Genomic DNA, 57,671 nt, shown 5'->3' on the forward strand with positions numbered 1-57,671 from the left:
GTTCTTTCCAGAGTAGATACATGTAGGTTCTGTACTTTCTTCTTTCACTTTTTCAACTTTAACCTCTACAGCATCACCTTCAAGCTTATGAGTATCGTCATTCTGACATGTAAAAACTGCAGTTGCGGTTGCGGTATGATCAGCTTCATTTTCCACCCATGTGAACTCTGCTTTGTAATTATGTCCTAATGCGTTGGTTTCAACAACTTTCGTATCCGTTACAGGCTTAATTTCTTCGCCTTGTTCACCTTTTACTTTGGCCGTTGCCGTGTAGGTAACATTTCCACCTTGTTCACAAGTTGCTGATGTATTTTCTTTATTTACACTTACGTCTACATCATCACCTTCTAGTTTATGGCTGTTATCATTCTGGCATGTGAAGACTGCTGTTGCTCCCCATTCTCCTGTCGGTTTTCCTTCCTCATCGGTCTCTTCTACCCAAGTAATTTCTCCCTTGTAGTCATGACCCGTTGCCGGGATCTCATCCACTTTCAGATCCTTATCGGATGTTTCAAAAGTATAAGGTTCTTCGCCTTCTGCCTTTGTGTAAGAAGCAGTTGCTTTATAAACATTCTTACCTGCTTCTTCACAAGTTGCAGCTGCGCTCTTCTCTTTGTCTAATTCAACATAGCCTTCCAGTTCTTCTTCCGGAGCATCTTCACAAGCAGAACATTTAATCTTAGCAGTTGCTTTGTATGGGGTTTGAGTATCTTCACTCTGAGCTTCTGTCTCTTCTGATTCTTCACCCTCAGACTTATCAACCTCTGCCCATGTCCATGTTGCTTCATAATCATGTCTTCCAGCTTTTGTCGTTTCAGTCTTCTTAGCAACGATCTTCTTTCCATCGTCTGTAGTTCCTGTTGCTACATAGTTGATTGTAAGACCTGTATCGCAAGTACCACTTACGGTCTTTCCATTTTCTCCTACTGTAAGTTCTACATTCTCCAGAGTAATAGGGTCTGTTACCGAATTCTCAGCATTCAATTTGTTCTCATCGTCATGCTCATGAGCTCCTAACACATCCAACTTTCTTCCCTGGCATATTGCACAATTCGCTTCACCAGTAACCGTTGCTGCTGTATTCTCTTTGTTCCAATTTACACTGTCATTGCTTGTTACTTCATATGTATGACCAGCAATTTCTACTGCATGATCATAGACTGCTTTTTCTTTATCATATTCTGCTTTCTGTTCATCGTAATTAGGACTACTCTCTTTAGGTTCTGTCGGTTCTTCAATTGCGAATCCACAAACTGTGCAGACATAGCAATCTCCGCTGTTCCAGTTGCCATTGCCATCCTTTGTATAGTACCGTTCATTGAAATGAACATAATGATGATCGCATGCCGTACCTTCGTTCACAACACGTGAGCCATCATCAACAGCGCCACACTTCGTACAACGTTTTTCTGTATATCCATCACGTCCACAGAATGTTTCTGTTACAGTTTCATAATTATGCTCACAAGTTGTTCCCATTTCAAAAGTATCAACAAAAACAGCACTCCACATGAACTCGTCATTGTCGTTCGTTTCTTTGCTATATCCCATTTCAGCGAGCTGTTCATCACTGTAACCAGAATTTTGCGTATAATCGCTGTAATTTGGATTATAATTACTTTCCTCATACTCATAACCATAGCTTGAAATATCATTTACAGATTTCTTACCTGAAATGAATCCAAGATTGGTAGCAATAGATACATACATATTACCGTCTTCTTTTATTGTCATTGCTGCAATCGGACGGTTCGTAAAGGTAAAGGCCGCTTCACCTTCACTGCATGTTGTAAACGCCATACCTCCAAACGGATTGGTATTATCACGTTTTCCAGATACTTTATCGTATTCTTTTACGATGGAAACCGCACCGGATGAGAGCTCATAACTAAGAATACAATTACTCAGATTGAAGTATATCTTACCATCATACATAGCAGCTGTGAGCATGATAGATGGATAAATATCACATTCTTCTTTATACTTCGCAAATAAATAGGTCAGAAGTTCATTATCTACCATCTTTCCTTCTTCAGGATCATAGACCTGTGCAGAAAGGGTATTATCGTCTTCATCCTTTGGATTGAAATCGATTAGTGTAGTAAAATCAGAATCAGCTCCTTTTTTCTCATCTTTATCGGTAATCGGATGATATACAATTTTATAATCCGGGTCAGATCCTGCTATCAGAGCTTCAAGCTTAGATTCATCAAAGTCTTGTGAACCTTCTGAGCCTTGCATATTGCCAAATTCTCTCATCATAGAAAGCTGATCTGTTGAATCATACAGATAATAGAAGTTCTTTCCATCCGAATATGCATTACTAGAAATACGTGCAAACCAGGAATCTTCATATGAAGTATCTGTTGCAGCATCCTTATACAGCGTTGCAATTTCCTCCATATTTCCATCATAAAGTTCACGTGCGGTACTGTCACTGAACAGGAAATACATATGGTTCATTGTACCGTCAATCTCTACACGGTCACGATTCATACATTCTACATAAATGTCCGCGTAACACGGGTCAACGTAATACCATTTTCGATCAACCTTAACCGCATTCCAGAAATGTACTTCACCAAAGGGACTTTTCTCACCAAACATAGTTGTATTTGCATCATAGGTAATACGAACCATATCAACGATATAGTCTTTATTAATGTCCAGTGTTTTATTTCCGTCTGCATCTGTAGTATAGTACAGTTCATCCGGAGTCTTCCAGTTTTCTGATACACTCATGTTGGTTCCGGCACCATCCTTACCATAGTATTCCGGACTCATATACTGTACAATATAAGAAAACGCTTTGGAATAACCGGCACATACACCTTTTCCCTCTGCAAGGATTCCGATATGGTTACCTTCCCAGGCACCAAGAATCCCCTGTGTCAGACCTTCTGCAGCCTGCTTAGCGTAAACCGGAATAGCTTTATTAGGAGTCATTCCATCAAGGTCATCAAGAGGCTGATCCATCTGCTGTTCTACAATCTGATCAATAGTCATTGTAACACCAGGCTGTACTTCAACACCTTCTGTATTAGCCTTTTTAATAAACTCATCTGCATCCGCACTGAGCTGTGCTGCTGCTTCCGGACCAAATTCAGACTCAACGAATCCTGCTGCATCCTCTGAGATAGCTTCTGCATGTTCATCCATGTATGCCTGTGCCTGAGCTTCTGCATCTTCTTCAGACATTCCCTGATCTATGCAGTTCTGTTTTATGATGCTTTTAATAGCTCCTTCATAGTATTGCTGACGGAACTGCGCCTCTACTCCAGCTTTAATCTGACTGCGGAACTGATCCCCGATCTGCTTTTCATATATTGCATACATTTGATCATAAATTTCATCATAATGCTCATGCTTCTGAGGATTCTTGGCTACCATAAGCGGATCGTCCTTCTCACCATCACCGTCGGTATCGCCCTTCATGATATATCCCATATCAAATGTAGCCTGATGTGCGATCCAGTCATTCAGTACCAGCAGCTTCTGAGCCATTGTCTCTGCACCGGATTCTTTTACTTCTTGTATCGCTTCATCACGTTTTTCTGCAATAGCACCGGCATAGTACTTAATACCAAACTGATCAGCATAATAGAAGTTCTGGATCATTCCCATGAGATCGTCAAAAGAATAGGCTCCACTTCTTACCTGATCTACAGTATAACCTGCGAGAACAAGCATCTCTCCCAGAACACCCAGACCATCCTCTTTATTATCATTATAACTGAGGAAAAACGGCTGCTGTACACCAAGTAAGTTAGCATTGTCGTTACACTGATCCTGATACTGTTTCCACATGTAGAGAATCTGCTGAATCTGTTCTTCTGTCAGAGCGACGCTTTCGCCTTCTTCACTCAAAACGGTCATACCATTCAGTTCTTCTTCGATGGTGCTCGTTACCGGATCGTTTTCATCTACTTCTACAGCATTTTCCTCATCTACAGGTACACTGTACGGTGTTACACCTGACACATCAATATCTTCCGCATGTACCGTATACCCTGTAAAATTCTCCTCAATCGGAGTAACTGTCGGCTGTTCTTCTTCCTGCTGTGCCTCCGGTTCAGTTGTATCCGGATTCGTCGGTTCCGGCTGCGTTGTTTCTTGCTCTTCGGCCACCGGTTCAGTCGTCTCGCCAGCAGCGTCGGCGGGTTCTTCTGTCTCCGGGCTCTCTGTCGTAACAGCAGTTTCATTTTCTGTATCGTCAGCTGGGGTCGCATATACAGGGAACGAAATCATACTGAACGTCATAGAGACGGAGAGGAGAAGACTCGCTAGTTTCTTCATCCTTTTTTTCATAATTTTCCTTCCTTTATTAATTATTTGTTGAAAAGTTACTACAATCCGTGCTAATGCACTGACTGCACGAACAACTTTTCCCCCGAATATTACGGTCAAAAAGCTGTTCACATTTCACTTTACTGCAAACCTCGCTGACTTGATATTTCATATTGTTACCCCCTCTGGATGCAGTAAACGGCGCAGAAATGCTACTCTAAGATTAGCATGAATTCTACTTGTTTTCAAGCAGAAATATACCCAATTTATTCCACGAAATGTTGTCACATTTTTCAACAAAACTGTACACGAATTTGCCCACTGACATACTATGCATATTTTTCTTTCTTTTCCTTTTTCTGGCTTTCTTCTCCGAATCCGCTTGCCAGAATCTCGCTCTTAAGTCCAAGACGATTGGTTTTGAAGTGGAAGAACGGGCGCTCCGGCAGTTCCGTGATTCGAACCGGCTGCATATGTTTCTCAAGGCATGCCCGGATCTCATCTTCAACATCTTCAACTGAATATCCCTCTTCCAGCATGACATACAGATACGGAAGGTAATATCCACTATGCTTGTTATCCGGTGCCACCACGAAGAATTCATCATGGATTCCTGCGATATTTGCATCTGCTACCAGATTTTCCATTTGAAGAGTTGCCAGATCACCGCCGCCATAGCGTGGTGCGGCCCCGCGGGTGAATGCATGCACGCTGCCATCTTCTTCCATGTATCCGATGTCTCCGGTGTGAAGCCAGATTCTGCCATCCGCATGCTTCTGAAGTACATCCGCTGTGGCTTCCTCCGTATCGTAGCCGAGCATAACACCCGGGCCGCATTCACAAATTTCTCCAAGCTGATTATATCCCAGTTCTTCCTGTGTTCCCGGTTTGAAGATGCTGATCATGCTCAGCGGAAGCGGAATACCGACATTACCATTTGCCATTTCCTTATCTGACATAGGAAGAGTCATATTGGAACCGCCTTCACTGCATCCGTATGCAACGGTAAATCGAACATTACAGTTATGGGCATTCAGGAATTTCTGCGCATTCCGGATCTGCTTGTTATTATAGGATTCGCATCCCACTCCCGAAGCAAGCAGATGTGACATATCATAATCTTCCGGAACGCGGCCGTTATACATGAGAATCTCCATGAACATCGGAATGGTCGGCCATGCATTTGGGCGATAACGCATCACTTCCAGATCCACATCGATCGGATCACAGAACGGATCCAGAATCAACAATTTATTGGATGCCATTGGCATTAATATCATGGACACAACCACCGCTACAAGTGCCGGCGGCAGGGCTGTCACCAGCCAGGTCGGGCGGAACGCATCGGAACCTGCATAGAAATTCATCTGATGAATAGTTCCGATCATGGTATAGGAAGAATGGATTACCTGTTTTGACGGGCCGGTGGAACCACTTGTGTATGCACGAAGCAGAGGACGATTCACATCCATCGGTGCTTCTACCGTTCCGGTATATTCGTTTCCAAGTTCCATAAATTCATCCCAGCTCATAGCGGCCGGTCCATGTGCTTCCTGCCCGGCATAATTATTGTCCAGACATTTCTGAATATAATCCGGCATCTCACTTCGGCTGCAGGAATTGTAAGGATTCACGAGAACCACTTTCTTCGTCTCACTTCCAGCAAGATATGCTTCCAACTCATTCTGCTGGAGAAAATCATGTGCTATGATCGCTTTCGCACCGGATTTGGCAACGGCTTCCACATTTTCTTCCAACGTATTATCTCTGCAAAGCAGGGATGCACCGATCTTCTCTGCCCCCAGAAGCAGATACACGAATTCCGGAACCGAACGCAGGAATACCGGAATCTGATCATTCTCTCCAAATCCCAATGCACGCAGAGAGCGAGCTGCCGCTTCTGCATTCTCAAATACTTCCCGCCAGAGAATATCCGCTCCGTAATAATGCATCGCCGCGACCTCATCTCCCGGGCAATTCATTTTCAAATATTCATTGACTGTACACTTCGGTACCTCTAATCCACTGATTAACGCTTTCGGATAATATCTCATCCACGGACGATCTACACTTGGTTTCCCAGTCATTTTCTCATTCACATTCATCATAACTAACTCCTTCTCGTATTTTCTGTATTTGCTGCAAAAACTGTTACCAGTGTAGCACAGTGCAAACAGGAACACACGGGAGTCATTTTGACAAAAAATGGAAGCGTGTGATTCATTTCGAATTACACGCTTCCATTTATTCACATCGTGCCATATTATTTCTGATTATTCCATGTTCATGACCATTTCCATTCCGTGCATCATGTGCTTTACATAATCAACAATGGCTTCTTTTTCGTAAATCACAACATTATCTTCATATTCCCAGCACGTTTCAAATGACTGTTCCAGTATTTTCTGCATGTCAAACCGGTTCACTAACATCATATTATTCGGACTTCCCACATTTTTCAGCCGTATACAGGAAATCGTATCCGACAGAAATATACATTGATCATCTGCGAATTCAAAATCAGAAATGAATTTACCATAAACCAGACGGATTTCCAGATTTTCATAATTTTCACACAAAGCCAGCATGTGCTTCATATATTTCATTCTCTGTTCCGCACTCAGATAAACTTTATGATTATAGAAATCCACACTGTGTGCTGTAACCAGATTCGAAAACGCCGTTTCATAAATCATCATCCGGATATGTGATTCTTCCATCACCTTTTTCGCAAGCCGATGCGTGTTTCGAACCACCTCAACGCTCGTCGTCAATTTTCCGGTAAGACTTAATTCTTCCAGAATTTCTTCAAAAAGCTCATCCGGAAGGAAATGCTCCGTCAAATGCCCGATGACCCATCTCAGATTCGGTGACAGGAGATTATGTACATAATCGTGCTGAAGCAAGAGATCACTCATCTGAACTCTTCGGAAAAGGAGACGCTCTTTACTGCAGAATGCCTTCATATTTTTATAAATTGTATTACAATTATCCACTTCTTCACTCAAAGCAACTGAGATGCATCTGTCAGTGTTAATAAGAAGTCCGCTAATTACGAAATCATCCTTCACCGCAAAGATAAGCCGACCTGCCGCTTGTTCGTCGCCGTAGAGTTGGAAATCAACAAACGTGTTATCCGTGAGAAGATGAATCAGGAATAACGTGTCATAAAGATAATCCCATTTTTCCGGCTGTATATTCAGAATCATGGAATAATGCACGTCAGGATATCCTCTGTGATCCGGGATATGCTCATTCTCGATCATCGTAAACTGAATCCGGTATTCATGATCCACCGCCATCAGATCCATGACCGCCACAACATCCAGCGAATTAACCCTTCGCAGAACTGGGTGATGCATTTTCCCGATGTATTGCGACAGATTCAGTTCCGGGAAAAATAATGTCTTGGGTGCCACATCATTGCCGGTATTCTTCTTCATCTCATTTACATAATTGTATTCCGCCATTATATTATCCAGAATCGCGCTCTTCAGATCCCCAATATTATCCACCTGATAATTATCCATCAGACTTCTTCTCCCTGCTTCGCTGGCATTATTAACAATACACTGACTAATTCCATTCAATATTTTCCTGGATGACTTCTCCGCCGGGATCATGCGCCCGCTCACCCATTTACTGATATAAGATACATCGTACTGCAGTTCCTGAGCCAGTGTATTATTCTTCAGTTCTGCTTCCGTCATCAGATTATTCAATAATTTGCTGAATCGATTCTTTTCTTCCATGCTTTCCTGTCCCTCATTTTCACATGATATATATTCAGAGCCCGGCTGATTTGTTACCTGCATCCGAAGTTATATAATATGAACTTTCACCAAATTCATTAAAAATACATACCTTACTTCTCATTACTATACCATTATTTGAGGAGATTGTAAATTATTGATATCATTTCATCAAAGTTTCATCTTTTTAACCATAATTCCGGAAAGGATCAAGATTCCCACAATTCCTATTCCCAGAAAGATCATGATGCCAATCCCGCCTGTTTCCGGCAGCGAAAAGCCCTTCTGATTCTCCACCGCAACCGTGGAAATACCGGAATCCGTATTAAGTTTTGTCACGAATAATCCATCTGTCGCTGTTATTTCTTTATCATTCACTTTGAGTGTAAATGTGCCTGTTGCAACTTGATTCATTTCGGATGCTGTAATTTCAATTTTGACTGGATTTGCAAGCAGAGTATAGCCTGCAGGTGACTGTGTTTCTTTCAGATAATAGATTCCTTCATCAAGACGGGAGAATTGCAGCTTTCCGTCTTCGTCCGAAGTTGCTGTCCCGATTTTGTTTTCTGCGGACAGATTCTCGTTCGAGTAGAGCTCAAACACGGCTCCTTCCAGGGCAGCAGATGGTTTTGCAAATTTCTCCACCTCGATGCCAAAGCTGTAGACTTTGATTTCAGCCGATTCGGCCTGGGCATCTGTTCCCGGTTTGTTGTGATACTCAAGGACAGCCTGGTTTGAATTTCCTGTGATTCCCATCACTGCCTTGTCATTCACTTTGGCAAAATAAGTCACTTCCACAGCTTTCCCAAGGTTCTGCTTAATATAATCCGGCTGGAACTGTATGCTTAGATCTTCCGCTGTGCCGGTCTTGTTTTCTGCCGTGAATGCATAGGTATCTAATGATGCGCTGATCGGGATCCCGTCTATCTTGATCGTAACAGGGTGTGTGGTATCATTCAGAATTTCCAGTCCGTCGCTCATCGTATCTTTGATTATGAATTTCGGGTTGGTGTAATCTTCTGTATATTCCGGAATCGAAGTTTCGATGACATATTGTACGTAGTCTCCTTCTTTCACACTTCCGTCTTCAGAGTCCGCCAGCTTCTTATCAATGGATATTTCTGCGCTTTTCGGAGCAACTGCCACATCATAGACCCATTTTGTTCCTGCCGCATTGCTCTGGTAATTATCAGTTGAGGGAATTGACACCAGAAATGGCTTTCCTGCCACATAACCGTCCGGCGCTTTCGTCTCTACTATCAGATAATAACCAAGTGCCAGATTCTCAAAGGTATAGGTTCCGTCTGTTTCTGCAGTAATCCCGGAGGCAATCGGCGTTTGCTCTGCGGCAGCCTGCTCCAGTCGTATCGCAAGTGCATCCAGTTCTGCAGCCGAATAACTGCCGAACAATTCATCAGGCTGAACCGTTTTAAGTACGTCCTGATACGCTGCTACTTTCTCAAATGATGCAAATTCTCCCACTGTACTTTCCGGAATCAAGCTCATGATTTTATAAATGGAGTATCTGGCACCGCCAATCGGAACCGCCTGCCCTGTCTCCTTACTCATTCTCTTGATGACCAGGCTCCCCGTCGTCTGCGTTCCGTCGATGATGGAATTGGCTGTCTCGGCAGCCTTTACCTGCATCGGTATCATCGCCGCCATTTCGGACGCATTCATTCCGGTCAGAGCAAGTGCCATTACCGCAGCCGCCCACTGCATGCTTTTTTTCTTGTTTTTCCTTCCTGCCGCTTTGTTTCTTGTCATTTGTTTCATCATTGTTTCTTCCCCTTTTCTTTTATTTTCAAACAACATCCTCACTGATTTGCACGATGAGAACATTGCTTTTTATAGAGTAATGTGCCAATCGTAAGACCCAGCATACCAAGTGACGTGAACAGGAATACACCTGTTCCGCCTGTCATCGGGAGCATAAAATTTCTGCTGTTATAAACGGTAATATAGGCTTCATCATCTCGATCCTGATACAGCTTCGTATAAATCTGCCCCGCTTCATCCGTTCCCAAAAGGCTGTCATCAACCGTCACTTCCATATTTGCCCCTACACGCATAACATCGATTTTGATTGGGTTTTCCCACAGCCGATATCCTTCCGGTGACCGGATTTCCTTCAAATAATAGGTTCCTGCCTTTAAATCAGAAATAATTGCCATGCCATCCGCTCCGCTCACAAAAGGCTCCTCCCTTACCGCATTGGTAAGCGCCGCATCCCGATAGAGCATAAAGGATGCACCTTCCAGTGGCTGTCCATCTGTAGTTTTTTTAGTCAGATACAGATCGAGTTCTTTACACAAATACAGATTTACAAATGTAAACTGCAAGCCCTCTTCCGTCAAAATCCCTTCCTGAACTTTCTGGCCATCTTTCGCCACATATTCAATGGAAAGCTGCGATTCTTCTACTTTATATTCTCCATAATCAAGTCCGGTAAATCTCACCGTCTCGTTAGCCTTGATGGTAAACTTTCCTTCTGCATCGGTCTGCCCGGTCAATTCCGTATCGCCCGAGCTGATTACAAAATCCGCATTTTTCACAGGTTCATAGACAGATTCCTGCTCATTTTCACTGAGTTTCTTCCTATATAAAAGGAAACCGAATTCATCCTGTGCGAATGCCGCTGTTCCTTTCACATTTTCAACTACTTTCGTCACACTTAAGGTCCCCGCATTCGATTCCTTCCTATTTATAAATGGAAGCACTTCCACACCATCAAAAACCATTTTATCTGTATATCCTCTGGAATCTGCAGGCAGCACCTGAACATAGTCCGGATTCGCAATTTCCGAAACATTGTAAATTGTTCCCGGCTCTCCGCCGATAAAAACAGCCGTCTGTCCGTGACACATCAGGAAGCTTCCATCCTTTTCGGTCTGATGAACCAGGTCATCAACAAGTTTTCCATCCACGGTCCGATACAGATAATATGCCGCGTCCGCCCAGACAGTCCGGTCGGCTTTCGTAAGCAGAAACCGGAATTCTTCGGTCGACTCACCGCCTTCTACTTCTTTACTGACTGCAAAAGAAACATTTTTGTTATTAAAATTTACAATCGTTCCGGGCGCAGTGACCGTTCCTTCTAAAGAGATCTCTTTGGTGCTGTACCATCCGTCTTCCGGCTTCTCGGTAACCAGATAATCTATATCCGTCGGTATCTCCCGAAATACAGCCGTGCATCCGCCTTTTATCTTAAATATGCCCTCCGAATCCGTTACTCCTTTATCCAACAGTTCATCCGTTCTTGAATCATGTATTTCATATTGTTCCAAAGAGAATTTCCGGCCATCCAGCTGTAATTGAAAGGAAAACCAGGGCGTTTCCGGCATTTCATACCCCTCCGGAAAGGAAATACTCTTTTGAATCATCAGATTTGCCGTATCCCGATCACTTTTGGGAATATAAAGATTCACAAAATTCACATATGCTCCGGAAGGCGGCACCGTTCCGACCGCAGCGCTTTCTCCCTGCGGCTGGATCTGAACGTAATCTTCGGCCGGCTGCTCTGTCACTTCATACCTGACTCCCGAACCCACATATTCAAACAATGCCGTCTGGCCCGCCTTCAGTGCAAACGTTCCGGAACGGTCCGTCTGAAATCGTTTTCGGTTCCCCAGGATATCCCGATCAAAGATTTCCTCATCCTCTTTATCAAACACTCTATATTCCAACCTTTTCGCCAGTTCTCCATCCAGCTTCAATACAAAGGAAAATTCCTGATCTTCCGGCGGATCATATCCTTCCATGGCGGTTTTCACCTGTTTTTTAATGTACAGATCCGGTGCCTCATTCCTGCTGTTTTCAAATATCACTCCCGGTATATCTTCTTCGGCCTGTACAAACACAACCATCATCCCCAGGCAGGAACCGATCAAGATACAGAACATCATTATTTTTACAGTAAGAATTCTTATTCTTTCCATAGTATCCCTACCTTTCCTTTCGGAAAATTCCACGGAGAACCTTCAACAGAATCCTTCGGCCTGTCAATATAGATCGTGGTAAGTCCGGTACAATCATAAAATGCACTTTCCCCAATGGTTTGAATACTGGAAGGCAGATTCAGCTGGCCTTTCAACCCATAGCAGCTGTGAAAAGCCCTTCCCCCTATCGTCTCCAGATGATTTCCTATTTTCAGATCCTCCAGGACTTCACAGGAAGCGAACGCGTAATCTCCGATACTGGTAATCTGATCGGTCAGCCATACCTTTTTCAATCCTTTACAAGCAAAGAAAGTCCGCGTTTCAATCCGTGTGATATCCTCCGGAATAACAACCTCTGTAATTCCATGGCAATTGTTAAACACCCGTTCTCCCATAACTGTACCGCTCCCCGGCATAACAAGCGTTCCGGTAAATCCCATGCAGGCTCCGAAGGCATCGCTTCCTATCTCTTTTACTGTTTCCGGTATTTTCAGTTCTCCCGTAAGAGATCTGCAGCCCGAAAATGCGGATTCGCCTATGGTCACGACACTTTCCGGAATCTCCAGTTCTCCGGTCATATAATTGCATTCCATAAAAGCCCGGTTTCCAACCGACTTAAGTGCCTTCGGCAAAACCAGATCGCTTTCCAGCCCTCTGCAAAGGTAGAATGCGTCATCTCCTATAGTCTTAATCGTATCCGGGAACGTAATTCCGGTAATACTCTTATTTCTGTAAAATGCTTTCTCTCCGATTCCTGCCACAACATACACTTTTCCATCCTTTAAGATCATTTTCGGTATCACAACATCCCCGCTGTTCAGCTTCACCTTCTGACGGGTGGATGCGTCAACCACGCCTTGATTCACCATAGCCTGTGTAAGGATGATTTCCTCGATCTGCCCTTCCGGGATCTCACGGCGGATCAGCATTCGGTTCCTCCCGAGCTTGACCGTATTTTTCTCGGAAGTCCCGCTCAGTTTTCTAAGTACATAGGACGCTTCCCCCTGTTCGGACACGGTCCACAAGGTATCGCCCGGGACTTCCAGCCGGGCATACTGGCCCGCCTTCATCTGTATCTCTCCTTCTGCACCGGTTATTCCTTCACCCTCCACTTTTCCGCTTTTCCTGTCATATATCCGATATGGAATGCCGGCTGCTGCCCGCTCTGCGGCTATGTCTTCCGGTTTTGTCACCGGATTCTTCCGAATCGAGATTACCTGTTTCAGATTCATAGCAAAAATCTCATCGGAAGCTCCATCCATTTTCTTCTCTATATCCATAGCGGCATCACAGTTTCCGTTCACGAAAGCGATCGCCCGTTCCGGCTCCGTCATACTGTTCCACACGCCATACCAGCCTTGCTCCTTCAGGTACCTCCTCACTTCCGATCTGCATACGTTTCTGCACCACACTGCCGGTCATTTCCATGGTTTCTACTTTATTGATAATTGCAGCAGACGCCATCTCATTCAGTTTTCCCTTAACAGGCTGATTTCCCCTGGGTGTATCCTGACTGATGATCATCCATTTATTGTCCTTCCAGTAACGGATCTGGTGCCGAGATTCTTCCACCTCTTCCAGCGAATATGACACAATATCCTTCATCTGTTTACTGGTCAGGTAAACCAGATCCCACGGTTCTATCGTCAAAGCACCATCCGAAGAATCACTTGCCTTCGACCAGAATATACTCCCGCTGGTGCCATCCGGATGAATGGACTTCACATACTGGCTGGAGGTCGGCCACTGATATGTATTTCCGCCTTTATCCGTCACGCGAAGCACCATCTTCACCGCGTGCTTTTTTACAGATGATGCCTTTGCCTTCACTTCTTCCACATATGTTTTGGAATCATCATCCTTGCCGACATATGTTTTCCCGATCAGAAGCCCTCCGCTTTTTCCGTTCATGATGATAATTTCTGTATCATCTCCCAGCTCACCCTCCCATGGTTTTTGGGAAGGAGGATAGATCTGCGGATAATCCACATCTTTCGTCTCTGTAACGGTGATTTCATCACTCCGGAGGCCCGCTTCCTCAAAAATGGCCGTCTGACCGTCCTTCAGTCGGAACTGTCCATTTGCATCCGTCCTGTGATCTCCATCCACCGTCTCGCCCTGCTCCGTAAGAGTATATGGATACTCACTCAGGAGTTCTCCTCTTACCGTCACCGTCATCGTGAATAACCGTTCTTCCAATTCTGCAGCCTGCTGCGAATCCGTCGCATCATAGATCACTTGTTTGGACACCGAGAAGGATCGTTTCCGATAATCATTGGTAATCACCATCTCTTTCTTACTGCTGTAAAGCGGCATAGTAATCTCGTCCGTCCCCGGATTGACTTTCTCGTAAAGCTCCCCGCTTACCGTTTCTTCCACCAGATAGGTCTGTTCCGCCTCCAATCCTTCTATTTTCACCGTTTTTCCACCGCATACGCAGGTGAAGCTTCCATCCGGGTTCAAGATACCCTCTGCTTTGGTCTCCTCTCCTTCTTCCAGTAATACCCAGTGCTTTCCGCCAACAGGATTTCCTTCTGAATCGGTGATACGAAATGTAAATGCCTGCGTGCATGCATTTACATCCTGATGGGTGATCTGCTTTGTCAAATACAGATTTTTCCACCGATAAATATTGGTAATACTCGCCGAAGCTCCCTGAACCGGCAGAATCCCTTCAACAGTATCCGTTTTGCAGATCCAATCCGCGTCTTTCTCCACACATTCTTTTACTGTATACTTGGTCCCGCAATCTCCGGGAAAGAGCGCAAGAATCTCCCCTGCTTTGATCTGAAATCTTCCATCGCTGTCCGTTTTCCCGATTCCGTTCTGCCCGGACGCTGTAACCTTTTGCGGAATCCCGCCATCCGTCCGCACGCTGTCCACATACCAGAATTCCCGATGGGCATACGGCTCCCCATCTGCCAGGAGCTGGAATGTGAAAATATCTTCCGCTGCCGCATCTCCCTCCGGAACTGCCAGCAATTTCTTCTGCACGTACAATACCGGGCGATAGGTATTTCTCACCTGGACTACCCGTTTTTCTATTCCATCTTCTGAGGTGGTCGCATCCGTCTGTTCAGCTTCCCAAAATGGATTTTCCTCCTCTTCCACCCGAATCTGTGCCACATCTTTCACCCGGAGAAATACCGCCTTTTCTCCTGCCCGAAGTACAAGCTTTCCGTTTGCATCCGTAGCATAGATCCCATTCACCTGTTCCCAGGTGCCATCGTCTTTGGTACGCCAGAGCTGATATTCCTGATTGGCATATTTGGGTGCATCATCCTCGATTCTTGTTAAATAAAATTCAAACTCCTCTGCTTTGACGGCATCCGGTACCTCCTTCACGAACTGCTTTTCAATTTCCAGAATTCCGCTGCCTCCCAGAGACACTTTCACGGAATTTCCGCTAACAGTATATACACTCTCTGCTCCATTCATCCCCGTCACAGAGTAGAAAACTGGATTATTATATGCATAAATAGCCCCGTTTTCTGTATTTTCAGGTGCTTTCATCTTGATCTGAAATGTCGCCGATTCCATCGAATCGAGTATGAACGCGTCGCCATTTCTTTTATCGCTGATATCCACCGCAACCGCACGTACCTCATCCGCTGTCTTTCCAAGTGACTGCCACTCTTCCTCTAAGTACCATCCATTCGCCGTCGTCAGAACTTCCCCGGGAGACTGTTTCTCTTCGGGCAGCACCGCTTCCCGATCTTCATTGTAATAAACGACCGGTGCAATATCCTGATTTTGTAATCCCTCCAAAACGATTTCCCGAAAGCTCCCGTACCACCAGGAATCTTCAAAATCGATCTCTTCCGGCACTCCTCGTCTGTCGGATGCAGCATGTTCCAGTCTGTCGAAAATCACAATATTTCTCATCGGCTGTGCAGAGGTATTGGTAACCGTTATGTCATAGGTATAGCCGCCCGAAGGTGATACTCTCGCGCTTTTCAGGTACACCCCGAAACGGTCCTCATCCGCGCGGACCAGCTTCTGGATAGCCGACTGGGATGCCAGAGCAATGTCTTCCGTTGCAAGTGTTCTTGCGTAAAGCACATTGCGGATATTGGTGATCCCGTCCTGATTGATGTCACTTCCCAGACTCTTATAATCCTCCTCAAATCCTTCCGGCACGATGATTCCGTCATCGCAGGCCACTTCGCTTTGCGTTCCCAGAAGCGGCTTTGTATCCTCCTGCCCCGGCATAAAAGCGCAGATATTTGCTTCCGACTGACTGACCTGCTCATCTTTCCAGTCATAATACGCCTGAAAGCTGACGCCCCAGCCTTCCATCCAGTAAGTATACTGATTAGAATTTCTTGTCATCACAGAGGAATCCGTTCCTTGATATGTCAAATGAAAGATTACCATCGTTCTCCCGGTTCCCTTATAATTTTCAATCACATCTCTCTCGGAATCCATTTCCACTTCCACCTGTGTGGTATCCCAGCTTTGTGGTGTATTGTACACACCGGAATAACTCAGATTCTTGAGACGCCCAGCGATCACTTCTCCGGAAGGATCAAATCTCATCCCATATGGAAGAAGATCATAAAATACCAGATGCTTTCTTCCGGGACTCTTCACGCCATTTTGTTTCAAATATACTGCATCCTCATTGGATTCTACCAGGTAGCCATCATGTGCGGTCAGGCAATATTCCACCTGCGCCCTGCCGTTTACCACATCGTTTGTCGTCTTTGCCGTCTTATAAGCTGCCGCATGCATCTGCATTTTGGAAAGCTTAATTGCCGCATCGTCCTGCATCGTCAACTGTCCGCCATCGTGCAACACCTCGGCGCCGGAACTGTTTTTCAGAATAATCTGGTCCGGATCTGCTGCAAGAAGTTCCTCCATCACCGGGGAATCATAGCGTAGCCGAAGTTGCACATATATTTCGCATGTCGTCTGATAATTGATGCTTTGATGTACCGCCTTGACTTTCCATGGTTTTCTCGCAAGCTGCGCCTCTGTAAAAGAATAAGTCATCTCTCCTTCTTCATTCCAACCGACATCTGCGATATGCTCCCATTCCCCGTTTCCCCGCGGATCCGTGTCTGCAAAGACCGCATAAACAGCCAGCTTCTGGTCCACATCCTCATTCTGTTCCGGCTGTTCAAAATCATTTTCCCACACATCATATCCCCGGTCTTTCTGTATGATCTTAACTTCCGAGAAGTAATAATCTTCTCCCGTCATTGCTCTGGCATTTTTTTCGGAAGACAGATAAGCGCAGACGGTATCGTCAAAGGTGCTGACCGTATAGCTGCTTCCCTCCCGATATGTTCCCATCTCGCTTCCGGAAAGCTCATGTGTGTAACCATACCCGCGGCATATACTTTTTGTCGAAAATGGAAATGCTCCTTTATCTTCCTGATTCGCCTTTGCATACCGGAATACTTCCAGCCAGCTCTCCCATGTCTGATCCTGCTCTTTATTCACATTCAGAATATCGCCCGGATAGATCCACTCATATTCTTTGTAAGTCCATGAGGCCGATCCTGTCTTTTTCTGTTATGGATCTTTTCCGTCTATCGGCATCAGTATCATCGCCGCCTCGTTGTTCAGCACCGTCCCATCCGTGACTGCCTCTGCCGGATATGCCGTCACTACATAGAGACTTCCGGACCAGGAATCCTGCCTGCCCGACGCCCGTATTTCTACCGTGCCGGCCGAATAATCAATCGGACTTACCACGGTAAATCCCCGCTTTACTTTAATACCGACAATACTCCCTGCCGTCTGGTCCGCAGTCTTCGGTGTTTCTTCCATTTTGAGTGTAAATGGCTGTGTACCATTTCCATTTGCTTTTACTTCCCAGACTACATATTTGTAATTTTCAAAATGTTCCTCGTATTCTTCCGGAAGCTTTCCCGAAAGAAATGCTTCTGCCTGCTTTTTTGTATAAAGTCCGGGCGTATAGCTCTGACCGCTTACATACGTTGTTTTCGTCACACTGCCAAGTGATGCATAGGTGTCCACACGCCCCGTAAGCGGCTTCAGTTCAGCCGTCTCTGTGTCATTTTCTGTAGTCACCTGAATCCTGGGTGTCAGCGACCATTCTGTCATGTCAACAATGTTCATGACAGCCAGGTTCTTATACAATACTTGAAATGCCGCATTTGACCCGGAACGCATCTCTTTATAATTGAAAAATACCAGTTCATCCTCTTCTTCATAGTAATTAAACGGCGTATTCTTCCCATCTGTCGGATTCTCCGGTGTTCCCGCCGGCACGGCAATATCTGCCGGAAGAATTTCCGTGCCGTCCCGATAGGTGAGCAACACTTTTGGAATCCGGATCTCTACGCTTCCTTCCCCCAGATCCTGATTTGTATGGAACTCCATCTGATATTTCAACGTAAAATCCTGCGTCTTCTTCGTATCGTAGAGGGACGTTTCATTCACATAATACACATCCAGTGTCCAATTTGCCGTATTATCTTCTGCGGACAGTATTCTTGGAACAGCCTGCGCAAGAATAAACACCGCAAAAAGAGCTACCGTCACTTTTTTCCAGATTGATTTTGTTTCCCGCATTTTTTTACCTTTCTCCTCCTTCTCTTTCTTGCTCTGACTGCATCTTCCTTTTTTCCGCAAAAACGTATTATTAGAATCAAAAGCCATACAATCAGTACAATGGACAGGCAAAGCCACCCGTATTCCCGGATCCACCTCTCCATCTCGATTGTCCCGGTGCTTTCTCCTGTGATTTTCTCAAAAGGAACTCTCTTCCCATGAACATACATCCGATGCGTATTCATTCCATACGGTGTGCAAGTGACCAGTGTTGCCAGATCCTCCCCTTTACGGATTGCCAGGGGCCCTGTTTCATCCGGTCTTACCGTTTCTATTTCCGTAATCTGATAAGCCAGGATCTTTTGAAACACATGAATGTAAAAGAGCTCGCCTGTTTCCAGTTGATCCAGATCCGTAAACATCTTTTTGCTGGGTAGTCCCCGGTGTGCGGATATCACCGTATGTGTGTCCGTTCCGCCTACCGGAAGAGAACTCCCCTCCAGGTGACCTGCTCCTTTCTGGAGTGCATTTTCAGAAGTGCCATGATAAATGGGCAGTGTGACCTGTATTTGAGGTATCTCGATCCACCCCATAATCCCTTCTTTTCCCACGTTTAAAAGTTCCTCATATTCTCGATGGTTCTGAGATGTATTTCCAAAAGGATCTTCCAGCCTCTCTTCCGTTCCCGAGCCAAGGAAACAGTTGTACCTCTCAGCTCTCTCCAATTGTTCCTGCCACATGTTCCGGTCCATTTTTTCAATGGTCTCTTCATACTCTGTCACAGCCTTTCCCTGAACACGGCCGTTATATATACGCGCCAGATAAGGGTAATCCATAATAGCAATACAGCTAAGATAGAAGAAAACAAATACCATCAAAGATACTTTTCTTTTCAACTTTTTTGTTTCCTTTCTACTAAAATAATTAAAATACACAGCATACCCACGGATAACGACACATAGATCACCGCTTCAGATGAATCCCCTGTTTCGATCGGAAGGACATGTGTCTGAATCTGCATTTCCGGCAGCGGCGTTTTATCCTGTTCCAGGCGTTCCGCTTTGGGCGAAACCTTCAGGTCATATTCCCATTTCTCACTCGTTCCATACGGCAGGAACACCAGAAACGGCGCGACATTTCCATAATCGGCAGGGTCTTTCTGCCTGACAAGATAAGCCCCCTGTTCCAGATCGACGATGGCAAGCACCCCGTTTTCTCCGGATTCCATCTCTGCAACCAGTGTGTCCTCATTCAACACACCGGTCAGCTTCGCGGCTGCCTCTTCCTGTTCCTCCGCCAGACGGATCCGCTTCAGATTGATCCCCGTTTTCCGGTACCTGTCCAGCAATCGAAAATGAAGGGATGTCTCTGCCTCAACCGTTCCGACTTGATAAATGTCGAAGACAGTATGTTCCGGCCTTGTTCCCAGATCCTTCAATTCGATTGTCAGGCTGCACCGGGCATCTGAATGATAGCTGTCCTTTTCCCCGGCGCGTACCGTAACCGTCTGTAACAGCAGAGTCAGTAGGAAGAAGAAAGCCAGACCTTTCGACAAAATCTGTCTTTTTCTTTTACGAATCATTCGTACTCTCCTTTGACCTTTGTTTTGATATGCACTTTAAAGAGATATCCCGTTAAAATATTAAAGTGGTATTCATTCGATACAGAATGAACGATATGATATTTGAGACAGAAAAGATTCTGTCCTTAGATGGCGCACAAAAAAGTGCGCCATGAAAGATATTGTATAAATATAATTTTGATAAATGGAATCAATTGATATAATAATAAAACTGAATCTGTTCAGAAATCGTGCAGCCATTTACACGAAACGAATCTGAGAATGTTTTCTGAGATTGCATTTACAATATCACATAACTTTTGAAAATTCAAGCATTATTTTTCAAAATTTTCTTCCAGCCATTTTCGCAAATCTTCAAATACATCCATATAATCCGTTTCATTCAGGATTTCATGACGATCGTTCTCATATAATTTTAATTCTACATTCTGAGCCCCGGCCTTTAGACAGGACTCGTACACCTTCCGGACACCTTTTCCGAAATTTCCCACCGGATCATCGCTTCCCGCGACAAAGAAAAGCGGCAGATCTTTCGGGATTTTCTGAATGTTCTTTTTGCGCTGAACAAACTGGATCGTCCGGAACAACTGATAGAATCCGTTCAGTGTAAATGTGAACGTACACCACGGATTTTCCCGATAAGCATCAACGATTTTTTCATCCTTTGTCAGCCAGTCCTGCGGCGTCCGGGCAGGTTCAAACTTTTTGTTATTTCCAGAAAATGCAAGCTGGTCAACAAGCTTACTCCGGTACTCCCATCCTTTGCATGCTGCCATCGCTCTGCAAAGAAGTTTCGCCAGAACCAGAACCGGTTCCGGCTGTGCCCCGGTTCCCATTACGATCACTCCGGAAAGACCTTCCCCATGCAGCATCATATACTGTCGGATCAAAAATGATCCCATGCTGTGTCCCAACATAAAATAGGGAGTATTCGGATATTGCTTTCCCATGTATAAACGCAATTTATGAATATCTTTTATTACACATTCATTTCCATCCGGCTGTTTAAAGAAACCATGCTTCTCATCAGAAATTACCGATTCTCCGTGTCCCAGATGGTCATTTCCGACTACGCAGATTCCGTATTCATTCAGATACTCTGCGAATCGCTCATAGCGGCCGACGTATTCCACCATCCCGTGACTGATCTGAAGAACCGCTCTGACTTCTCCTTCCGGTATCCACAGAATCGCATGGATTCTCGTCTCGCCATCCGCCGAAGTATAGTATAAATTCCTTTTCATCCGTTTTTTCTCCCCTTCCACCGCTTATTTTTTGTTTGCAGTTGCAACCACAGGTACTCCTGTTCCGGCTGCATTTTCGAGAATCACCTGGCCAATCTGAACCGGTCTTGCGATTACAAGCTGTTTCAATTCCCGGACACAGTCCATGATCTTCTCCTTCGGAATATCCTCCTTCGTCTTTACCGGAACTACACCGCCTCCGCTTAAACGCACTGTCGTCGTCACAATTCTGGTCGGATTCGTCACTTCTTTCCTTGCATAAATATCCCCACGTTTACAGGTATTTCCGGAAACACTGATCACGCTGCCGTCTTCCATCTCTACCTGAAGCTCACAGCCCATGGGACATCCGATACAAATCAATACCTTCTTCTCCATATTTCCGCTCACCTCAATCCTGCTTTTCACCGCACTCCAAAACAATCCTGATCTTCTCAGGCCGGCTGGCCCCTTCTAATTGTTCCTTCTCTAAAATAACCTCTTCCATCTCTCCAGGAGTCACAATTTGTTTTCTTTTATGCGCAATCCGTTTCTCATCCAAATACACACTGATGTAGCAATTGCGGTTTACATTTCCCACCCGGAAACGTACTTTCAGATTCCCCCGCATGCGTTCCGGCAAGATTTCTGCCGGAACCGTATAACGAATTCCGCCTTCCACCTCGATCGCAATTCCACGTTTTCCTGCTTTGTCAAGCTGGCCCAGGATATAATCTGCTGCACATTCTCCCGCACATTTTGCTTCTTCTGACACAAAATCCACCAGATCGTGCACATGCAGTACATTCCCACAGGCAAACACCCCTGGAATGCTGGTCTCAAGACTTTCGTCAACAACGGGACCGTTCGTAACCGGATTCATCCGGACACCCATTCCCTGCGACAGTTCATTTTCCGGAATCAGACCACAGGACAAAAGCAGTGTATCACAGCAGTATTCTTCCTCCGTTCCCGGTATCGGTCTTCCGTTTTCGTCCACTTCCGCAAGCGTAACACCTTCCAGTCTTTGTTTCCCCTTGATGTCGATCACCGTATGGCAAAGCTTCAGAGGAATTCCATAATCCTCCAGGCACTGAACGATATTCCGCTTTAGGCCGCCGGAATATGGCATCAGCTCTGCCACTACCTGAACATGGGCTCCCTCCAGTGTCATTCTGCGCGCCATAATAAGCCCTATATCCCCGGAACCTAAAATCACAACTTCTTTTCCGGGAAGATATCCTTCCATATTAACCAGCCTCTGCGCTGTTCCGGCTGTATAGATTCCCTGCGGTCGGTACCCAGGAATGTTCAGAGCCCCTCGCGGCCGCTCCCGGCATCCCATGGCAAGAATAATCGATTTAGCCTGGATATCCTGCATCCCTTCCGTGCGACTTAAAACCGTCACTTTTTTCTCCGACGTGATGTTCAGCACCATGGAATTCGTCTGACACACAATCCCCAACTCCTGCACCTGACGGATAAAACGATCTGCATATTCCGGGCCTGTAAGCTCTTCCTTAAAGGTATGCAGGCCAAACCCATTATGAATGCACTGATTCAAAATACCACCCAGACGTTCGTCCCGTTCAATCACAAGGATATCATTGATTCCTTTTTTCTTTGCCGCCACAGCCGCCGCCAGTCCTGCCGGTCCGCCTCCGATAATAACCAGATCACAGCTTCTCATCTTGCATCCCTCCTTCCGGTTTTCCGTATATCCTTCAGTTCCAGATGAAGTTCTTCCGCAAGAAGCTCCATATTCTTAGGCGTGCAGAATCCAGCCTGACACCGTCCCATACCTGCACGCGTTCTCCGCTTGATGCCATCCAGCGTCGTCGCTCCCAGAGGGCGGTGGATCGCGTCAAGGATTTCTCCCATTGTAACACCCTCACATCTGCAAACAATCTGGCCATATGCCGGATTTTCTTGAATCAGACCATTCTGTTCTTCTCTTGAAAGCTCCGAAATGCGAGTAATTCTCTTTCTATGTTCACAAAATTCTTTCTTTTTGCACAATTCTGTGAGCCCTGCCATAATATCGCGAACATAAACACCTATCGCAGGTACACTGGAAAGTCCCGGCGATTCTATGCCTGCCACATCGATAAATCCTTTTGCGTCTTTCACTTCCTGAATGATAAAATCACCGTCGTCTTCATGTGCCCTAAGTCCTGCAAACGAAGTGATAATTTGCCGTTTCGGGATATTTTTAACGGATTTTGTACACTTTTTCATAACTTCTTCAAGCCCATCGGATGTTGTTTCGGTTCCTTCTTTATCCGTAATATCGGCGGCTGTAGGCCCGATCAACAGATTCCCATGCACAGTCGGCGTAACGAGCACTCCTTTTCCTTTTGGAGTCGGGATCTGGAAAATCGTACGTTCAACCAAATTGCCCGCGTTTTTATCCAGCAGACAATACTCCCCTCTGCGTGGAGTAATATGGATTTTTTCCCTGCTGACCATGTTGTGAAATATGTCCGCATACACTCCAGCCGCATTGATCAGGAATCGTGTTTCGAACATTCCTTTATCGGTCAGAACACGAAATCCATTCTCCATTTTCTCGATTTGCTTCACCTCTGTCTCCAGATGAAACTGAACTCCATTTTGCACTGCATTTTCTGCATAGGCGAGATTCATTTCAAATGGACATACGATTCCACTGGAGGGGATATGAATCGCTGCATATACGGTATCGACCAAATTCGGCTCCAGAAGAAGCGCCTGACTGCGGCTCAGCATCTCCATTCCCTCAACTCCATTCTTTTTACCACGCTCCATCAGCTCCTCGAGTACCGCCATCTCTTCCTTGCTCTGACACACGACCATAGCCCCGTTGCGCCGGAAAGGAAAATCCAGTTTCTCCGCCATCTCATCCATCATCTGATTTCCCAGCACATTCAGCTTCGCCTTCAGTGTTCCCGGTTTCGCATCAAATCCCCCATGCACGATACCACTGTTGGCTTTGCTGGTGCCTTCACATACATCACTTTCCTTCTCCAGTACACAAATATCCAGTTCATATCTGGAGAGCTCTCTTGCCACTGCACATCCCGATACACCGGCTCCGATAATGATGACATCTTTCATTTCCGATCATCCTCCTTAGGCAAATCCCTGTCCGTGTTACCCGGTTGCTCCAGGCATCTCCAATCAACCGGCAAAATTTATACCTTAATTCTATCACGAAACTTTTCCCGGTACAATAAAAAGCAACTCAAGAAGGTCCTTGATCTGCTTTAAAGGGGTGGCTATGTCCCCTTCCCACATTCCCCCCTATACATACTGTCGCGTCAACCTTTTAATCTCTTCTTTCATCATTTCCACAACATCATCCGGTCCAACCACTTTCACTCCTTCTCCAAGCGAAATAATCCACCCGAGGAATTGCCCGCTGACATAGACTTTCACATTCACTGTAAAACGCTCCTCATCCACCGGGACAAGCATCACATCTTTCCCGAACCTGTCAATGATAACTCCCGCCAGCGCATTATCTACCAGAAGTTTGACCTGACATTCTTTTCCTCCAAACATTCCAAAACTCTTCTTAGCATATTCAGCCATGTCCAGTTTCTTAAAATGTTCTTTCCCTTCTCTGGCTTCATCACACATTTGGATATGCAGCATCTTATCTACACGGTAATGCTTGATCTTCCCGGCCTCCGAATCATATCCAACCAGATAATAATTATCATCATGCCATGAAAGTCCCCATGGGCTAATCTGATAATAAGCTCCATCATGGCGCAGTTCCATCTGTTTCTTTACATTCCACTGAAAATATTGGAAACGGATTTTCTTATTCTCCGAAATCGCATTGTGGATCGCGTCGACCGTATAATAAATGCTCTCGTTCATGGTCTTGATTCGCCCGGATACATATACTTGGCGCTGCAGCTTCATTGCATCATATTTGCTGACCAGTTTTTCCAGCTTCTTGATCAATGCATTCGATTTTCGTTCTGTGATGAACCTGGAAGACTGGATCGCATCCACCAGAAGCTTCAGTTCCGGAAGTTCGAAAGGACGGTCGATCACGTGATAATGGTACCGGTTACCCACCGGCTCTCCCGCAACCTCAACCCCGAACTTTTCCAGATCTTTCAAATCCGAATAAACGCTCTTTCTGTCTGCGGTGATATCATACTCTCTTAACGCCTCCAGAAGTTCCGGCATTGTGATATAGTGATTTTCATCCGTCCTCTCCAGCATGATCTGTGCAACCCGGTATAATTTAAATTTCTGATTCGTTCCCTTTGGCATATCAATCTTTTCTCCTCGCATCAAGACCAGATATTTGTAATGTCTGATATCATATTATCATTCTCCACAAACAAGTTCAATGCAAGACCTGCAACTTTGTTACTATCTGACCGGTGCAAGCAGCACCTTTCCGGTTCCGCGGTACACATTTACCAACCCTTCTCCCGATGCTGCCGATCCGAGTAAACTTTTCCCGGAGCGCTCCACGGTAAATTCCAGACTGCCACTCCATGCAATAGCAAAGTTCCCGTCTACTTTCAAAACGTCCTTATCCAGCGTAACTTCCACCAACTCTTCTTTCGGGCAGGGTGATTCGAGACAGACGATTCCGTTTCCCTGAATACCCAGATTGAATAATCCTTCATTTCCGGCAACTGCGGAAGACAGATTCGACCTCATCACTGCTTTGTGTTTTAATGAGGATTCACATGCAAGAAAGAGTCCGTCATCCAGCACAACCGAACCATTCCATTTGCTTAAATCCAACAGCAAAATATGTTGATACGTCGGTTCAAGCACCAATGTTCCGTCTCCGGTATATTCCGGTTTGATTGCCGATTCTCCTGTCACGGAACCGCGCACTGCTTTTCCGAACAGATCGCCGACGCCTTTGATTCCCGTTGTGGCCTTTACATTCCCGACCATCCACTGCATCGCGCCTGCCTGAACCGTCACATTCGATTTGGAGACATCACAGACAACCTGCCTTTTTCGAACATTCATCTGGCTCGCATAAAATGCTTCCATTGCCGTTTCCGGCATAACACTTAAGTCGCGCTGGTACTCAACCACTGAAAATGCTCCCAAAGAATCAATTACCTTCACATCATCGTTTTCCATAAAATTTTTAATCTGATACATTTTTCATTCTCCTTTTATTAGTTTTTAGACTTAAAAATAACTTTTAGCAGTACGTTTTTCCTATAAACGCTTCGGCGCAAACAGTGAAATCACACCCACGATCAGCAACACCGGAAATGCAATTTTAATCAGGCCGACTGCCACAAGGCCGATTAAAAATAACGGAAGCAGCACAACACTGGCTATGATTTTTGAAATTCCCCATGCTGCTTTCACCGCAAAAACAAGTATTTTTCCAAATATCAAAAACATGAAAATTGTAAATATGAATGTTAACATCGTTCTTCATCCTCCTCTTCTGCGATTCTTTTCCCATGGAATTTTGAATTCTCTTCCAGTCCAAGTATCTTACTGTAATCTTTCTGTTCGTGTATTCTCTCAATCATAAGGCACATCCTGACTCTCTGTTCTATACTCATCTTCCTATTCTCCTTTCCGCCAGATTATGCCCATATTATACTTGAATCCTTCCTTCAAATAAACAAAATCATTTGCGAATTAGTATCATCTATTTCTCCTTTTTTGAGGTGATATAAAGTAAATCTTAAGAATAAATAAATTCCCTTCGTTGTCAATATCATATATAATATTTTCAGGATCAGATTAATTAGGGGGGATTTTATTATGGGAAGAAAATCAACAAAAGAAATTAAAAATATTTATCAGATCAGCCGGGAAAATATGGAATATTCCCGGGAAGCAGCAGCCGAGAAACTTGGCTTCATTTCTTCTGACCGTATTGAAAAAATCGAAAATGAACGGACACTGCCGCATCCGGAAGAGGTACTTGCGATGGCAGACTGCTACAAAAATCCTTCTTTATGCAACTATTTCTGCTCTCATGAATGCCCGATTGGAATCGAGTATGTACCTGAGATTCATGCAAAAGAACTCTCCCAGATTACCCTGGAGATGCTAGCCACATTGAATCGGCTGTCACACGCGAAGGAACGTCTTATTGAAATAACAGTAGACGGCGAACTTACGGAAGATGAACTGCCTGATTTTCTTAGAATCAAAGATGAATTGTCGAAAATGGCTCTTGCCATCGATTCCCTGAATCTGTGGCTGGATCACACCATTGCTTCCGGGAAGATTGACAAACAAGTACTGGAAGAAATCATTCACAGAAAATAATTTTGCTCATAACGCAAGAGCCTGGCAAACAGCCAGACTCTCAGCAAAATAGATTCAAATTGTTACATATTCTGTCATCCTTCTTACATTAGTTCAACCATCTGTCCAGTGTTCTGGCAAGCGATTTGAGATCAAGCGGTTTGGCAATATGCTCATTCATACCAACCGTTTTGGCCGCCTGTACGTCCTCCGCAAATGCATTTGCCGTCATGGCAACGATTGGTACCTGTCTGCAGTAATTCCGATCCATGGAGCGGATCGCTCTGGTAGCATCATACCCGTTCATCCGCGGCATCTGGATATCCATAAAGATGATATCGTAATAACCGTCCTTACATGATGCCATTCTGTCAACGGCCTCCGTACCGTCAGCCACATGCTCGATTGCGAGCCCCGTTGTTCCCAGGATGACTGTTGCAATTTCTGCGTTCAGTTCATTATCTTCTACCAGCAACGCGCGGCGGCCTGTCAGATCCATATTTTTCAGATCAACAAACGGTATATTCGGTTCTTGTGCTTTCTCGTCTCCTACAAGAGTATTGAACGTTTTTGTCAGTCTGGAGCGGAACAGCGGCTTACTGATAAATGCATTTGCACCGGCTGCTCTGGCCTCCTGCTCAATATCCGACCAGTCATAGGCAGAGATGATTATGATCGGCACGTCATTTCCCACGGCTTTCCGTATTGCTCTTGTCGTTGCAATCCCGTCCATATCCGGCATCTTCCAGTCAATAATGCAAGCAAAATAATCCCGCTTCTGGTTATGGTGAAGCACAATATGATCAACAGCCTCGGCCCCTGTAGACACACCCTCGGCTTTCATCCCCATATCATTCAGCATGCCGCAGCAGGACTCGAGACTTAATTCATCATCATCCGCCACAAGTACATCCAGATCAACAAATTTGTCATACTGTACATCCGAGCCTTCCTGAAGCCTGAGGTACATCGTCACCGTAAAGCGCGAACCGACTCCCGGCTTACTTTCAACCTTGATATCTCCTCCCATCATGCGGACAATATTCCGGCTGATCGGCATGCCAAGACCGGTCCCCTGTATTTTATTTACGCATCCATCTTCTGCTCGGGTGAACGGTTCAAAAATCTTCTCCATGAATTCTTCACTCATCCCCATTCCGTTATCTTCAAAAACGAATTCATAGCAGCCGATTTCCGCCTGGTTCGAAGGTTTTTCAGAAATAGAGAGCCGGATCTTTCCGCCATCCGGTGTGAATTTTACCGCATTTCCCATCAGATTGGTGAACACCTTCTGGATGCGGAGGCTGTCACCGATTACCTCTTCATGGATCACACCGGAAATGTTGACAGAAAGCTCATGATGGTGCTCTGCGATTTGTGAACTGGTCATAGAGAGCAGATTATCCACCAGGTCGGAAAGTTTAAACTCTTCCTCGATCAGATCCACTTTTCCTGACTCGATTTTACTCATATCCAGAACTTCGTTGATCAGGCTGAGCAGATATTTGCTCGCCTGAGTAATTTTCTGAAGGCTATCCTGAACCCGCTCTTTATCATCAATATGCGACGCGGCAATTGCCGTCATTCCGATAATGCCGTTCATAGGTGTGCGGATATCATGGGACATATTGGACAGAAAATCCGTCTTAGCCTTATTTGCCGCTTCTGCCGCATCAAATGCTGCCTGCAGTGCCATTTCCTGCTGGCGCTCCTTCTTGATCAGATCATCTACATTTCTGGTACCGACTACTGCGACGAAACCACCGTCTTTTTTCTCTACAAACGCAACCCTTGCCTGCAGATATATGGTTCCGTCATCTGTATGTTTTTCATAAGTCAAAGAGTAGTCTTTGCCGTCTGCACGAATATGATCCAACGACAGTTTTTCGATAAATTCACCGCGGCTTTCTTCCGAAACAAGTTCCTCTGCGTAACTGCGCAATCCTTTTGACCAACAGCCATTATGCTTACAAAAATGCTCCGCAATAGCACGGCCGTCTTCATCCTGTGCGCGGTAAGTGGTCACGGTATCCGTTTCCGGATCAACAAGAAGAACAGAATAGTACTCTGAGCCAATTCCCTCTATAATCTCACTTTGTGTCTCCAAAGTTTTGATATGTTTTCTTTCTTCTTCCACGATCGAATCGACATTTCGGAATCCCAGAATAATCCAGCTTTCCGATGTGTGCCCAGAAATAGATCCGGATAAAGACCGCCTGGAAATAATGGGTGCCGCTTTCATCATAATTTACACGATAATTGCATACATACTCATCACTTTCTTCCAGAGCGCGAAGCACATTCTGAACAGAGACGGCATCTTTCAATTTTTTCTTATCCTCGTCCACAACATATTTGGAAATATAGTAATCCCAGGTCGTATTGTAGGAATGTCTTGAGACGCGCTTATCCTTGGGAATAAGATTTCCGTTCTTTTTGAGAGTCGTGGCACTGTCTTCTTCAAAATTGATCAGTGTAACGTCCGGATACTCTTTGCTCAGTGCATTGGCAATCTCCATTTCATCCTTCAGTGTCTCGTTGGTTCTCTCAACGGCTGTAAGCGCATCCTCAATCTTCTTCTGCTGGGCGAGCTCTTTCTTTTTCTCTTCGTCAATATTTTTAAACGCAACGGCAAATTCTTTTCGCTCTCTGAGCGGTTTTACGATCTGGCACTGAAAATACTGCATTTCACTATTCCGAAAGACTCTGTAATTAAAATAATAAGCCTGTTTATCTTCCAGAAGCGTGCTCACACCGGCCACCGTACGGACATCGTCAAATAGATGCCGGTCTTCTTCAAAGACGTCATTGTCGATATAAGCGCTGAGATTCCGGTCATAATTTCCCGCTGCAAACTTCGTGCCGTAGCGGTCACTCATCGTCTGCCCCATACGATAGCAGACGGCTTCTCCGGTATTCATATTGATTGCATATACATTTTCATAGGAGACAGCCAGCGCCTGAATCAGATTATCCTGGATTCCCATCGTTGCTTTTTCGGCAGTGATATTCCGAAATGTACAGATCACTTTTTTATTTCTTCCGTCTGCATTTTTCTCGACCGGAATAAATGCGCATCTGATCCATCCTCCGGATACAGAAATATACTCCTGAATAATGATTGTTTTTTCCCCCAACCTCGCGTCAAGCGTATTCAGATTCGTAAAAATCCGCATGTTCGGTCGGGATTCTTCCGAAACCTGCGTTTTGACTATCCTTTTCAGGCATTCCCGTGCATTTCCCTTTTTGCTGTAAACATGGTGCGAACTGTCGACCGAGATAAGTTCCTGGTAAGAGTTCTCTTCTATATCAATATAATAAAGTGCAAAGAAAATACTGCTCAGGGAACCGATAATGGCCGTGTGCTGCTTCTCGTTTTGAAGAAGAACGGTAAGCTCCTCATTGGTCTCCTGAAGTTTCTTTTTGGCCTCCAGTTCCTGAAGCTTAGCCCCATGAATGGACTGCGTGGCAAAAAAACATGTGTCAACCTGCCCTCGGGATCCCGATTTCCTTCAATAAAGGAGCACTGTCCCCAGCTTGCCGCCGATCCCCCGGCTTCCGCAGAAGGGAAAATGGTACTTCGATATTGTTTCGATATGATCCGGGTGTTTTTGAGCCGTTCCTCCAAAGTGGAAAGATCTACAAATACCTGTAACTCATCCGTGCAGTCAGGAGTCACCATATGATGGGAAAAATAATTCAGCCGTTCCTGTGCATCACCGGATGCTCCGATGTGCGTACGTACATCAGATACCGATGAGAGCTCTGTAAAATAATTCTTTGTAAGATCAATATAATATACCGATGTATAAATTTCACTCAATGACTGGATGATCTTCATCCGTTCTTCTAATGCTTTATTAGAATCTTCCAGTCGTTTGTTCGCAATCTCAATACAGCAAGTCGATGAAATAACAGATAGAAGCAGAAGATGTCCGGTATTCCGTTTGGGATTATCTACTCCGAAAAAGCCTATGATCTCGCCATCCACCACAAGAGGCGAAACCCCTGCACTGTCGATCCCTCTTAGTTCAAGGATCTGGTATGTCTCTGATCCAAAGACAAACTCTTCATCCTGTGCCGAAACAAAAAATTCTCCTCTTTCTTTAACCAGCCTGAACCAGCCTTCCACCATGTCGGCAGGGATATTCTGAAGCGCATTTCTTTTGGCCGCGACTCCCTCACGGCACCATTCATACGTGTTGTTGACTGCCGTCTTCTGAACATTCCATTCCAGAATATAGGCACGGTCCGCATCATAGTATCTGCCTGCATCAGCAAGAATATTCTGAATCGTTTGTCCACCCTTTTCTTTATTTGCGTAATCATGCAGGAAATGCTTGATTGCCTGCTCCTGATTTAACAGATTTTGTGAAAGCTCGTTCATGATACACCCCCGGGAATTGGTATACTTTGTCTGATTTCAATTATACATTTCCCACAAAGCTCTATCAAGACGAAATTCCACAATACGTTTCTTTTTTTATCGTTGCAAGATGAATCATTACTTTACATCTTCTCGCATCTTCATTTCTGATTCCTCCTTTGATCTGCTCTGGAATCATTTTACAGCCTCCTCGTAAGAGGAGCGTCAAGCAGGGAAAAAGATATTTATGCTCACCTTTGATCCGAAATCGCCACCTTAATAAATTCATCCATACTTTTTGTGAAGTATTTATTCTTACGATAATAGAAATAAACGTTTCTTTCTGCAGATGGATCATCAATCTTATAATAAACAATTCCGGGACTTGGCGGCATACATTTTACTACCGTATCGCTAAGAATCGCATTTCCCATTCCTTTCTCCGTCAAATGATACACGGTCATTAACTGATTCAGTTTCAGCGCTACTTTGGGATTAATTTCCGCTCTTTTACAAATAGCTTCAACCCTCTCTCTTGTATCATTATGCGCTCTCAACATTACAAAAGGCTCATCAGCAAACAACTTTAACGGCACACCCTGAATTTCCTTTTTTGTATGTACATTATTTTGTATATCTTCCGCTGTCAGTTTCCACTGCTTTGCCTCCTGATTACTATGGTGACCAGAAGGAACTGCCAAAACAAGATGTTCCTTCATAAAATATTTTTTTTCATAAATGTCCTCATTCATCGGATAATTATCAATAATCATATCCAGTTCTCCGGAAAATAGCTTTTCTTCCAAAATCGGCGTGCTTCCTTCAAACAGGCTCACCTTCACGTTCGGATACTTTTCCTGAAATTTCAGAATAGCTGTTGAAACAACAAAAGCTGAAAAAAGATACGTCCCGCCTATTGCCAGATGTCCCACCTTAAGTTCATTCAGATCTTCCACATAATTTGCAAATTGTTCTTCGAGATTCATTAATTGTTCTGCTGTCTTAATATACTGTTTTCCACATTCTGTAAGCTGAATCGGATTGGTACTTCTCTCAAATAACGGCATTCCTATTTTTTGTTCCACCTTTTTCACTGTAGCACTTAATGACGGTTGGGAAATATAAAGATCCTTTGCCGCTTTTGAAAAGCTTCCCTCTTTATAAATTTTATAAATATATCTCATATTGCTAAACATAACGTATTCCTCAGCTATTCACTTTGATAACGATTTGAAAACGGACGAACCCGATCAGTTTCGTCCGTTTTCTATATAAGTGTAACCTATAATAATTATAACACCTGCATACCTCAAAAAACACCTTTAATTTCTAGCTACGCCACTTTTTATTGCAGCTTCTTTTACTGCTCTGGCAACCGTATCCTTGACTCTGGGATCAAATGCTGCAGGTAATATATATTCTGCATTTAGTTCCTCATCACTTACCAGACCTGCAATTGCATAGGCAGCAGCCACCTTCATTTCATCATTGATGTCGCTTGCCTGTACATCCAGTGCACCGCGGAAAATTCCCGGGAAACAAAGTACGTTATTTACCTGATTCGGATAATCGGATCTTCCGGTTGAGACAACTGCTGCCCCTGCGGCTATTGCCTCCTCCGGCAGTATCTCCGGTGTTGGATTTGCGCAGGCAAAAATCACCGGTTTATCTGCCATACTGCGAACCATATCAGCTGTCAGTGTTCCAGGTGCCGATACACCGATAAACACATCCGCTCCTTTAATCACCTCTTCCAGAGAGCCTTTCTCGTGATTAAAATTAGTAATCTTTGCCATTTCTTCTTTTATTGGATTAAGCTCTTCTCTTCCCTCATAAATAGCGCCTTTTCTATCCGTCATAATCACATTTTTCAGTCCCATAGACATCAAAAGTTTAATAATCGCAATTCCTGCGGCTCCAGCACCTGAAGTAACAATCTTTACGTCTTTTAATTCTTTTCCAACTACCTTAAGTGCATTAATGATTCCGGCAAGTGTGACGACTGCTGTTCCGTGCTGATCATCATGGAAAATTGGAATATCACAAGTTTCCTTCAACTTTTTTTCTATTTCAAAGCATCTTGGTGAAGAAATATCTTCCAGATTAATTCCTCCAAAACTTCCTGCCAGCAAACGAACCGTATTTACAATCTCATCTACATTCTTACTGCGCACACAAAGTGGAATTGCATCCACATCACCAAACGCTTTAAACAGTACACATTTGCCTTCCATAACCGGCATTCCTGCTTCAGGTCCAATATCTCCCAGTCCCAGCACAGCCGTTCCATCAGTCACAACGGCCACAGTATTCCAACGTCTTGTTAATGCATAGCTCTTTTTTACATCCTTCTGAATCTCCAGACACGGTTCAGCCACTCCCGGAGTATAAGCCAGACTTAAGGCTTCTTTGGAATCCACTGCCGCACGGCATGTCATTTCAATTTTCCCTCTCAAATCATAATGCATTTCTAATGATTCTTTTGCGTAATCCATTTATCTCACCTCATACCATTTTCTCAGGATTTACTTTCTCATCATATTCACTGCTATTCATATAACCAAGTTCAATCACAGCCTCTTTTAAAGATTTATTTTCCTTATAAGCTTTTTTCGCAGCAGCGGCTGCATACTCATATCCAATCTCCGGGCTCAGACAAGTCACCAACATCAGTGAATTGTCCAGATTCTCCCGAATCTTATTCTCGTTCGCTTTCAAGCCGCTCAGACAGTTCTTATTAAAAGAGTCCATAGCATCACTCAGAAGGCGCACAGATTGCAACATATTATACGCAAGCAACGGCATAAATACATTTAATTCAAAATTTCCCTGAGATGCGGCAAAACCGACAGTTGCATCATTTCCCATCACCTGTACTGCAACCATAGTAACTGCTTCACACTGGGTAGGGTTAACTTTACCGGGCATAATAGAACTTCCGGGCTCATTTTCCGGGATACTGATTTCCCCAATACCACATCTCGGACCGCTGGCAAGCCAACGTATATCATTGGCAATTTTCATCAGATTGGCCGCCAGTGCTTTCAGTGCGCCATGCGTAAATACGTATGCATCTTTTGATGTCAATGCATGAAATTTATTCTCTGATGCACGGAATCCCTCACCCAAATAATCTGAGATATTCAAGGCGCATTCTACTCCAAAGCTTTTCGGACAATTAATCCCTGTTCCAACCGCAGTACCGCCGACAGCAAGATAACGCAGATGTTCCACGGACTCTTCTAACATCTTCCGGTTTTCTTCCAGCATCCCTCTCCATCCACTGATTTCCTGTGAGAAACGAAGAGGAACTGCATCCTGCAAATGTGTTCTCCCGATCTTGATGATATGCTGATTCCTTTCCTCCAGAGATTTCATAGTTTCTATCATTTTGTCCAACGCCGGATACAAATTCCGTCGGATAGACATAAATGCGGCAATATTCATTGCTGTCGGAAAAGTATCATTTGAACTCTGAGACATATTTACATGGTCATTGGCATGTAGCTTTATATCAGGGTAATTCTTTGCAGCAATGTGAGTAATCACTTCATTTACATTCATGTTGCTCTGCGTTCCGCTCCCCGTCTGCCAGACTTTCAATGGGAATTCTTCTTCATACTCTCCGTTAAGAATCCGGTCACAACTATCCACAATAGCATTCATCTGTTCCTTTGTTATTTTTCCAAAACGATTATTTGCCTTTGCAGCTGAACGTTTTAATATTACTAATGCTTCTATGATTTCATGCGGCATTTTTTCGGTACCGATTTCAAAATTCTGAAAGCTTCTCTGAGTCTGTGCCCCCCAAAAATGTTCTGCCGGAACTTTCACCTCTCCCATGGTATCATGTTCCATACGATATTCGCTCATGACTTTTCTACCTTGCTCTTTCTATTCACTTTCTTTGCCGCGCATCAACAGATCTTTTCCAGGTATTCCAGGTTCAGTCATCTGCCGCGGTTCTAAGATATAATCGAATTCTTCCTCTGACAAAAGTTTTTCTTCAACAACAAGCTTGCGTACTGAATCACCGGTACTTATTGCTTTCTTAGCGATATCAGCGGCTTTCTGATATCCAACATGAGGACAAATTGCTGTTATAATTCCAACACTGTTTTCAACAAGATAGCGGCAACGATCTTCATTGGCCGTAATACCAGAAATACAGTTATCCACAAATGTCTGTACCGCATAAGCAAGTGTATCAATAGATTGGAACATACAGTAAAAAATAATCGGCTCAAACGCATTCAGTTCTAATTGTCCTGCTTCTGCTGCCATAGTGATTGTAACATCGTTTCCAATAATATTGAACGCTACCTGATTGACCACCTCAGGGATAACAGGATTTACTTTTCCCGGCATAATGGAAGAACCATTTTGTTTAGCAGGCAGATTAATCTCTCCAAAACCGGCTCTTGGTCCTGAAGACATCAGTCGAAGATCATTCGCAATCTTAGACAGAGTAACTGCACAGGCCTTGATTGCACCAGATACTGAAACAAACGGATCCAGATTCTGTGTAGAATCCACCAGATCAAATGCCTGAACAAAATTCATGCCGGACACTTCTACCAGATTCGGTACGATTCTCTTCAAATAATTCTCATCTGCATTGATACCGGTTCCAACGGCTGTTCCTCCCATATTCACGGAACGCATCTCATCCATCGCCTTGTCCATACGATTGATATCCCTGAGAATCGCAACAGAATATGCATGAAACTCTTGTCCAAGACGTATCGGAACAGCATCCTGCATCTGTGTACGTCCCATCTTAATCACATGGTCAAATTCTTTAGATTTTTCAGAAAGTGCGGTGTGAAGACGAAGTAATTCCTTTTTCAGATTATCTAAAAGCCTAAGAGAAGTCATTTTTCCGGCTGTTGGAATTACATCGTTAGTAGACTGACCACAATTTACATGATCATTCGGATTTACAATTGTATAGTCACCCTTTTGTCCGCCAAGGATTTCAATAGAACGATTGGCAATTACTTCGTTGGCGTTCATGTTCAAAGAAGTCCCCGCACCTCCCTGAATCGGATCTACGATAAAATCGTCACGAAACTTTCCTTCTAGAATCTCGTCACATGCCTGTACGATCGCACTTGCAATTTTCTTATCCAGAATTCCAATTTCGCAATTTGTAATTGCTGAAGCTTTCTTAATATAAGCCAGACTGTTTATAATTTCCGGATGCATGTTAAGACCTGTAATACGGAAATTTTCCGCCGCCCGGAGTGACTGGACACCATAGTATACATTTTCCGGTACGTTCTTTGTACCAATAGAATCTTTTTCCACACGATAAGCATTTTCTGCCATGATTTTCTCCTCCAAAGTCTTTTGTTATACTTTCTGCAAGGGCGCCACTTACAGTCTGTTTCTCAATTCGTCTATATTATATCCCGGGCATCTTGCACAATCAAATACATAAATTTTTATAAAAAATATAATTCTAAAACTATATCTCCGACAATAGCGGTTCACTCCTATCCTAAAACACTTTTCTTTCTGTTCCATTCGCCAATAACTTCATTTACCGTACTTACCGTTACAAATGCAGCCGGATCTGCCTGCTGAAGAAATGCCAACAACTTACTATACTCATTCTTCTCAAGAATTGTCACAATTTCCATATTTTTGCAATGGACAGGCTGGATCAGGGCATCTGTATAGGTGTGTGTTGTAAGGTCATAAAAAGCATTCAAATGCATGCTGTAGACCCCTCTGATGGAATTTCCAGGTGAGCAATAATATTCAGCGGAAGAGAAAGATGGTGTACTGAAATAAGTGCAGGTCGAACCATCGGCAGCCAGAAAGCGGTATTTGCCATCGCTCAAAGTACTTGGGAGCAATCCCATGGCAGATGAATTAAAATGTTTGAACACAGCTTCCAAGGCAGCCGGTTTCAGCTTTTGACGCTACTGGTTAAGAGCGGAAGAAGTAGGCATGGAAGAAGCGTCCAATCCCCAAAAGTCAAGCATTTCCACTTTGGTGGAGGAAGAGCCTTGCGAAACGAGAAAAGAAATAAGTTTTTGAGATGAGATCTTTCGATTCCTTTGAAAATCGATATCCGGATGAAGGGAATAATCCGAAATATCAGAACAAATATGTTCTACAGCTAACTCAAACAGATCTTTGATTTTTTGATGGCTAACCATTTAAGATACACGACGCTAACTAAATGACATTGCTTCATCATATAATAACAATCCTTTACTCCTGCAGTCTCATATGCAGAATGCATTGCAAGCTGAGGTAAGCCTATATCAATTGCATTCATTGATACCTGTGACATTGCGATATTGCCCAGTGTACTTCCCCCTTCCATGTCAGAGCGATTTGCAAAGAACTGAATTGGTATATTTACTTTTTTGCAAATATCACGGAAAATAGCAATGCTGACACCATCGCTCGTATACTTCTGTCCTGCATGGGACTTCACGACAATTCCTTCATTCATATACACACAATTATTTTTATCAGTCTTATCCGGATGGTTCGGATGTACTGCATGTGCATTGTCACAACTTAACATAAAACTGGAGGCAACGGCTCTGTAATAATCCTCTTCCTCTTTTCCAAGTGCCAGATTCTCTAGTAGATATGGGGATTACTCCCCATACCCCTATACCAAACCGTACGTGCGCTATTAACGCATACGGCTTTTCACTCTATATTTCATACTCTATCTGTAAAACAAACTCACCTTAATACTTGGTTCGAGTAACGGAAATGTCCTGAGTAAGCCATTTAAACAACAGCCATTTCGTCTGCATAAGAAAATTCTTTACTTCCCTTGTATTATCTGTCACTCCGTAATACTGATAGTGCCCTCTCAATTTCGCATTGACTGTTTTAAATATCAGTTCTAATGGCATTGTCCTATGACTTCTTATCCAGTCTTTCATTGCTTTAATTTTACTGCGCAATTTCTTCTTACTGGTCTTTACCCTACAACGGTAAAACTGTTTCTTTCCGTCCATTCCGCAATAAAACGTGAAACCAAGGAAGTCAAAGGTATCTGGTTTTCTTTCCCCTCTTGCTTTTCGGTTTTGCCTGGCAAACCTTCCAAATCCCAAGATTTTTGTCTTTTCCTCCGCAAGCTCCAGTCCATATTTCCTAAAGCGTTCTTCCAGTCTCTGCTTGAATACCTGTGCTTCATGTTGATTCTGAAAACAGCAGACAAAGTCGTCACAATAGCGAATCAAATAACATTCGCCTTTACATTGTCTCTTTACGATTACATCAAACCAGTTATCCAGTACATAATGCAGATATATATTTGCGCTTCTGCGCTCTGGAAAGCTGGTTATGACACACGTGCAGCTCTGATTGGCCCTGGCGTTCACGCTTCACATGGTATGGAACGCACACATATAAATGGGCTTAGAAACACGCTCAAATTAATGGCTGCATATTTAGACTTAATTTAAAGACATGTCCGAGACATAATTTGACCCTCTTTAAAAAACGGAGTCCATCTCCCCTCTTCTGTGGGAATCCGGACTCCGTTTTTCTATTCTATTTTTTACCACCTCAAAAGCCGCATCACTGAATCAGTTCCAACTTATTTTATTTCCATGATTCATATACAGAATCCCCTATTTATGTACAAGGTATGAAAGAATTTGATATACATAAGAAAGAAAATCTGAAATCATACAATGACTTTGCCTATAAGATAATACAAATCAAGTCGATAACCCTTGCATTTTTTACTAGGATTATCGACTTTTTGAAATCTCCTAACTGTCGAAAATGGATTATTAGTTTTACTACTATTTTCTCTGTTAAGATAAACAAATTCTCTTATTCGACCTCGATCAACTCATATTCTCTTGTACCATATCCCAGTGCAGTCGCAGCCTCAATTGTATGGATCCCATTACGGCTCTCTATCCGCTCCAGGAAATGTGCCTTGCCGGGGTCATCGCAGGCATACACCAGATCAATGCAGGCCTGATCCACTGCGATAGGATCTGTCGATACCAGAATACCAATATCGTTCAGACACGGATCTTCCGCCACCGCACAACAGTCACAGTCCACACTCATGTTCTTCATAACGTTTACATAGATCATATTTCCCTTAAAATAATCTACTACAGATCCTGCCGCATCTGCCATGGACTCAAGAAACGAATCATGATCTGAGGTCCAGATATTCTCCGGCACACCGGCGCCATGAATATATGCCTTGCCATAGGAAGAGGCAACTCCGATCGATAATTGCTTTAATGCGCCGCCATAGCCTCCCATCGGATGCCCTTTAAAATGAGACAGAATCAGCATTGAATCATAATGAACTATAGTTTAGCACGAAACAGATATTACATAAAGCACATTATTAATCTTCTGTTTTTCGTCCTGCCTGCATATCGATTCTTCTCACTGCTTCTTCTAGATTCATCTCCTGTTCTTTCGCGATTCGGGCTATGTCCTCGTACTCGTACTTTTCCCGCGTCACGCCATATCCCGAAGCCACCTTTTTTCGCACTTCTCCAAATTCTGTATCTACTTTGCGGATCGTCCGGGAAAGCTTATATCGCCGACTGACATTTTCACGAACTCCAAGTGTCGTCGTATTCCGGAAGAATAATTTCAGCATGATGTCTTTATCTTCCTCACGGCACATAACGGTAAGAAGCACACCCGGACGGGATTTTTTCATTTGAACCGGTATCGTATATACTTCCAGAGCTCCCGCTTCGAAAAACTGCTCCTGCGCGAAGCCGATTGCCTCTGACGTGATATCATCCAGATTGCACTGCAGCTCTACGATCGTATCACCAGTTTCTTCGGTTTCTCCCAATAAAGCACGCACACAATTGACCGTATCGAAGTCCTTTTTACCCATTCCGTAACCGATTGCGTCGGTTTTCATAACCGGCATATTTCCGAATTCAGAAGCAAAATGCTTAAGAAGTGCCGCGCCGGTAGGTGTACAAAGCTCTCCTCTTATACTGCCGCCGTAAATGGGTACATTCCTCAGAATATATGCCGTTGCCGGCGCAGGAACCGGAAGAATTCCGTGGGCACACCTGACATGACCGCTTCCTACGTGAACCGGGGAGACAATGACCTTCTCTGGGGCGAGCTTATCCATGAGCAGACATACTGCAGTGATATCCGCAATGGCATCCATCGTGCCAACTTCATGAAAATGGATTTCCTTCACGGGGACGCCATGTACGTGGCTCTCCGCTTCTGCAATCAGAGAAAATACTGCAAGAATATCCGCCTTTACCTTTTCTGATAGCGGAAGGTCCTGTACAATATGCCCGATCTCATGCATTCCGCTGTGGTGATGGTGAGAATGAACATGGTGATGAACGTGAGCCTGTTCGTGGGAAGTATCATGAATATGGCCGTGCTCATGGATATGATTATGGTCATGGTCATGTGTATGTTCGCAGTTATGGTCATGTGCGTGTTCATGCACATGATCATGCATATCTTCAGATTCTTCTGTTCCGTTCACCTTGACGGTAACCTGCATCCCCTGGATTCCGCACTTTGCAATCTTCTCACCGGAAACAGTCACTCCCGGAATTTCCAGTCCGTTCAATTCACGGAGAAACTCTTCCTTATCGGGCAGCAGTTCCAAAAGCGCCGCTGTCAGCATGTCCCCGGCAGCTCCCATACCGCAATCTAAATATAAAGTCTTCATATTATTTTACCTCCATATGATTGATCCTGCTTGCCAGATATCCTGCTCCAAATCCATTGTCAATGTTAACCACCGACACTCCGCTGGCACAGGAATTCAGCATTGATAATAATGCGGATAATCCACCGAATGACGCTCCATATCCTACACTGGTAGGCACCGCAATCACCGGACAATCAACCAACCCTCCGATTACGCTGGCAAGTGCGCCTTCCATACCGGCAACAGCAATAACGACACTGGCGCTCATAATATCATCCAGATGTGCCAGCAGCCGGTGAAGACCGGCAACGCCCACATCATACAGGCGCGTAACCTTATTCCCATAAACTTCTGCTGTCAGGGCCGCTTCCTCTGCAACCGGGATATCACTTGTCCCACCCGTTGCGACAACAATTTTCCCGATTCCATTTGGCGCGGGCATACTTCCGATCAACCCGATTCTGGCATCTTTATGATAATCCATTTCATACACAGCGGAAATCTGTTCCGCTGATTCCTCGGAAAGCCGGGTGAGCAGAATCGTTTGCTGCCCATTCTTTTTCATTTGTTCCACAATTCCGATCATCTGCTCTGCCGTCTTTCCTGCACCGAAAATGACTTCTGCCACTCCCTGCCGGATCGCGCGGTGAGAATCGACCTTCGCATACCCGATATCCTCAAAAGGTGCCTTTTTCAGAAAGAGCAGCGCTTCTTCTACTGTCATTTCACCTTTTTGAACCGCTTCCAGAATTGCTTTGGTATCATTTCTCATGCCCTCACCTCCAAGTCCAGCAGTACGGAAGAATAATGTTTTTTCAATTCCTTTGTAATCGTTTCACGGTTTTCGATCACTTTTGGGATTTGCCGAGAAGGAACCTGAATCTTTGCCACATCTCCCATCCGGCGAACCCGAAAATCTGTAAACCCAAGAGAGAAAAGAAATTTTTCTGCTTCTTCAGTTGCTTCTAATTTTTCTTTTGAGATTCTTTCTCCTGTCGGAATCCGTGTTGCGAGGCAGGCATAAGCGGGTTTATCCCAGGTAAACAGGCCAGCCTCACGAGAAAGCTGCCGTATCTCATCTTTTGTGAGACCGCACTCCCGTAATGGAGACAATACAGATAACTCCCGAAGTGCCCGCATACCGGGGCGATCCCCCGCGTCATCGGACGCATTCGTTCCGTCAAGAATCGTCGTAAATCCATCTTTTTCCGCTGCCTTTTGTATCTCTTCAAAAATAATACGTTTGCAGTGATAGCACCGGTCGTCCGGATTTGACACAACAGCCTCGGATGACAGTACATCAGGCGTTAAAACCTGCATGGGAATATTCAACTCTTTGACAAGCCGAATCGCATCATCCAGTTCAAACTGCGGCTGAAATGCAGTTTTTACATAATATGCTTTTACCTCCGCTTTGCATTGACTTGCAGCATATAACAGGTAGGCAGAATCAACGCCGCCCGAAAAAGCAACAGCGGCCTTGGGATGCTGTTCAAAAAATAAAAAAAGGTTCATACTTATCCCTCACAAAATATTATTTTTTCTTATTCAAGGATGCCTTCACAACACCTTTCGGGTCTTTGATCAATAATATTACCAGCCAAATAATCAGACCAAGCGCAACCACCGCCAGGCCGAGGAAAAAATCATTGAGCATATCCAGTGGTGCCGGTGCAAAAAACTCTGCACCTGCTTCCAGGTACTCAAACACAGCATCCACCATCCACATCAGAGAGGCTCCCCAATATAAGTAACACAGAATATGTAATTTCATTTCGTTCTTCGGCGCTCCCCTATACCAGAGAATCGTACTGATGATGGCAGCGAAAATACAAGTAAGCAGTGTCATCCTATACCTCCTTGAGTTCAGCAGCCTCAATAGCTGGCCGCTTTACGATGTGGTCAGCAGCCACCACGATTCCAACCCAGATCACAGTGATCCACACTGCCATGGTACCACCTACAAGCGCCATTTCATGCAGCATCTCTGCCGTATCTGCCGGATTATTCATCGCTGTCAGAAATGGGAAAAACGGAACGATCTCTCCGTGCCAAAAATGCTCAAACGCCAGTAATACAGAACCTCCCCAAAGAAGATTTGTAAGCCATTTTAGTTTTCTTGCAAACGGAATTTTTACTTCTATTGTACTTTGCTGTGCATCCGCCTCCTGTACCTCTTTTTTCTTAGATTCCAATACTTTTCCTGCTATTGTTGTAACAACTGCTTCTGTAACAGGGACAATAAAACATGCCATAATAAATACCTCCTGAAAAATGATTTTGTATACAGCCACATCCGAACTAAGCAAAAAAAGATATATAATCACTCTTCTGAGCGGTCATATACCTTCTTATGTATATCGTCATCGTCTGTATTTATAAATTAAATTAAAACGCTTCAGCGCTTATGCCGGACTTCCTGTCCAGACATTATCATTTTAAATAGAATTTACCCCAAAGTCAAGCCGACAACAGCAACGATTTTCTCCCGGTCGTCTCTACATTTTCCTGATCTCACTTATCACGCCCTCAATCAATTTTCCCAACGCAAGATCGGAAACACCCACAATGAAATTATCACAATGATTGACAGGGATCAGCAGCCGTCTGGCATTACTCTGTCCAACAGCCAGTGCCATCGCCGGAGTAATCTCGCCATATAATGAATCTGCAATTACGATTCCAACCGGGCCGACGATCACATCCGCTCTGCGGCATCCGACGATTACGGCATTCTCTCCGGTGGCCGCATGATCCGCCCCTGCCTTCAGCATCGCTGTTGTAGCAGCGCTGTTCGTGCCAACAGCAGTGATCTCCATCTCAGGCATATTCTGTTTAATCGCGGCTACTACCTGCTTCCCGATTCCGCCGCCTTGTGCATCAATAACAAGAATGTTCATATCCGATTCCTTCTTCAATAAAATGTTCTAATAATCACTTTATCGTATGCGGGAAAAAATGTCAATTTCAAAAAGCGCCACACTTTTCACGTGCGGTGCTTCTTATGATTATCGTTACTAATTTGAAATAAATTTCAAGAATTGTTGGATTCTTTCATTTTCAGGATGATCGATGATTTCTTCCGGAGTTCCATCTGCTGCAATCTGCCCACCATCCATGAATAAAACTCTGGTTGCAACTTCACGTGCAAACCCAATCTCATGCGTAACCAGAATCATAGTAGTTCCTTCTTCCGCAAGTGATTTGATTGTATTCAGAACTTCACCCACCAATTCAGGATCCAGTGCCGAGGTTGGTTCATCAAATAATAATACATTCGGGTTTACTGCCAGCGCTCTTGCAATCCCCACTCTCTGCTGTTGTCCTCCGGAAAGTTTGGAAGGATAAAAATCCTTTCTTTCAAGCATTCCTACTTTGGCAAGCAACTCAAGCGCTGTTTTTTCTGCTTCTTCTTTTGATTTTTTCTGAACTACAACAAGTGCTTCCATTACATTTTCAATAGCTGTCTTATTTTTAAATAAGTTATATCCCTGAAATACCATTGAAGAATGTTTACGGAGTTCGATCACATCTTTTTTCGTGTGATTTTCAGCATCGATCCGAATGTCCCCAATCTCAATGATTCCTTTGGTAGGAACCGTAAGATAATTAAGGCATCTCAGCAATGTGGATTTTCCGGTTCCCGAAGGTCCCAGAATTGCAATTACTTCATTTTTATTGATTGTAAGATTGATATCCTTCAGAACCTTCGTATCCGAATCAAATTCTTTATACAGATGTTCAATCTTAACCATTGGCTTTTCTGTTCCCATACTTTTCTCAATCTTCCTGTTTTATATTATTTCTGAATTAACTGTGTCATATCGGCAAACATCCACTTTTCTGTGATCTTTGCTACTGTTCCGTCATCAAGCATTTCCTGAAGGACTTTATTCAACTCGTCGCAGAGCTCTTTTCCTTCATCTGTTTTCTGGATAAAGTATGCTACGTTATTTGCTGTAAGATCCTCATCCAGGAAACGGAATTTGATGGTGTCATTATAGTGCATAAAGTTATTTACATTTGTTGTAGTATTTGCATATGCATCAACTCGTCCAAGATTCAAGTCGTTCATACCAACGGTACTGTCTTCATAAAGAACAACTTCAAATCCAATTTCTCCTGACATCTGCTCAATAATCGTCTGAGCTGCCTGACCGTTTGTGCAGCCTACTTTTTTGCCTTTTAAATCGTCAAATGTATTGATGTCTGTGTTTGATTCCGGCACGATAATACACTGAGCATCTCCATAATACGGGATAGATGCATAGTATTTTTCTGTTCTTTCCGGTTTTACAGCCCAGCAGTTTGCTGCTACGTCTGCACGATTGGTATCCAGTTCTCCCCAGATTGAATCGAAAGCTGCCTGTTTTACTTCCACTTCCCAACCTGTACGTTTTTCGATTTCTGCCCACATCTCTGCGTCAATACCTGTCCATGTGCCGTCATCTGCAAGAAGACTGTACGGTTCACCTGCTCCGGATGTTACAAGCACTACTTTTCTTGCCTCATCCTTTGATTCTGCATCTCCTGATGCGTCAGTTTTTGAGTCTGAGCTTTTTCCGCATCCTGCTGCAACAGCTACTACCATTACCGCTGCAAGCATTGCTGCCAAAATTCTTTTTTTCATAACTTCTTATCCTCCTGTTAATAATAAAATATATCTCAAATGGCTGCCCATTGAAGACCGATGTTTAATACATATTCGCACATTTCTTCTCCAGAACCTTATGTACCAGTCCCAGAAGAAAAATGATTACCCAGTAAATCAGCATAACTGCCGCATAAATTTCAAAATACCGGAATGTCTTTGCTCCTTCAATCTTTGCGGCTCCCATAATATCCGGCACGCCGAGCATAAATGCAAGCGATGTCATTTTGATCAGATTGATCACATCATTAAACAACGGCGGAAGCGCCACTCTGACTGCCTGCGGAATAATGATTCGGGTGATCAGCTGGAAATTCGTCATTCCAAGTGAATACGCCGCCTCTTTCTGTCCTTCATCAACAGAAAGTAATGCGCCTCGAATACTCTCTGACATAAAAGCACCCATGTTAAAACTCATAACAACCGCCACAGCTACAAGCGGTGTCATATCGCGAATTACCGCACTATAAAGTGCCAGTCCATAATAAAAGAAGTAGAGCTGAGCCACGATTGGTGTTCCCCGCATGACAGAAACATAGACTCTGGTAAGCTGATGCAGCCCCTTCACCTTATAATAATTGATAATTGCAACAACCACACCGATCAACAGTGCAAATATGGTTGATACAATCGTCAATTCAAAGGTAACATTCACCTTTCTTGCAATAATCGGAAGCACTTCCAGAAAATAACTTAATTTAAACATTTTTCCACCTCAGTTTCTTGATTAAAATAGTTTAAAACAATATTGGCAAACACAGCCGACGCAGGCGCCAGAACCTCCTCGTCGATTTCAAAGATCGGACTGTGTAACCCGAATCTTCCTTCTGTCTGATCGTTCGCAATACCGACAAACATATAGCATCCCGGAACACGGCTGCTGTATTCCGCAAAATTTTCCCCTCCCAGATGCTTTTTATCAATGATATAACAGTTGCCTTCACCCAGAATCTCTTCCGCACTCTTTTTAGACAGTGCAATCATTGCCGGATCATTTTTCACCGCCTCACCGCCAATAAAAACATCCAGCTCATATTTTGCGCCGTGCACCGCAGTAATTCCATCAACAACCCGCTCAATCTTCGTGGCTATCTGCTCCATGATCTCCATTTCTGTTGCCCGAAATGTACCGCGCACGATACACTCATCCGGAATAATATTTCCCGCGTCTCCTGCATGGATGGAGCCGATTGAAATGACGCGGGGTTCTGTGGAATCAAGATTCTCCGCAACGACAGCCTGAAGTGCAGAACAAATCTGAACTGCAATTGTAATGGGATTGATACATTCATACGGCCAGGATCCATGTCCGCCTTTCCCGATTATCTTTAATGAAAATCCTCCCGGACATCCAAACGCATATTTTTCTGCTATTCCGATTTTTCCTGCCCGAACAGTCGGCCATGCATGAGCAGCAAATACGGCATCTACTTTTGGATTCTCAAGAATCTGATCCTTTTCGATCAGAGCCATCGCCCCTTTTCCGCATTCCTCTCCCGGTTGAAATACAAATTTAACCGTTCCGCAGAATTCATCCCGAAGCTGACTCAAAATCATCGCAGCTCCTAAGATCCAGGTGGCATGCGCATCGTGTCCACAAGCGTGCATTTTCCCGGGATTTTTGGACTTAAATTCCGTATCTGTCTGTTCTTCAATCGGAAGTGCATCTATATCTGCACGTAACATGACACATTTTCCCGGCCCTTTGCTTCCTTTCAGAATCCCTACTACCCCGGTCCCCTCTGCCATATGTTCATACACGGTAATCCCGGGAAGCTTTCTCAGATTGTCTGCAAGTAGTCTTGCCGTTTCCACTTCCTGCAATGCTAGTTCCGGATGCTGATGAAGAGTACGACGAATCTGTATCAATTCCGCCTCTCGCTCTTTTGCAATTTTCTTTATTTTCTCCCTCATATATCTCCTACCCGAAGCATACAAAATGAACTTTTTTGCATCTTACACACTTACTTAATCTCTTTTTTTTCATATACTATTTTTTAACAGTTTTATATTACTAGTCCTTGCTTTTGTTTTCATCGTACAAAAAGAACGAATCTCTTTATCATTTTTTACAAAGCTGCACATTTTCTATTTATAGGACTATTTATTGATTTTATCTATGAGTTTTTGATACATGAAAAGCAAAAAACGTGACTGATCATCCATCTGCCAGTCACGTTTTCCTTTTATAATTTTTTGCGTTTTTTTGCTTTTATACGTTCCAGCTGCATCACCATAAGAATCCGCTGTCTTTTCAAACACTCCATATCATCCAGATGTATAAGCTCATTGATTTGTGCTACTCTGTGAAGAAGTGTATTCCGATGGATTCTCAGCCTTGCTGCTGCATACATAGAGTTTTGTTTAAAGAAAAGGTAGTAATATAATGTTTCATAAAGATTCGAATTTTTTTTACGATCTTCTTCCTTAATCACTTCCAATTCTTCAATGCGATCATCCATTTCATCTATTTCTTGTGCCATATAATATACTGACAATTCCTGATAGTATTCTTCAATCAGGTAAATATTTTTTTCCGGACTAAATTCTTCCCCAATTTTCAATGTAGTCTGAATCATTTCCATGTTTTCCTCTTTTTGGGATAATGATACAAACCCATTTCCAACCATAAGCTTTGTGTCTGTATTTAACCGTGCAAAAATATTCCTGTAATCCTGTATAAATCGATCTCTGTCTCCCTTCCCTTCTATCTCCGATAGCAAATACACAGCTTTATTATCCTGTCTATGACTCTCTATAATTGAATAATGATCCTGTAATTCTTTTTCCAAAACATCCAGATCATCTTCTCCATAAAAAATCACCCACATGAAATCCGGTTTTTCCATCATATAATCACTGGCTTCTCTATTCGATGGAATCAAAAACAGCTTTTTCATTGCGCAATAATCACTGATAATTTTCGCAACCTGCCCTGCTTTTTCCTTTAAACATTTTTCCTGGTAAAACACAACACAGGAGCCTGACTTCTCCGGCAATTCATACTCGGTCCAATATTCCGGATTTTTCTTACCTTCCTCCAGTCCAATACTTGCTACCGTCTGACCTTTATGATCCAAAATCTTAACAGGCATTCTCGTATATTCGAACAATCTGTTAAGATCCTTTTCCCAGTTTTCTCCATCTTCTGAAAATCCGGGGAATATCAATTTGTAGCAATAATTAATATCTATTCGAGCATCCCCTGCTTTCTGATCTGCAATCAATTCCATAAACGCAGACATTCTTGTAATAATCTGCCCTTCATCACTTTTTGAATAATCCGTATCAATGGCCATATATGGAATATTCTTTTCCTCAGTCACAAATTGATTGATATATGCCGACTCAGCTCCCGTAGCATGGCAGCCCGTCAAAATCATCTCTACCACACCGTCCACATGATATTCATCAATAATCCGCCCAATTAATTCTATGCGGTTATCATTTGGAGTCATGATTGAACATCCTGTCGATAAATATCTTCTCGCAATTGCCCCATAAATGTCAGGATCTTCTTCATCGATCATTCGATCCAGCGTTTTTACTCCGCTGCAATTCTCCAACGCAACAACGACTCCGCCATGATCCTCAATTGCCCGGATTACTTTTAGAGAGTCCCCGCCAATCGGACAACCTGTAATCAATATTCTTGGTCTTGGTTCGAGCATCGTTCCCTGATAATATTCTTCTAATATCTGATCTGTAATCTGATCTACAACTTCCGGTGTTGTTTCAAAATCAAATCTGTATTTGGACCCGGAAACAATTTTCTGGATATCACCTCCCAATACCGGTGCCGGTTCCAGTTTCATAACTTCACAAAGCCTAAGCAAAGATTTCCGGATGCGATTTCCTAAATGGATCGCCGCTTTCATTTTCTCATCTGTTATGATCACCTGAAAGAATTCTTCAAGATATTCTTTCGTACGTATAATCTCCTGCTTCCAGAATTCCATAGATTTCTGTGATTGAGAATTAGGCAGTTCCATAACAAAAACAGGCTTGAATTCCGCCATCATCTCGTACATCTTCTTCTTACCGTCACAGGTTGTTTCCCCGATTACAAGATCAGCAAAATGAAAAAACGGGCATTTATCCTCCACGGCAAATCCATAACTTGATTTAACAAGCGGGCACATGCTCTTCGGAAGCTTACGCTCTGCAGCCGGAACTGTTTCGTTCGCAAACGAACATAGCCCTACTGGTATTGCGCCGATCGCTAAAGCAAGTTCCGTAGGAAAATATGCGCAGTACATTCCCACCACCGGGATTCCCTTTTCTTTATATTCCTTCACTTCGAGAAACGAACGCCTTCTCTGCTCTCCAAATTCTTCAAATATTTCCGGCAAATCCTGAACCAGCTTCATTCCCTCGTTCCTCCATCCATAATCCGTTCTAAATCATTCATCATCATCAAAGCCAGCAGTTCCCCTGATTGTTCCATATCATCTATGTCTGAACCGATCAATTCACGTATCTTTCTTAATCGGTAGACCAGCGTATTACGGTGAACATACATCCTAGAAGCTGTTTCAGCAATATTATTTCCGCACAAATAATACATTTTCAAAGTTTCATACAAATCTGTATTTTTCTCTTCATCTTCTTTCTTAAGAATCTCTACAGAATAATCTCTTAATCCCTTATTTTTTAAGAGCGTCCATGCATAGGTATAGATTGTATGCGCATACCATTCCCCTTCAAGCATGATTTCTTCTACTTTGTTATATTCTTTGATTTCATTCATTCTATGAAGCCATTTTACTTTCTTTTCACACTGCTCTATTTCTCGAAATATGGAGCTTACACAGCATGCTTCCTTCGTTTCCTTAATTTTATTTAAAAGAATCTCTTCGTCCTTTTTGTCTCTAATATCATAAAATAGAACCCAAAACAACTTATTGTCCATTCTCCCATAAGAGCGTTCCCATATTTCCTGTGTCATTGGAAGAGAATACTTGTTTTGTTTCCCAGAGAAACAAGCCATAATATAGTTTCCCTTTATTTCACGTGCGAGATAACAAAGTTCTGATTTTGCTCCGCAAAATATATCGTGGTTCACCAGCCTTTTGCGAAAAGAAACACTTTCATCCGGATATACTTCACGGTTCATCCAATAGTTTGCCACTACATTTCGAAGCATATCTGTTATTTCCGAATAATCCTCTTTTGCATATTTATCATTGAAGATAATAATGCAATACCCCAAATGGCATTCTTTATTTTCTATTTTTTTAATTACAGCCATGCACCCCGGGAGCTCATAATAATCCGTATCAGGAATTCTTCCACGCATGGCATGATCATACATCGCTGTTGTAATCCAGCTTTTCTTGATTCCGACAGCCTTTCTTTGATATCCCCCGCTGGCATAGCACACGATTTTACCAGTGTATTCTACGACCATAATCGATGCATGTATATCATCTCTGATTTTCTCTACAACCTGATCCAAATTTAAATTTTTTGCCAAGGCATCAAAAGCAATTTTATAACATGCATTTACATCAATCTTCCCCACAATATCACTCCCAGAACTCATTATTAATCGCTCATTATTCTAAACATAGTAATCCACTATGCATAGTTTATCATGCTTTCGAAACTTCAACAACAAAATCTCAATTTTCCAATATTTCCGCTGTACATGATAATGAATGCTAAAGTCTTTTTACACAAGATTACTGCATATAGCCTCAACACCCGTTTTAACATTATCCAAAGATGTCGCCAGATTGATCCGAATGAATCCGGAGAATCTGTCTCCTCCAAACCAAGCACCATAATCTACCGCCATCCGGCATTTTTTCTGCATAAATTCTCTCATATCACTGCCAGCTACATAAGCACTTAGATCAATCCAGGTAAGATAAGTTCCCTCCAACGGTGAAACAACCGCATCCGGCAATCTTTCTGCAAAAGTATCTTTCAAATACTGATAATTATCCTGAATCTGTTTTTTAACCTGTTCCAGCCATTCTTTTCCACCACGATATGCGGCTTCTGCCGCAATATAGCCAAATGCATTACCTCCCAGTACTCGAATTCCCTTCACATATTTATCCCACTTATCGCGCAGTGTTTGATTCGGAATAATCACCTCAGAATTCTGTGCTCCTGCAAGATTAAATGTTTTAGAAGGCGCAATAATCATAATCATCATATCCTCATAATCCCCTGCAAGCAATGATGGCACATGTTCATTTTTTCCATAAACAAGATCCTGATGAATCTCATCTGATATAACAAATACATGATGCTTTTTGCAAATATCAAGGAGCTGTCTTAATTCTTCCTTTTTCCAGACACGACCAACCGGGTTATGCGGTGAACATAAAATAAATAGTTTTACATTATTTTCAATAATCTTCTTCTCAAAATCCAGAAAATCAATACTGTAGTTTCCATGATCATTGATTAAATCTGAAGTCACCAATTTTCTTTCATTATTTGTAACCGCATGAAGGAAAGGATAATACACCGGTGTCGTAACAATGACCGCATCTCCTTTTTCTGTCATAAACTGTATGATCCAATTGAATGCCGATACAACCCCCGGTGAAAACCGAATCCATTCTTTCTCCATCTTATATCCATGATTCTCATGTTCCCAATCTATACATGCCTGATAATAACTGTCAGGGACTCGCATATATCCAAAAACTCCGAGATCCACATATTTATGAAGAGCCTCCTGTACACAATCTGCCACTTTAAAATCCATATCAGCAACCCACATTGCATGAAGTCCTTCTTCACCAAACATGTTTTGCTGACCGTCCCATTTATTACAATCTGTTCCTCTTCTGTCTACATATTGAATATCCATAATTACCTCCTAAGAACTTTTCATAAACTATACCACTTTAGATTATAAAGTCCTAAAAAAATATTTCATCGGATAGATTCTCTAAACTTGTTGTTTTATTTGTATGTTTTGCACATTTTCTATACATCATGGAGTTTTATTGATTTTTTCTATAATAGAAATCAATATTTCCTTGCCTTTTATTCCCCGCTACGCTATGACGTTTTCATTCTGGAAGTTTCCTTCTGAGACTTCCACTTCTCTTATCCGTCATGGATAGTCGGTATATTCACAAATGGAGCAATCTTCCAATGTAAAACCCGAATGTAACACGAAAATAAAGTAAGAGATACATGGTAAAAATCAGGAGATACGCGAAAAAGAGCAAGAGCTTATCGAGGTCCAGAAGCAATTAGAGCAGGCACTGCAAACGATTAGTCTTCTCCAAAATAATAGTCCCCTACCACACAAAAAATAAATTTGAAGAACTTTTTCAAATTCTATGACATGAACAATGGAGCCGGCATCCTCCCATATCCAGGGAGTGCCGACTCCATCTTGTAATGTATGCTTCTATTTCCGTTATTTTACCGCCTCAAAAGCTGCATCAAGTGCTGCGATCAAGTCTTCTACTTTCTCAATACCGATAGAAAGACGAATCGTATTCGGTTTGATTCCCTGATCCAGAAGTTCTTCTTCCGTGCACTGACTGTGCGTGGTAGTTGCCGGGTGAATCACAAGTGATTTTACATCTGCTACATTTGCCAGCAATGAGAAAATGGCAAGGTTATCAATAAATTTCTGCGCAGTTGCCGCATCACCTTTAATTTCAAATGTAAAGATAGATCCTCCTCCGTTTGGCAGATATTTCTTGTATAATTCATAACTTGGTTCCGTCGGCAGTGACGGATGATGTACTGCTTCTACCTGCGGATGATTTGAAAGATATTCTACAATCTTCAGCGCATTGCTCACATGGCGCTCTACACGGAGTGACAGCGTTTCCAGCCCCTGCAGGAAGAGGAAAGCGTGGAACGGAGAAAGGGTTGCACCGGTATCACGCAGGATGACCGCACGGATGTATGTTACAAATGCTGCCGGACCTACTGCATCTGCAAAGGATACGCCATGGTAACTCGGGTTCGGATCAGAGATCCACGGATATTTTCCTGCTGCTTTCCAGTCGAAGTTTCCGCTGTCAATGATTACACCACCGATGGCTGTCCCATGTCCACCGATGAATTTGGTTGCAGAATGAACAACGATATCAGCACCATACTCGATCGGTCGAATCAGATACGGGGTTGCAAATGTAGAGTCTACTACAAGCGGAATGTTATGCTTATGAGCAATCTTTGCCACTTCTTCCAAATCGACGAGATTAGAGTTCGGATTTCCAAGAGTCTCTACGAAAATTGCTTTTGTGTTTTCCTGGATCGCTGCTTCGAAAGAACCCTCTACTTCCGGATCAACAAATGTTGTGGTAACACCATTGGTAAGCGGCAATGTATGTGCAAGCAGGTTGTAGGTTCCACCATAAATAGTCTTGGAAGCTACGATGTGTTCTCCTGATTTTGCAAGTGCCTGGAATGTATAGTCGATTGCTGCTGCACCGGATGCAACTGCAAGTGCTGCAACACCGCCTTCCAGAGATGCGATACGCTGTTCAAACACATCCTCTGTCGGGTTGGTAAGCCTTCCGTAAATATTTCCCGCATCGCGAAGCCCAAAACGATCAGCCGCATGCTGTGAATTATGGAATACATAAGAAGTTGTAGCGTAGATCGGAACTGCTCTTGCATCCGTTACCGGATCTGCCTGTTCCTGTCCGATATGTAATTGTCTTGTCTCAAATCCCCAGTTTTTAGAATCTTTAATATTTGCCATCTCTATTTCCTCCAATTCATTTATTTCGATTTTGCTTTGTTTTTCTTGTTGAATACATACTAACACAGTAGGCTACCTTTGTCTAATATATAAAAAAAATACCAAGTTATAGTTTTAAGCTATAACCAGATATTCTTTCAATTTTTCTATATACAGTTCACCCATCTTACTCCGCACCGTATTTTTTTTAACAATATAGCCTATCTCCATCACACTGTTCGGGTTCTGCGCATCATCCCGGAATGGAACTGCCACAAAATCATTTCCGTTCAATTCCTCGCATATGATGCCGGAACAAAGCGTATATCCATTCAGCCCCACCATAAGATTCAGCATCGTCGCCCGGTCATTCGCTTTAATAACCTGCGAGTACTCATTTGTGGAAAGGATTTCCTCTGCGAAATAGAAGGAACTGTTATCCCCCTGTTCAAAAGACAGGCAGGGGTAACCATTCAATTGTGCAAAACTAATGGATGCTTCTTTTGCCAGAGGATGATCCTTCCAGATATACACATACGCCTGACAGTCTACAAGATGGTGAAACTCAAGGTCATAGGATTTCAATAACTTTTCAATCGCTTTGCGGTTGAAATCACTGAGATAAAGTATCCCGATCTCGCTCTTCATCGTATTTACATCACTGATCACTTCCATCGTTTTCGTTTCGCGAAGCGCAAATTCATATTTTGACATATCGAATTCCTTCGCCATATCCACAAACGCTTTAACTGCAAAAGAATAATGCTGTGTCGATACGCCAAACTTCTTTTTATAGGATCCGCCCTTCCCGTATTTTTCCAAAACGCTTTCATACTGTCCGTATATCTGCTTTGCGTAAAGCAGGAATTCCGTCCCGTCATTCGTCAGGGTAACGCCTCTCCCGCTTCGATAGAATAACGTAATGCCCAGTTCCTTTTCCAATTCTTTGATAGCATTGGTCAGAGACGGCTGAGATACATACAGCTGCTCCGCTGCTTTATTTAACGACTTTGTTTCTGCTATTGTGATGAGATAGTTTAACTGTGTCAGTGTCATTTGCTCCCCAGCCTCCTTTTTGTGACATCATATCATCAATTGCCTACTGTGTAAATAGGTTTCATGTTTTCTAAAGCAAAATAAAATCGATGGATCTGGCGATAATACGCCTGTTCCGTCGATTCTATTTACAATATCAATCCCAAAAGAAGTGGCGGAAAAATCCGCCGCTTTCCACAACTATTCCGTAAATAACGGTGTAGAATAATATCTGTCACCGGTATCCGGCAGAAGTGCCACAATCGTCTTACCCTTATTCTCCGGACGTCTTGCCAGTTCGATCGCCGCATGCAGTGCAGCACCGGATGAGATTCCGACCAGTACGCCTTCCTTCTTCGCAAGCAGTTTTGCCTCTGCAAACGCATCCTCATTTTCCACCTTAATAATCTCATCGTAAATCTTTGTATTCAACACTTCCGGAACAAAGCCTGCGCCAATTCCCTGAATCTTATGCGGGCCGCCTTTACCCTCTGATAGTACCGGAGAACCTGCCGGTTCAACTGCCACGATCTTTACGTCCGGATTCTGTTCTTTCAGATACTCACCTGTTCCGGTCAATGTTCCACCAGTTCCTACCCCTGCCACAAAGAAATCCACTTTTCCGTCTGTATCATTCCATACCTCCGGTCCGGTCGTCGCTTTATGGATTGCTGGGTTCGCAGGATTCACAAACTGTCCAGGAATAAAGCTTCCCGGAATTTCCTTAGCCAGTTCTTCTGCTTTTGCAATCGCACCCTTCATTCCCTTTGTACCGTCTGTCAATACCAATTCTGCTCCATAAGCCTTTAAAATATTTCTCCGCTCCACACTCATGGTTTCCGGCATGGTCAGAATAATACGATAGCCTTTGGCCGCTGCAATAGAGGCAAGACCGATTCCGGTATTTCCTGATGTAGGTTCGATGATCACAGAACCTTCCTTTAACTCGCCTTTCGCTTCGGCATCTTCAATCATTGCCTTTGCGATTCTGTCCTTTACGCTTCCTGCCGGGTTAAAATATTCCAGTTTCACCAGAAGCGTTGCTTCCAGCCCCAGTTCTTTTTCTACATTCGCTACTTCCACCAATGGAGTGTTCCCGATAAGTCCAAGTGTTCCTTTATAAATCTTTGCCATAACTCGTTCCTCACTTCCATAACCTATTAATTAACTATGTTTAATATGTTTTAAATTATATCCCTACTTTCTGAATATGTCAAGTGTTTTTTAGGGACGTTTCTTTTGCCACGATGCTGGGGTCAAAAGGTATTTCCAACTAATTAAATAACTACTATTGATGAAAAACCTTTTGCTGTTTTATATAGTGATAAAGCTTCACGGCCAAACACTCCTGTTAACGTAATCATCGGAGCATGCATCATCAAAGAATTGTTTGATTACTCTGACGATGAGTTGGTTGAAGGCCTTATGCTTGATTTACGTTTACAGTATGCACTCCATACTACAAGCTTTACTGAACAGCCTCTGAGTGATAAAACACTGAGCCGTTTTCGCCGTAGATGTTATGATTATGAACAAACTCACGGAGTTGATTTATACAAAGCTGCCATCCAAAACTATAATAAAGAAATCGCCAAAATGATGGAGCTTGATGGCAAGATTCGTCGAATGGATTCCTTGATGATTAATTCAAACATGCTGTTAAATCCAACTGATCCTGAGGCTACATACCGAAGGAAAGCAGGGAAAGAATATCGCGGCTAT

The 57,671-nt window shown here is 43.4% G+C and carries 45 protein-coding genes and 2 pseudogenes (1 of these 47 running past the window's edge); 2 read left to right on the plus strand and 45 right to left on the minus strand.

Going from position 1 to position 57,671, the window contains the following annotated elements; genetic code table 11:
* The 18 genes from ACTNB3_RS08830 to ACTNB3_RS08915 form a co-directional block, all read right to left on the minus strand.
* The coding region (locus tag ACTNB3_RS08830) for a hypothetical protein (RefSeq protein ID WP_441025129.1) at nt 1-4,308 on the minus strand (4,308 nt) is incomplete at its 3' end.
* A gap of 308 nt (nt 4,309-4,616) precedes the next feature.
* Complete coding sequence (locus tag ACTNB3_RS08835) at nt 4,617-6,395, minus strand: AMP-binding protein (protein WP_427820466.1); 1,779 nt, start codon at nt 6,393-6,395, stop codon at nt 4,617-4,619.
* A 165-nt stretch (nt 6,396-6,560) separates the two neighbouring features.
* The gene (locus tag ACTNB3_RS08840) at nt 6,561-8,039 is read right to left on the minus strand and encodes a hypothetical protein (protein ID WP_441025131.1); all 1,479 of its coding nucleotides are present in this window, start codon (nt 8,037-8,039) and stop codon (nt 6,561-6,563) included.
* A gap of 171 nt (nt 8,040-8,210) precedes the next feature.
* Nucleotides 8,211-9,818, minus strand: coding sequence for a SpaH/EbpB family LPXTG-anchored major pilin (locus ACTNB3_RS08845; RefSeq protein ID WP_441025133.1), 1,608 nt, complete (start codon nt 9,816-9,818; stop codon nt 8,211-8,213).
* Nucleotides 9,819-9,856: 38 nt separating this feature from the next.
* Entirely contained in the window at nt 9,857-11,977 is a 2,121-nt protein-coding gene (locus ACTNB3_RS08850) for a DUF7601 domain-containing protein (RefSeq protein ID WP_441025135.1), read from the minus strand.
* Entirely contained in the window at nt 11,965-13,323 is a 1,359-nt protein-coding gene (locus ACTNB3_RS08855) for a leucine-rich repeat domain-containing protein (RefSeq protein ID WP_441025136.1), read from the minus strand. Before ACTNB3_RS08855 ends, ACTNB3_RS08850 begins: the two co-directional genes overlap by 13 nt.
* Nucleotides 13,265-17,425: a DUF7601 domain-containing protein gene (locus ACTNB3_RS08860; RefSeq protein ID WP_441025138.1), complete on the minus strand. Its 4,161-nt coding sequence runs from the start codon at nt 17,423-17,425 to the stop codon at nt 13,265-13,267. The genes ACTNB3_RS08855 and ACTNB3_RS08860 overlap by 59 nt, the downstream gene beginning before the upstream one ends.
* Before the next feature lie 72 nt (nt 17,426-17,497).
* The gene (locus tag ACTNB3_RS08865; RefSeq protein ID WP_441025140.1) at nt 17,498-18,523 is read right to left on the minus strand and encodes a hypothetical protein; all 1,026 of its coding nucleotides are present in this window, start codon (nt 18,521-18,523) and stop codon (nt 17,498-17,500) included.
* The gene (locus tag ACTNB3_RS08870) at nt 18,490-19,398 is read right to left on the minus strand and encodes a class C sortase (RefSeq protein WP_441025141.1); all 909 of its coding nucleotides are present in this window, start codon (nt 19,396-19,398) and stop codon (nt 18,490-18,492) included. The genes ACTNB3_RS08865 and ACTNB3_RS08870 overlap by 34 nt, the downstream gene beginning before the upstream one ends.
* Entirely contained in the window at nt 19,395-20,084 is a 690-nt protein-coding gene (locus tag ACTNB3_RS08875; protein ID WP_441025143.1) for a hypothetical protein, read from the minus strand. Before ACTNB3_RS08875 ends, ACTNB3_RS08870 begins: the two co-directional genes overlap by 4 nt.
* A 314-nt stretch (nt 20,085-20,398) precedes the next feature.
* Nucleotides 20,399-21,328, minus strand: coding sequence for an alpha/beta fold hydrolase (locus ACTNB3_RS08880; protein ID WP_441025145.1), 930 nt, complete (start codon nt 21,326-21,328; stop codon nt 20,399-20,401).
* A gap of 24 nt (nt 21,329-21,352) precedes the next feature.
* A complete protein-coding gene (locus ACTNB3_RS08885; protein ID WP_427820476.1) occupies nt 21,353-21,706 on the minus strand; it encodes a DUF1667 domain-containing protein in 354 nt (117 codons plus the stop codon).
* 13 nt (nt 21,707-21,719) lie between these two features.
* Nucleotides 21,720-22,997 carry an NAD(P)/FAD-dependent oxidoreductase gene (locus ACTNB3_RS08890; RefSeq protein ID WP_441025146.1) on the minus strand — a complete coding sequence of 426 codons (1,278 nt, stop codon included), beginning with the start codon at nt 22,995-22,997 and terminating at the stop codon, nt 21,720-21,722.
* The gene (locus ACTNB3_RS08895; RefSeq protein ID WP_441025148.1) at nt 22,994-24,403 is read right to left on the minus strand and encodes an NAD(P)/FAD-dependent oxidoreductase; all 1,410 of its coding nucleotides are present in this window, start codon (nt 24,401-24,403) and stop codon (nt 22,994-22,996) included. The genes ACTNB3_RS08890 and ACTNB3_RS08895 overlap by 4 nt, the downstream gene beginning before the upstream one ends.
* 186 nt (nt 24,404-24,589) lie before the next feature.
* Nucleotides 24,590-25,579 carry a helix-turn-helix transcriptional regulator gene (locus ACTNB3_RS08900; protein ID WP_427820479.1) on the minus strand — a complete coding sequence of 330 codons (990 nt, stop codon included), beginning with the start codon at nt 25,577-25,579 and terminating at the stop codon, nt 24,590-24,592.
* Nucleotides 25,580-25,681: 102 nt separating this feature from the next.
* Nucleotides 25,682-26,440, minus strand: a complete 759-nt coding sequence (locus ACTNB3_RS08905) for an AIM24 family protein (protein WP_427806011.1) — start codon at nt 26,438-26,440, stop codon at nt 25,682-25,684.
* Nucleotides 26,441-26,500: 60 nt separating this feature from the next.
* The gene (locus ACTNB3_RS08910; protein ID WP_441017977.1) at nt 26,501-26,719 is read right to left on the minus strand and encodes a hypothetical protein; all 219 of its coding nucleotides are present in this window, start codon (nt 26,717-26,719) and stop codon (nt 26,501-26,503) included.
* Nucleotides 26,713-26,859, minus strand: coding sequence for a hypothetical protein (locus ACTNB3_RS08915; RefSeq protein WP_427806013.1), 147 nt, complete (start codon nt 26,857-26,859; stop codon nt 26,713-26,715). Before ACTNB3_RS08915 ends, ACTNB3_RS08910 begins: the two co-directional genes overlap by 7 nt.
* A gap of 205 nt (nt 26,860-27,064) precedes the next feature.
* On the opposite strand from ACTNB3_RS08915, the gene ACTNB3_RS08920 reads away from it, so the two are divergent.
* Complete coding sequence (locus ACTNB3_RS08920; RefSeq protein WP_441017979.1) at nt 27,065-27,577, plus strand: helix-turn-helix domain-containing protein; 513 nt, start codon at nt 27,065-27,067, stop codon at nt 27,575-27,577.
* 88 nt (nt 27,578-27,665) lie between these two features.
* On the opposite strand, the gene ACTNB3_RS08925 is transcribed toward ACTNB3_RS08920, so the two are convergent.
* From ACTNB3_RS08925 to cysK, 27 genes and pseudogenes are all read right to left on the minus strand, one after another.
* On the minus strand, nt 27,666-29,693 hold the full coding sequence (locus ACTNB3_RS08925; RefSeq protein ID WP_441025149.1) for an ATP-binding response regulator: 2,028 nt from the start codon (nt 29,691-29,693) through the stop codon (nt 27,666-27,668).
* Nucleotides 29,647-30,732: a hypothetical protein gene (locus ACTNB3_RS08930; RefSeq protein ID WP_427820484.1), complete on the minus strand. Its 1,086-nt coding sequence runs from the start codon at nt 30,730-30,732 to the stop codon at nt 29,647-29,649. The genes ACTNB3_RS08925 and ACTNB3_RS08930 overlap by 47 nt, the downstream gene beginning before the upstream one ends.
* A gap of 164 nt (nt 30,733-30,896) precedes the next feature.
* Nucleotides 30,897-31,943: a GAF domain-containing protein gene (locus tag ACTNB3_RS08935; protein ID WP_427820485.1), complete on the minus strand. Its 1,047-nt coding sequence runs from the start codon at nt 31,941-31,943 to the stop codon at nt 30,897-30,899.
* A gap of 230 nt (nt 31,944-32,173) precedes the next feature.
* Entirely contained in the window at nt 32,174-33,118 is a 945-nt protein-coding gene (locus ACTNB3_RS08940; protein WP_320856122.1) for a LysR family transcriptional regulator, read from the minus strand.
* Nucleotides 33,119-33,244: 126 nt separating this feature from the next.
* Nucleotides 33,245-34,417, minus strand: coding sequence for an NAD(P)-dependent malic enzyme (locus ACTNB3_RS08945; RefSeq protein ID WP_320856123.1), 1,173 nt, complete (start codon nt 34,415-34,417; stop codon nt 33,245-33,247).
* Nucleotides 34,418-34,427: 10 nt separating this feature from the next.
* Nucleotides 34,428-35,795: a class II fumarate hydratase gene (gene fumC, locus ACTNB3_RS08950; protein ID WP_320856124.1), complete on the minus strand. Its 1,368-nt coding sequence runs from the start codon at nt 35,793-35,795 to the stop codon at nt 34,428-34,430.
* Between the two features lie 21 nt (nt 35,796-35,816).
* Nucleotides 35,817-37,253 (minus strand): aspartate ammonia-lyase, encoded by a 1,437-nt coding sequence (locus ACTNB3_RS08955; RefSeq protein WP_320856125.1) that lies wholly within the window; start codon nt 37,251-37,253, stop codon nt 35,817-35,819.
* A 167-nt stretch (nt 37,254-37,420) separates the two neighbouring features.
* The gene (locus ACTNB3_RS08960; RefSeq protein ID WP_427820486.1) at nt 37,421-37,819 is read right to left on the minus strand and encodes a DUF2179 domain-containing protein; all 399 of its coding nucleotides are present in this window, start codon (nt 37,817-37,819) and stop codon (nt 37,421-37,423) included.
* 233 nt (nt 37,820-38,052) lie between these two features.
* Nucleotides 38,053-38,526, minus strand: a pseudogene (locus ACTNB3_RS08965) (hypothetical protein); the annotation flags it as partial.
* Between the two features lie 115 nt (nt 38,527-38,641).
* The gene (locus tag ACTNB3_RS08970) at nt 38,642-39,283 is read right to left on the minus strand and encodes a reverse transcriptase domain-containing protein (protein ID WP_320856127.1); all 642 of its coding nucleotides are present in this window, start codon (nt 39,281-39,283) and stop codon (nt 38,642-38,644) included.
* Between the two features lie 460 nt (nt 39,284-39,743).
* Nucleotides 39,744-40,238, minus strand: a pseudogene (locus tag ACTNB3_RS08975) (DUF362 domain-containing protein); the annotation flags it as partial.
* 43 nt (nt 40,239-40,281) lie between these two features.
* Complete coding sequence (larC, locus tag ACTNB3_RS08980) at nt 40,282-41,604, minus strand: nickel pincer cofactor biosynthesis protein LarC (protein ID WP_441025154.1); 1,323 nt, start codon at nt 41,602-41,604, stop codon at nt 40,282-40,284.
* A 1-nt stretch (nt 41,605) separates the two neighbouring features.
* On the minus strand, nt 41,606-42,358 hold the full coding sequence (gene larB / locus ACTNB3_RS08985) for a nickel pincer cofactor biosynthesis protein LarB (RefSeq protein WP_427806019.1): 753 nt from the start codon (nt 42,356-42,358) through the stop codon (nt 41,606-41,608).
* Nucleotides 42,355-43,101, minus strand: a complete 747-nt coding sequence (gene larE / locus ACTNB3_RS08990; protein ID WP_427820489.1) for an ATP-dependent sacrificial sulfur transferase LarE — start codon at nt 43,099-43,101, stop codon at nt 42,355-42,357. Before larE ends, larB begins: the two co-directional genes overlap by 4 nt.
* A 19-nt stretch (nt 43,102-43,120) precedes the next feature.
* A complete protein-coding gene (locus ACTNB3_RS08995) occupies nt 43,121-43,435 on the minus strand; it encodes a hypothetical protein (RefSeq protein WP_427820490.1) in 315 nt (104 codons plus the stop codon).
* Between the two features lies 1 nt (nt 43,436).
* Complete coding sequence (locus tag ACTNB3_RS09000) at nt 43,437-43,841, minus strand: hypothetical protein (RefSeq protein WP_441025156.1); 405 nt, start codon at nt 43,839-43,841, stop codon at nt 43,437-43,439.
* A 243-nt stretch (nt 43,842-44,084) separates the two neighbouring features.
* Nucleotides 44,085-44,486, minus strand: a complete 402-nt coding sequence (locus ACTNB3_RS09005; protein WP_427820492.1) for a DUF3842 family protein — start codon at nt 44,484-44,486, stop codon at nt 44,085-44,087.
* Between the two features lie 117 nt (nt 44,487-44,603).
* Complete coding sequence (locus ACTNB3_RS09010) at nt 44,604-45,341, minus strand: amino acid ABC transporter ATP-binding protein (RefSeq protein ID WP_427806024.1); 738 nt, start codon at nt 45,339-45,341, stop codon at nt 44,604-44,606.
* A 44-nt stretch (nt 45,342-45,385) separates the two neighbouring features.
* Nucleotides 45,386-46,216 (minus strand): transporter substrate-binding domain-containing protein, encoded by an 831-nt coding sequence (locus tag ACTNB3_RS09015; protein ID WP_427806025.1) that lies wholly within the window; start codon nt 46,214-46,216, stop codon nt 45,386-45,388.
* Nucleotides 46,217-46,280: 64 nt separating this feature from the next.
* Nucleotides 46,281-46,943, minus strand: a complete 663-nt coding sequence (locus ACTNB3_RS09020) for an amino acid ABC transporter permease (RefSeq protein WP_427806026.1) — start codon at nt 46,941-46,943, stop codon at nt 46,281-46,283.
* Nucleotides 46,931-48,151, minus strand: coding sequence for a M20 metallopeptidase family protein (locus ACTNB3_RS09025; protein ID WP_441025159.1), 1,221 nt, complete (start codon nt 48,149-48,151; stop codon nt 46,931-46,933). The genes ACTNB3_RS09020 and ACTNB3_RS09025 overlap by 13 nt, the downstream gene beginning before the upstream one ends.
* A gap of 272 nt (nt 48,152-48,423) precedes the next feature.
* On the minus strand, nt 48,424-50,607 hold the full coding sequence (locus tag ACTNB3_RS09030; protein ID WP_427806028.1) for a double-cubane-cluster-containing anaerobic reductase: 2,184 nt from the start codon (nt 50,605-50,607) through the stop codon (nt 48,424-48,426).
* On the minus strand, nt 50,604-51,761 hold the full coding sequence (locus ACTNB3_RS09035) for a helix-turn-helix domain-containing protein (protein WP_441025161.1): 1,158 nt from the start codon (nt 51,759-51,761) through the stop codon (nt 50,604-50,606). Before ACTNB3_RS09035 ends, ACTNB3_RS09030 begins: the two co-directional genes overlap by 4 nt.
* A 150-nt stretch (nt 51,762-51,911) precedes the next feature.
* Nucleotides 51,912-53,069: a MalY/PatB family protein gene (locus ACTNB3_RS09040; protein WP_441025162.1), complete on the minus strand. Its 1,158-nt coding sequence runs from the start codon at nt 53,067-53,069 to the stop codon at nt 51,912-51,914.
* A 561-nt stretch (nt 53,070-53,630) separates the two neighbouring features.
* Entirely contained in the window at nt 53,631-54,935 is a 1,305-nt protein-coding gene (locus ACTNB3_RS09045; protein WP_441025164.1) for an O-acetylhomoserine aminocarboxypropyltransferase/cysteine synthase family protein, read from the minus strand.
* 114 nt (nt 54,936-55,049) lie between these two features.
* On the minus strand, nt 55,050-55,970 hold the full coding sequence (locus ACTNB3_RS09050) for a LysR family transcriptional regulator (RefSeq protein WP_427820819.1): 921 nt from the start codon (nt 55,968-55,970) through the stop codon (nt 55,050-55,052).
* Between the two features lie 180 nt (nt 55,971-56,150).
* Nucleotides 56,151-57,083 (minus strand): cysteine synthase A, encoded by a 933-nt coding sequence (cysK, locus tag ACTNB3_RS09055; RefSeq protein WP_427820818.1) that lies wholly within the window; start codon nt 57,081-57,083, stop codon nt 56,151-56,153.
* A 156-nt stretch (nt 57,084-57,239) separates the two neighbouring features.
* Here cysK and ACTNB3_RS09060 point away from each other — a divergent pair, with 156 nt between their 5' ends.
* Nucleotides 57,240-57,671 carry the 5' portion of a transposase gene (locus tag ACTNB3_RS09060; RefSeq protein ID WP_441025181.1) on the plus strand. Its footprint extends 162 nt past the window's final position, so only the first 432 of its 594 coding nucleotides appear in the window; the start codon lies at nt 57,240-57,242; its stop codon lies off the right edge, out of view.

It is taken from the genome of Bariatricus sp. HCP28S3_D3 (assembly GCF_052065755.1).
GTDB lineage: Bacteria > Bacillota > Clostridia > Lachnospirales > Lachnospiraceae > Allocoprococcus.

What these genes read in the sequence shown, in the direction of transcription:
- ACTNB3_RS08910 (WP_441017977.1), bottom strand. Translation starts at nt 26,719, where the DNA reads ATGTTAACATTCATATTTACAATTTTCATGTTTTTGATATTTGGAAAA.
- ACTNB3_RS08945 (WP_320856123.1), bottom strand. Translation starts at nt 34,417, where the DNA reads ATGGATTACGCAAAAGAATCATTAGAAATGCATTATGATTTGAGAGGG.
- ACTNB3_RS08900 (WP_427820479.1), bottom strand. Translation starts at nt 25,579, where the DNA reads ATGCCAAAGGGAACGAATCAGAAATTTAAATTATACCGGGTTGCACAG.
- ACTNB3_RS08905 (WP_427806011.1), bottom strand. Translation starts at nt 26,440, where the DNA reads ATGTATCAGATTAAAAATTTTATGGAAAACGATGATGTGAAGGTAATT.
- ACTNB3_RS08880 (WP_441025145.1), bottom strand. Translation starts at nt 21,328, where the DNA reads ATGAAAAGGAATTTATACTATACTTCGGCGGATGGCGAGACGAGAATC.
- ACTNB3_RS09010 (WP_427806024.1), bottom strand. Translation starts at nt 45,341, where the DNA reads ATGGTTAAGATTGAACATCTGTATAAAGAATTTGATTCGGATACGAAG.
- ACTNB3_RS08940 (WP_320856122.1), bottom strand. Translation starts at nt 33,118, where the DNA reads ATGTTTAGCAATATGAGATATATTTATAAAATTTATAAAGAGGGAAGC.
- ACTNB3_RS09020 (WP_427806026.1), bottom strand. Translation starts at nt 46,943, where the DNA reads ATGTTTAAATTAAGTTATTTTCTGGAAGTGCTTCCGATTATTGCAAGA.
- ACTNB3_RS08835 (WP_427820466.1), bottom strand. Translation starts at nt 6,395, where the DNA reads ATGATGAATGTGAATGAGAAAATGACTGGGAAACCAAGTGTAGATCGT.
- ACTNB3_RS09015 (WP_427806025.1), bottom strand. Translation starts at nt 46,216, where the DNA reads ATGAAAAAAAGAATTTTGGCAGCAATGCTTGCAGCGGTAATGGTAGTA.
- fumC (WP_320856124.1), bottom strand. Translation starts at nt 35,795, where the DNA reads ATGAGCGAATATCGTATGGAACATGATACCATGGGAGAGGTGAAAGTT.
- ACTNB3_RS09045 (WP_441025164.1), bottom strand. Translation starts at nt 54,935, where the DNA reads ATGGCAAATATTAAAGATTCTAAAAACTGGGGATTTGAGACAAGACAA.
- ACTNB3_RS08840 (WP_441025131.1), bottom strand. Translation starts at nt 8,039, where the DNA reads ATGGAAGAAAAGAATCGATTCAGCAAATTATTGAATAATCTGATGACG.
- ACTNB3_RS09040 (WP_441025162.1), bottom strand. Translation starts at nt 53,069, where the DNA reads ATGGATATTCAATATGTAGACAGAAGAGGAACAGATTGTAATAAATGG.
- ACTNB3_RS09005 (WP_427820492.1), bottom strand. Translation starts at nt 44,486, where the DNA reads ATGAACATTCTTGTTATTGATGCACAAGGCGGCGGAATCGGGAAGCAG.
- larC (WP_441025154.1), bottom strand. Translation starts at nt 41,604, where the DNA reads ATGAAGACTTTATATTTAGATTGCGGTATGGGAGCTGCCGGGGACATG.
- cysK (WP_427820818.1), bottom strand. Translation starts at nt 57,083, where the DNA reads ATGGCAAAGATTTATAAAGGAACACTTGGACTTATCGGGAACACTCCA.
- ACTNB3_RS08895 (WP_441025148.1), bottom strand. Translation starts at nt 24,403, where the DNA reads ATGAAAGATGTCATCATTATCGGAGCCGGTGTATCGGGATGTGCAGTG.
- ACTNB3_RS09030 (WP_427806028.1), bottom strand. Translation starts at nt 50,607, where the DNA reads ATGAAGCTGGTTCAGGATTTGCCGGAAATATTTGAAGAATTTGGAGAG.
- ACTNB3_RS08885 (WP_427820476.1), bottom strand. Translation starts at nt 21,706, where the DNA reads ATGGAGAAGAAGGTATTGATTTGTATCGGATGTCCCATGGGCTGTGAG.
- ACTNB3_RS09000 (WP_441025156.1), bottom strand. Translation starts at nt 43,841, where the DNA reads ATGGCATGTTTTATTGTCCCTGTTACAGAAGCAGTTGTTACAACAATA.
- ACTNB3_RS08935 (WP_427820485.1), bottom strand. Translation starts at nt 31,943, where the DNA reads ATGAACGAGCTTTCACAAAATCTGTTAAATCAGGAGCAGGCAATCAAG.
- ACTNB3_RS08915 (WP_427806013.1), bottom strand. Translation starts at nt 26,859, where the DNA reads ATGAGTATAGAACAGAGAGTCAGGATGTGCCTTATGATTGAGAGAATA.
- ACTNB3_RS08995 (WP_427820490.1), bottom strand. Translation starts at nt 43,435, where the DNA reads ATGACACTGCTTACTTGTATTTTCGCTGCCATCATCAGTACGATTCTC.
- ACTNB3_RS08920 (WP_441017979.1), top strand. Translation starts at nt 27,065, where the DNA reads ATGGGAAGAAAATCAACAAAAGAAATTAAAAATATTTATCAGATCAGC.
- ACTNB3_RS08865 (WP_441025140.1), bottom strand. Translation starts at nt 18,523, where the DNA reads ATGCGGGAAACAAAATCAATCTGGAAAAAAGTGACGGTAGCTCTTTTT.
- ACTNB3_RS08850 (WP_441025135.1), bottom strand. Translation starts at nt 11,977, where the DNA reads ATGGAAAGAATAAGAATTCTTACTGTAAAAATAATGATGTTCTGTATC.
- ACTNB3_RS08875 (WP_441025143.1), bottom strand. Translation starts at nt 20,084, where the DNA reads ATGATTCGTAAAAGAAAAAGACAGATTTTGTCGAAAGGTCTGGCTTTC.
- ACTNB3_RS08930 (WP_427820484.1), bottom strand. Translation starts at nt 30,732, where the DNA reads ATGCGGATTTTTACGAATCTGAATACGCTTGACGCGAGGTTGGGGGAA.
- ACTNB3_RS09025 (WP_441025159.1), bottom strand. Translation starts at nt 48,151, where the DNA reads ATGAGGGAGAAAATAAAGAAAATTGCAAAAGAGCGAGAGGCGGAATTG.
- ACTNB3_RS08845 (WP_441025133.1), bottom strand. Translation starts at nt 9,818, where the DNA reads ATGATGAAACAAATGACAAGAAACAAAGCGGCAGGAAGGAAAAACAAG.
- ACTNB3_RS08890 (WP_441025146.1), bottom strand. Translation starts at nt 22,997, where the DNA reads ATGAGAAGCTGTGATCTGGTTATTATCGGAGGCGGACCGGCAGGACTG.
- ACTNB3_RS08955 (WP_320856125.1), bottom strand. Translation starts at nt 37,253, where the DNA reads ATGGCAGAAAATGCTTATCGTGTGGAAAAAGATTCTATTGGTACAAAG.
- larB (WP_427806019.1), bottom strand. Translation starts at nt 42,358, where the DNA reads ATGAGAAATGATACCAAAGCAATTCTGGAAGCGGTTCAAAAAGGTGAA.
- ACTNB3_RS09050 (WP_427820819.1), bottom strand. Translation starts at nt 55,970, where the DNA reads ATGACACTGACACAGTTAAACTATCTCATCACAATAGCAGAAACAAAG.
- larE (WP_427820489.1), bottom strand. Translation starts at nt 43,101, where the DNA reads ATGAACCTTTTTTTATTTTTTGAACAGCATCCCAAGGCCGCTGTTGCT.